The organism is Ruminococcus flavefaciens, assembly GCF_900116855.1.
Taxonomy (GTDB): domain Bacteria; phylum Bacillota; class Clostridia; order Oscillospirales; family Ruminococcaceae; genus Ruminococcus; species Ruminococcus flavefaciens_R.
Map to the genome: position 1 here is coordinate 1 of NZ_UETD01000016.1, position 46095 is coordinate 46095.

The 46095-nt window shown below is 50.6% G+C and carries 37 protein-coding genes; 27 read left to right on the top strand and 10 right to left on the bottom strand.

Annotated features, from left to right (window positions below; genetic code table 11):
* Positions 1 to 9119, bottom strand: a 9119-nt coding sequence (locus tag DSZ37_RS15515; protein WP_242978647.1) for a SpaA isopeptide-forming pilin-related protein, incomplete at its 3' end; no start/stop codon positions are given.
* Positions 9120 to 9621: 502 nt separating this feature from the next.
* Between DSZ37_RS15515 and DSZ37_RS15520 the strand changes: the two genes are divergently transcribed.
* The 14 genes from DSZ37_RS15520 (at position 9622) to DSZ37_RS15585 (ending at position 21121) form a co-directional block, all read left to right on the top strand.
* Positions 9622 to 10812 (top strand): ECF transporter S component, encoded by a 1191-nt coding sequence (locus tag DSZ37_RS15520; protein WP_109727776.1) that lies wholly within the window; start codon positions 9622 to 9624, stop codon positions 10810 to 10812.
* A 379-nt stretch (positions 10813 to 11191) separates the two neighbouring features.
* Complete coding sequence (locus tag DSZ37_RS15525) at positions 11192 to 12082, top strand: malonyl CoA-ACP transacylase (protein WP_109727777.1); 891 nt, start codon at positions 11192 to 11194, stop codon at positions 12080 to 12082.
* Between the two features lie 63 nt (positions 12083 to 12145).
* Positions 12146 to 12448 (top strand): acyl carrier protein, encoded by a 303-nt coding sequence (locus DSZ37_RS15530; protein ID WP_109727778.1) that lies wholly within the window; start codon positions 12146 to 12148, stop codon positions 12446 to 12448.
* 9 nt (positions 12449 to 12457) lie between these two features.
* On the top strand, positions 12458 to 13177 hold the full coding sequence (locus tag DSZ37_RS15535) for an enoyl-CoA hydratase/isomerase family protein (RefSeq protein ID WP_109727779.1): 720 nt from the start codon (positions 12458 to 12460) through the stop codon (positions 13175 to 13177).
* Positions 13174 to 13596: an acyl-CoA thioesterase gene (locus tag DSZ37_RS15540; RefSeq protein ID WP_109727780.1), complete on the top strand. Its 423-nt coding sequence runs from the start codon at positions 13174 to 13176 to the stop codon at positions 13594 to 13596. The genes DSZ37_RS15535 and DSZ37_RS15540 overlap by 4 nt, the downstream gene beginning before the upstream one ends.
* Positions 13577 to 14017 carry a hypothetical protein gene (locus DSZ37_RS15545; protein WP_109727781.1) on the top strand — a complete coding sequence of 147 codons (441 nt, stop codon included), beginning with the start codon at positions 13577 to 13579 and terminating at the stop codon, positions 14015 to 14017. The genes DSZ37_RS15540 and DSZ37_RS15545 overlap by 20 nt, the downstream gene beginning before the upstream one ends.
* Complete coding sequence (locus DSZ37_RS15550) at positions 14010 to 14714, top strand: enoyl-CoA hydratase/isomerase family protein (RefSeq protein WP_109727782.1); 705 nt, start codon at positions 14010 to 14012, stop codon at positions 14712 to 14714. The genes DSZ37_RS15545 and DSZ37_RS15550 overlap by 8 nt, the downstream gene beginning before the upstream one ends.
* Positions 14715 to 14716: 2 nt before the next feature.
* Positions 14717 to 15838: a 3-hydroxyacyl-CoA dehydrogenase family protein gene (locus DSZ37_RS15555; RefSeq protein WP_109727783.1), complete on the top strand. Its 1122-nt coding sequence runs from the start codon at positions 14717 to 14719 to the stop codon at positions 15836 to 15838.
* Positions 15839 to 15864: 26 nt separating this feature from the next.
* Positions 15865 to 17076, top strand: coding sequence for a beta-ketoacyl-[acyl-carrier-protein] synthase family protein (locus DSZ37_RS15560; protein WP_109727784.1), 1212 nt, complete (start codon positions 15865 to 15867; stop codon positions 17074 to 17076).
* A gap of 32 nt (positions 17077 to 17108) precedes the next feature.
* Positions 17109 to 17465: a phenylpyruvate tautomerase MIF-related protein gene (locus DSZ37_RS15565; protein ID WP_109727785.1), complete on the top strand. Its 357-nt coding sequence runs from the start codon at positions 17109 to 17111 to the stop codon at positions 17463 to 17465.
* 24 nt (positions 17466 to 17489) lie between these two features.
* A complete protein-coding gene (locus tag DSZ37_RS15570; RefSeq protein WP_109727786.1) occupies positions 17490 to 18611 on the top strand; it encodes an alpha/beta hydrolase in 1122 nt (373 codons plus the stop codon).
* Positions 18612 to 18613: 2 nt separating this feature from the next.
* On the top strand, positions 18614 to 20173 hold the full coding sequence (locus tag DSZ37_RS15575; protein ID WP_109727787.1) for a class I adenylate-forming enzyme family protein: 1560 nt from the start codon (positions 18614 to 18616) through the stop codon (positions 20171 to 20173).
* Positions 20173 to 20424 carry an acyl carrier protein gene (locus tag DSZ37_RS15580; protein WP_109727788.1) on the top strand — a complete coding sequence of 84 codons (252 nt, stop codon included), beginning with the start codon at positions 20173 to 20175 and terminating at the stop codon, positions 20422 to 20424. The genes DSZ37_RS15575 and DSZ37_RS15580 overlap by 1 nt, the downstream gene beginning before the upstream one ends.
* 1 nt (position 20425) lies before the next feature.
* Complete coding sequence (locus DSZ37_RS15585) at positions 20426 to 21121, top strand: thioesterase II family protein (protein WP_109727789.1); 696 nt, start codon at positions 20426 to 20428, stop codon at positions 21119 to 21121.
* A 115-nt stretch (positions 21122 to 21236) separates the two neighbouring features.
* Here the strand turns inward: DSZ37_RS15585 and DSZ37_RS15590 are convergent, their stop codons facing one another.
* From DSZ37_RS15590 to DSZ37_RS15600, 3 genes are read right to left on the bottom strand one after another with little or no spacing between them, the layout of a single operon-like run.
* On the bottom strand, positions 21237 to 22418 hold the full coding sequence (locus tag DSZ37_RS15590; RefSeq protein WP_109727790.1) for an ABC transporter permease: 1182 nt from the start codon (positions 22416 to 22418) through the stop codon (positions 21237 to 21239).
* Positions 22405 to 23538 (bottom strand): ABC transporter permease, encoded by a 1134-nt coding sequence (locus tag DSZ37_RS15595; protein WP_109727791.1) that lies wholly within the window; start codon positions 23536 to 23538, stop codon positions 22405 to 22407. The genes DSZ37_RS15590 and DSZ37_RS15595 overlap by 14 nt, the downstream gene beginning before the upstream one ends.
* Before the next feature lie 2 nt (positions 23539 to 23540).
* Positions 23541 to 24491, bottom strand: coding sequence for an ABC transporter ATP-binding protein (locus tag DSZ37_RS15600; RefSeq protein WP_109727792.1), 951 nt, complete (start codon positions 24489 to 24491; stop codon positions 23541 to 23543).
* 273 nt (positions 24492 to 24764) lie between these two features.
* Here DSZ37_RS15600 and DSZ37_RS15605 point away from each other — a divergent pair, with 273 nt between their 5' ends.
* Both DSZ37_RS15605 and DSZ37_RS15610 read left to right on the top strand, forming a co-directional pair.
* The gene (locus DSZ37_RS15605) at positions 24765 to 25826 is read left to right on the top strand and encodes a sensor histidine kinase (protein WP_109727793.1); all 1062 of its coding nucleotides are present in this window, start codon (positions 24765 to 24767) and stop codon (positions 25824 to 25826) included.
* A 51-nt stretch (positions 25827 to 25877) separates the two neighbouring features.
* The gene (locus DSZ37_RS15610; RefSeq protein ID WP_109727794.1) at positions 25878 to 26507 is read left to right on the top strand and encodes a response regulator transcription factor; all 630 of its coding nucleotides are present in this window, start codon (positions 25878 to 25880) and stop codon (positions 26505 to 26507) included.
* Positions 26508 to 26559: 52 nt separating this feature from the next.
* On the opposite strand, the gene DSZ37_RS15615 is transcribed toward DSZ37_RS15610, so the two are convergent.
* Positions 26560 to 26973 carry a bis(5'-nucleosyl)-tetraphosphatase gene (locus DSZ37_RS15615; RefSeq protein WP_109727795.1) on the bottom strand — a complete coding sequence of 138 codons (414 nt, stop codon included), beginning with the start codon at positions 26971 to 26973 and terminating at the stop codon, positions 26560 to 26562.
* Between the two features lie 311 nt (positions 26974 to 27284).
* On the opposite strand from DSZ37_RS15615, the gene DSZ37_RS15620 reads away from it, so the two are divergent.
* Both DSZ37_RS15620 and spoIVA read left to right on the top strand, forming a co-directional pair.
* A complete protein-coding gene (locus DSZ37_RS15620) occupies positions 27285 to 28817 on the top strand; it encodes a DUF3794 and LysM peptidoglycan-binding domain-containing protein (RefSeq protein ID WP_109727796.1) in 1533 nt (510 codons plus the stop codon).
* A 13-nt stretch (positions 28818 to 28830) separates the two neighbouring features.
* Entirely contained in the window at positions 28831 to 30306 is a 1476-nt protein-coding gene (gene spoIVA / locus DSZ37_RS15625) for a stage IV sporulation protein A (protein WP_109727797.1), read from the top strand.
* A gap of 93 nt (positions 30307 to 30399) precedes the next feature.
* Here the strand turns inward: spoIVA and DSZ37_RS15630 are convergent, their stop codons facing one another.
* Together DSZ37_RS15630 and DSZ37_RS15635 are read right to left on the bottom strand one after the other, a co-directional pair.
* Positions 30400 to 30585 carry a hypothetical protein gene (locus DSZ37_RS15630; RefSeq protein WP_109727798.1) on the bottom strand — a complete coding sequence of 62 codons (186 nt, stop codon included), beginning with the start codon at positions 30583 to 30585 and terminating at the stop codon, positions 30400 to 30402.
* A 12-nt stretch (positions 30586 to 30597) separates the two neighbouring features.
* Positions 30598 to 30831 carry a hypothetical protein gene (locus tag DSZ37_RS15635; protein WP_109727799.1) on the bottom strand — a complete coding sequence of 78 codons (234 nt, stop codon included), beginning with the start codon at positions 30829 to 30831 and terminating at the stop codon, positions 30598 to 30600.
* 146 nt (positions 30832 to 30977) lie between these two features.
* Between DSZ37_RS15635 and DSZ37_RS15640 the strand changes: the two genes are divergently transcribed.
* On the top strand, positions 30978 to 31205 hold the full coding sequence (locus DSZ37_RS15640; protein WP_109727800.1) for a helix-turn-helix domain-containing protein: 228 nt from the start codon (positions 30978 to 30980) through the stop codon (positions 31203 to 31205).
* A 186-nt stretch (positions 31206 to 31391) separates the two neighbouring features.
* Here DSZ37_RS15640 and DSZ37_RS15645 read toward each other — a convergent pair whose 3' ends face one another.
* Entirely contained in the window at positions 31392 to 34412 is a 3021-nt protein-coding gene (locus DSZ37_RS15645; protein ID WP_181380340.1) for a CotH kinase family protein, read from the bottom strand.
* A 504-nt stretch (positions 34413 to 34916) separates the two neighbouring features.
* Here DSZ37_RS15645 and DSZ37_RS15650 point away from each other — a divergent pair.
* From DSZ37_RS15650 to DSZ37_RS15680, 7 genes are all read left to right on the top strand, one after another.
* Positions 34917 to 35531 (top strand): signal peptidase I, encoded by a 615-nt coding sequence (locus DSZ37_RS15650; protein ID WP_109727802.1) that lies wholly within the window; start codon positions 34917 to 34919, stop codon positions 35529 to 35531.
* Positions 35532 to 35562: 31 nt separating this feature from the next.
* Positions 35563 to 36735 carry a BsaA family SipW-dependent biofilm matrix protein gene (locus DSZ37_RS15655; RefSeq protein ID WP_109727803.1) on the top strand — a complete coding sequence of 391 codons (1173 nt, stop codon included), beginning with the start codon at positions 35563 to 35565 and terminating at the stop codon, positions 36733 to 36735.
* A 46-nt stretch (positions 36736 to 36781) separates the two neighbouring features.
* Complete coding sequence (locus DSZ37_RS15660) at positions 36782 to 37543, top strand: hypothetical protein (protein WP_109727804.1); 762 nt, start codon at positions 36782 to 36784, stop codon at positions 37541 to 37543.
* Complete coding sequence (locus tag DSZ37_RS15665) at positions 37540 to 38334, top strand: class B sortase (protein ID WP_109727805.1); 795 nt, start codon at positions 37540 to 37542, stop codon at positions 38332 to 38334. Before DSZ37_RS15660 ends, DSZ37_RS15665 begins: the two co-directional genes overlap by 4 nt.
* A gap of 63 nt (positions 38335 to 38397) precedes the next feature.
* Positions 38398 to 38952: an RNA polymerase sigma factor gene (locus DSZ37_RS15670; protein ID WP_109727806.1), complete on the top strand. Its 555-nt coding sequence runs from the start codon at positions 38398 to 38400 to the stop codon at positions 38950 to 38952.
* Positions 38939 to 40123 (top strand): hypothetical protein, encoded by a 1185-nt coding sequence (locus DSZ37_RS15675; RefSeq protein WP_109727807.1) that lies wholly within the window; start codon positions 38939 to 38941, stop codon positions 40121 to 40123. The genes DSZ37_RS15670 and DSZ37_RS15675 overlap by 14 nt, the downstream gene beginning before the upstream one ends.
* Positions 40124 to 40299: 176 nt before the next feature.
* Positions 40300 to 42348, top strand: a complete 2049-nt coding sequence (locus DSZ37_RS15680) for a carbohydrate binding domain-containing protein (protein WP_109727808.1) — start codon at positions 40300 to 40302, stop codon at positions 42346 to 42348.
* A gap of 303 nt (positions 42349 to 42651) precedes the next feature.
* On the opposite strand, the gene DSZ37_RS15685 is transcribed toward DSZ37_RS15680, so the two are convergent.
* The gene (locus DSZ37_RS15685; RefSeq protein ID WP_109727809.1) at positions 42652 to 43053 is read right to left on the bottom strand and encodes a hypothetical protein; all 402 of its coding nucleotides are present in this window, start codon (positions 43051 to 43053) and stop codon (positions 42652 to 42654) included.
* A 10-nt stretch (positions 43054 to 43063) separates the two neighbouring features.
* Entirely contained in the window at positions 43064 to 44566 is a 1503-nt protein-coding gene (locus DSZ37_RS15690) for a DNA methylase (RefSeq protein ID WP_109727810.1), read from the bottom strand.
* Between the two features lie 435 nt (positions 44567 to 45001).
* On the opposite strand from DSZ37_RS15690, the gene DSZ37_RS15695 reads away from it, so the two are divergent.
* A partial coding sequence (locus DSZ37_RS15695) for a hypothetical protein (protein ID WP_181380341.1) occupies positions 45002 to 46095 on the top strand: 1094 nt, incomplete at its 3' end.

The following is a 46095-nucleotide window of genomic DNA, read 5'->3' on the forward strand; positions in this document are numbered from 1 at the left end:
CCTGACAGCCATACCAGTGATGTGCCGACGCTGTTGATCTCAGTGCCGCCCTCACCTATTGTGAGCTGTCCGTCCTTGAAGATTATAGGCTGACCCTTGCCGTCCTTACCTGTGAGAGTAAGCTTAGCATCCTTGACTTCCTTGCCATTGAGATTATCCTGCTTGCTGATGTTTACCTTTGCAGTAGTTACAGCAGGAGCAGTTGTCGTCGTGGTTGTGGTAGTCGTTGTTGTTGTTGTTGTCGAAGTCGTTGTGGGCTTCGAGGTTGTTGTAGTAGTTGTTGTCGTAGTCGACGTTGTTGTCGTCGATGTAGACGTTGTGGTTGTTGTAGTTGTAGTGGTTGTTGTAGTTGTAGTGGTTGTTGTGGTTGTTGTTGTGGTTGTAGTTGTAGTTGTGGTTGTGGTTGTGGTAGTAGTTGTAGTTGTTGTAGTAGTAGTTGTGGTTGTAGTTGTTGTAGTTGTCGTCGATGTTGTTGTCGACGTTGTGCTTGTTGTTGTAGATGTAGATGTTGTCGATGTAGTTGTAGTTGTGGATGTTGTGGTTGTTGTAGATGTCGATGTGGTCGTAGCCTGAGCATCGTTCACCTTGATAACGCCCTTATCCTTATCTACTGTGTAGTAACCTGTCTTGGAATCTGCATCTGCCTCTTCCTTCAGGTCGTCACCTGTTGCATCTACGATCTTGTTTGCTCTGATAGAGAAGTTCAGCTCAGAAGTGATAACTGTATATGTTACCTTACCATCGGTGAAGTCATCACCTGTCTCCTTGAGTGTGTAATCGCCGTCCTTGAGTGCTCTGATGACCTTTGCAGTATCACCTGAGATCCACTGGATACCGATAACCTTGCCTTCGCTGTCAACTACGCTTGTGAAGTCCTTATCGTCCTTGTTAGCGTCTGTGATAGATGTCCAGTCAATGTCGGAGTTAGTGATCTCGAGCTGAGCATTCTTAACTTCCTTCTCGCCTGTGATATCATACTTGCCTACTGTGAACTCGTTGGGAGCGTCCTCGATAACGAGGTGACCTGTCTCCTCGTCCACATAAGCCTTGCCGTTTGTTGTTGCTGATACGTCCTTTACCTCGCCCTTGTCAAGGAAGAATGTAAAGGTAGATACTACTTCGTATCCGTCGGGAGCAGTCTTTTCTACGAGAGTGTAGTGACCGTCCTTGAGTCCTGTGAACTTAGCAGAGTTGCCGGGGAACTCAGTCCCTGTGATCTCGCCGAGAGCCTCGCCGCCGTTGATCTTAACGCCCTTGAATGTTACGCCCTCATCGTTTGATGTGAGTGTGAATACAGCGTTTCCTGCGTCAGCAGTGATCTCCTTTGCACCGAGAGCCTTCTTGTCGATAGTAACTGTCGACTCGAGCTCGTCCTGAACCTCGATAGTCTTGCCGTCGTTCTTCTTTTCTACCTTGCCGCTTGTTACGGTATCAACGTCCTTAACAACGCCGTTTTCGATAGTAAAGCTGAACTTGGTAACTACTGAGTAGCCGTTAGGAGCAGCTTTCTCCTCGAGGCTGTACTTGCCGTCCTTGAGACCTGTGAAGTTTACGTTGTTGCCTGTGAACTCGTAAGATGTCTCACCATTCTCGAATGTTACGGAAGTAGCTTCCTCACCTTCGCCCATGCTGATAGTAACACCATCGAGTGTCTTGCCCTTTTCCTCAACTGTGAGGACGAATGTTGCACTGCCTGCCTCAGCAGGTATCTCTGTACCGCCGAGAGCCTTCTTGTCAAGTGTGATAGTTGACTTTTCGTCCTCAACTACGAGGTGATCGTTTTCGTCAACATAAGCGTTGCCGTCTGTAACTGTGCTTACATTTGAAACGTAACCTTTTTCGTCAACGTCGAATGTGAACTCTGTTACAGTTATGAATCCGTCGGGAGCTGTTGTCTCCTTGAGAGTGTATGTACCCTTCTTGAGACCCTTTAATACTGCTGTGTTGCCATCGAAGTCAACGGATGTCTTTCCGTCCTCGACTGCTACAGCACCTTCGCCCTCTCCGACTGTTACGCCGTTGAAGTTTAAGCCCTCTGTCTTAGCAGTGAGTGTGAACTTAGCCTTGCCTGCAGCTTCGTCGATAGGAGCTCCGCCAAGAGCCTTCTTGTCGATGACTACTGTTGTCTTGGCGTCCTCAACAACCAGGTGACCGTTCTTGTCAACATAAACGTCGCCGTCTGTTACTGTATCAATTACAGTTACCTTTCCGTCCTTGTCTACGCTGAATGTGAACTTTGTCACTGTTACGAATCCGCTTGGAGCAGCAGTTTCTTCAAGTGAGTATACACCGGGTCTGAGACCTGTGAAGCTGATGTTGTTGCCTGTGAAGCTGTAGATGTTGTCCTCAGCAGTGATAGTTTCGGAAGTAGCATCCTCGCCTGTGCCCTGAGATACTGTTACGCCCTTGAAGTTAGCGCCCTCATCCTCAGCCTTGAAAATGAATGTTGCACTTCCTGCTTCAGCGGGGATCTCCTCGCCGCCAAGAGCCTTCTTATCGATAATCACGCTGTTCTGACCGTCCTCAACAACAAGGTGTCCTGTTTTTTCATCGATGTAAGCCTTGCCGTTTGTAGTTGTTCCTACATTCTCAACCTTGCCGTCAACGATATCGAAAGTGAACTTTGTAACTGTTGTGAAGCCGCCGGGAGCAGCTGTCTCTGTGAGGCTGTATGTGCCGTTCTTGAGACCTGTGAAGTTTACGTTGTTGCCTGTGAACTCATAGGAAGTCTGACCTTCGCTGAGTGTCTCTGAGGTAACAGTTTCGCCTTCACCCATGCTGATGGTAACACCGCCAAGGGTCTTGCCATCTTCCTCTATTGCGAGTACGAATGTTGCCATGCCAGCCTCTGCGGGTATTTCTTTGCCGCCGAGAGCCTTCTTGTCAAGTGTCATTGTTGACTTAGCGTCCTCGATCACGAGGTGACCGTTGTCGTCAACATATGCCTTGCCGTCTGTAACTGCGCTTACATTTGAAACATTTCCGTTTTCGTCAATGTCGAATGTAAAGTCTGTAACTGTTACAAATCCGTCTGGAGCTGTTGTCTCTGTGAGAGTGTAATTACCCTTCTTGAGACCGTTGAATATTGCTGTGTTGCCGTCGAAGTCTACGGACTTCTTACCGTCCTCGACTGCTATAGCGCCTTCGCCTTCGCCGATGACTACGCCATTGAGGTTGAGTCCCTCGTCGTTGGCTGTAAGTGTGAACTTAGCCTTGCCTGCTTCTTCAGCGATAGGCTCGCCGCCGAGTGCCTTCTTGTCGATGATAGTCTTTGTCTTGGTATCCTCAACAACAAGGTGGCCTGTTTCTTCACTGATATAAGCCTTGCCGTCGGTAACTGTGCTTACGTTTGTTACCTGACCCTTTTCGTCTATATCGAATGTGAACTTTGTTACTGTTGTGAAGCCGTCGGGAGCAGCTGTTTCTTCAAGTGAGTATGTACCCTTCTTGAGACCTGTGAACTTAGCGTTATTAGCCTCAAATGTATAGGATGTTCTGCCATCGCTGATGGTCTCGCCTGTTGAAGCTGCGCCTAAAGTTATCTCAACGCCGTCAAGGTTCTTGCCCTCGCCCTCAGCTGTGAGAACGAATGTAGCCTTGCCTGCTCCTGCGGGGATAGGTGTTCCGCCAAGAGCCATCTTGTCGAGAGTTACTGTTGACTTTCTGTCCTCCACCTGGATAGTTGTGTCACTGATCCTGCGTGAGTTGCCGTTTGTTGTTGACTCAACGCTTGCTACCTTACCGTTTGCAATAGTAAAGTTGAACTTTGTAACAACTGTGTATCCGTCGGGAGCTGCGGTCTCCTCAAGGCTGTATGTGCCGTTTTTGAGACCTGTGAATGTGATGTTGTTGCCTGTGAATTCGTAAGAAGTCTTGCCTTCACCGATAGTATCGGCTGCGGCTGCTGTGCCTTCTCCCTTGCTTACTGTTACACCCTCGAGAGTCTTGCCTTTCTCCTCAATTGTGAGAACGAACTTAGCCTCGCCAGCCTCTGCGGGGATCTCCTCGCCGCCGAGAGCCTTCTTGTTGATGTTGACAGTTGAGCGGTTGTCCTCCACTACGATCTCACCGTTTTCTCCCTTGTAGGAGTCGCCGTTTGTAGTCTTGGTCACATTTGCTACCTTGCCGTTCTCATCCACGTCGAATGTGAACTTGGTAACTGTTGTGAAGCCGTCGGGAGCTGTTGTTTCCTCAAGTGAGTACTTGCCTGCCTTGAGGTATTCAAATGTAGCATTGTTTCCGTCGAACTCTGCTTCTGTAACGCCTTCGCCGAGTGCATCGCCGCCGTTGAGCTTAACGCCCTCAAGTGTGCTGCCCTCGTCTTCAGCCTTTAATGTGAACTTTGCCTTGCCTGCATCCTCGGGGATAGGTGTTCCGCCGAGTGCCAGCTTGTCGAGCTTGATAACGGGTCTGTCCTCGATCTTGAGAACTCTTCCGCCGTCCTCGAATGATACAACGCCGTCTGTAACAGCGCTTACCTCTGTTACGAGGCCGTCAGTTATCTTGAATGTGAATTCGGAAACTGTTGAATATCCGTCGGGAGCGGTCTCCTCCTTCAGTGAGTAAACACCGTTCTGGAGGTACTCGAACTTGGTGCTGTTTCCTGTGAACTCATAAGATGTAACGTCACCGATCTCTGTGTTGTTGACCTTGACGCCGTTAAGTGTAAGTCCCTCGTCCTTGGCAGTCAGTGTGAACTTTGCGTCGCTGCCTTTGATGATAGTGCCGCCGAGAGCAGCCTTATCGATCACTACGGTAGGAGCATCCTCGACCTTGATGTGGCCGTCATTTCCCACATAAGCCTTGCCTGTTGTGCCTACGTCGCTGATATTTGTTACTCTGCCGCCGAAGCCCACTTCAAATGTAAAGGAGCTTACTACGGAATAGCCGCCGGGAGCAGCAGTCTCTGTCAGCTTGTAAGTGCCGGGCCTGAGACCTGTGAATGTGATGTTATTATCTGTGCATGAAACATTCTCGACCTTTGAAACTCGTCCGAGTCTCTCGCCGCCGTTGATGCTCAGACCTTCGAGAGTCCTGCCCTCGCCTACTGCCTCAAGAGTGAATACAGCCTGTCCTGCTTCCGCAGCGATGACCTTTCCGCCGAGAGCGGTCTTGTCAAGGGTAACTGTTCCTCTCCTTGTGTTGAGGAGCGACTCTGAGCTTCTCTCGCTGATCACCTGACCTGCCTCGTTGATCTCGGCAATAACGCCGTTCTTTACGATGAAGGTCTTGGGTTCAGCCTGTTCGTAGCCTCTGGGTGTCTTTGTTTCCTCAAGAGTATACTTACCGTCCATCAGTCCCTTGAACACCTTGGGATTCTCATCATTTGTATTCCATGATACGGACTCTCCTGATGCGATAGTGTTGGCACCGATGATACCTGTAACGATGGGCTTCTCGGAAGGCTCATCGAATGTGAGCTTCATCTCTGCGCCCTCGCGTCCCTCGGGAGTTGTGTTGCCTGATGCGCCGAACTCCTTTGTGAGAGTTATCTCCGACACACTATCTGTAATGATAAGGTGTGCGGGATCTGCGGGATCGATCTTTACAGCGCCTGTTGTGGAAGCGTTTGTAACTGTGATCTTACCGTCTGTGATATTGAACTCGAACTTTGACTCTACCTTGGTATAGCCGTTGGGTGAAGCTGTTTCCTCGAGAACATAATCGCCGTCCTCAAGACCTGTCATGGAAGCTTCGCCGCCTGTGAACTCATAAGCCTTACCGTCGTCTGTCAGCTCTATAAGCTCTGACACACTTACCTTGGGAGCGTTCATACCGTCATCGACACGGATGTTGTAGATCATTCCGTTATCGAGAGTAAGTACATACGAACCGTCATGGAGACCTGTTATCTCGATGGTATCGCCCTTGGCGCTGCCCTTTATCTCGTATACGTTCTGCTGTGCAGTAGTGTTGACAGCCTCTCCGTCGATCTTTACATTATTAAATGTATTGCCGCGGAGGGTGTAGCCCATGCCCTCGGAAGTATACTTGACAGTTACTGTCTTGGAGTTGCTTGTAAGTCCGATACCTGTTGAACAGTAGCCTCTTGCATCTTCATAATCGCGTGTGAGCTTGCCCAGCTTTGTACCGTCCTTCTTGGTAAGTCTGAACTCAGCACCGTCTATGACAGTGGCGTTCATATCGTTCTTGCTTACGGAGACAGTCTGCTTCTTGTTGACGATATCATTGATCTTATCAAATCCGTCTTCATTCTTAACATCTCCGCTTGCGGTAAGTCTTCCGTTCTCATCTCTTGCGATGGTGAAGTTCCTTACCTTTGCGTCTCTTGAGTAGCCTGCGGGAGCGCTTACCTCTTCGAGGCTGTATGTTCCCTCAGGGAGACCTGTGAATATAACAGCCGATCCGATGGAGTACCACTCGAAAGCTGCTGCGCTGTCGCTTGCTACGTTCTTGATCTCATTATAGCTGAGGTCAAGTCTGTAAGGAGCGATGTTGCTGTTGGGCATATTCCAGCCGTAGCCGTTTGCGGTAAAGAACTGAGTATCGTGAGCCTTTACCTTTGTCATGTCTGCACCGCTGGTGCTTGTCAGTCTGAGAAGCGCTCCGGGAACAGGGATATTGTTCTCGTCAACCTTTCTCAGTGAGATGGAGTAAACGTCATCGTTTACTGTGATAACTCCGTTATGCACATCTGAATTATCGATGCTGTAACCGAGGTTGGTCGAGTCCTCATCGAGACCTAAGCTGTAATCAGGTTTACCGCTGTCAAGTCTGAACTTGAACTCCTTTACAGGCTGATAGCCTTCGGGAGCTGTCTCGGTAACTCTGTATGTACCATCAGGGAGTCCCTCGAAAACGATGTCCTCGTCGATGGTAGTCCATGTGATAGTATCATCATTGTATGTGGGCTTGCCCTTTACATTGGAGTCAAGATTTGACTTGACGCCGCTGCTGAGCTTCGCCTCACTGTCATTGGGAGTGATGAGAGCAAGTGTGAACTGTGCTCCTATAAGTCTCTGCTCAGCCGACTTGAATGTTACAGTTTCATCTGTAACTTCATCAACTGTAAGAACATCGGAAAGCTTTACGAACTTCAGCTTGTTGACTGCCTCATCGCTTGTGTTTGTAACTGTGATGGTCCTGTTTCCGCCTGCAGCGCCGTTGCCATCGTAGGAAACTGTGTAGCCCTGCTTGACGTTTTCCTCTACTGCATAGTAGTAGTAAACATAACCTGTGGGAGACTCCTTAGGAAGACCGTCCCATGTCTCGTTCCAGTTATCTGTGTTGATCGTCTTGGTGCCGATGATCTGTGTAGCGATGGGATCGCCTGTGACAGAGGTGATCTTGCCGCCGGCAACAGCAACTATGACCGATCTTGACTGGACAGAGAATTCGTACTCTCCGTCTGCGAGAGTCGATGTGATATCTCCGTTTGACTGAGGTGTGAACAACTCCGTTCTGGAGTTTATATCCTCATCATTCTTGTGGTAAGTAACACTGCCGTCGTTCTCTGAAACAGCCATGTATTCCTGACCGTCGATCCTGAACTTGCAGTTTCTCAGATCGCCCTCGGTAATGAATCTCACCAGATCATTGTACTGGTTCTCCAGTGTGATCTCGGAAGCAGGATCGCTGACTCCCGACTTTGTGAGACGATAGAGAGTGACCTTTACTTCGTCAGCTGTGTGATTAGCATTTCCGTCGCTCCAGTTCTTCTGAACAGAGATATCGATGTTTGTCTGCTGCTCATCGAACGGATTGAGGAAGTAAGCCATATGTGTTTCGTTCTTTGCAGTGATCTTGTTCGCGATAATGTTACCGTTTATCTGCGCTACCTCAAACTCGGTATCGGGAGCAAGAACGCATCCCAGAGGGATCTTTGTGCCGGAAACACTAATTTTTGTACCATTATCGGGAGCGCCGTTGTAGAAATTGTAGAGAATATTTGTACCGTGTATAACAGCCTTTTCGCCGTTGAAAGCACCGTCATTGAGCTTTGTGCCGTCCTTTGCGGTGTAGCTCCAGTTGGGATTCCATGCGACGTCGGTAAGTCCCTCAAGGTCAATGTTGACGATAAGTGTCTGGTTGCCCTTGTACTGACCGTTCTCGTAGTTGATATTCTCAACGCTTATCTCATGATACTTGTCCAGCTCGCTCGCCTTGATGTTGAGGACATTCTCGCCCTCATCATAAAGGGTAAGGGTACCCTTGCCGGGATTCGGGCTATCCCATGTACTGTCGTCGCCGCCGTCCCAGTCGATACCGTTTCTTCCGGTGCTTGCGGTCCTCGGACCCTTGCTGCCGTAATCATTGGACATATTCTCATAATATGTCTTCAGCGCTGCGAAATCGATAAAGTTATCGCCTGCATGAGCGAAATAGCACTCTGTTCCGGAAGGAGCGTTGTTTCCGATGATATACGCCATCGGTCCGACGAACGGTCCTCCTTCGTCATATGCCTTTCTCTCATCCGAAGCAGCATAATCTGCTACGACATTGGGAAAATCCGCTTTCTTTCCGGGAAAGATGTTGACGCCTGTGTAGCGGCTGTCATTTGAAGGGTTGAATATAGTAGGATATTTCACCTGTACTCTTTCATCGCCCTCCCGAACGACTACTACCTCATTCTCGCCCGTTTCGTCATTGTAGACTTCTCGCGTTTCTGCCGGGATATCATTACCCCATATCTCATAATCGACCGGCAAATACCAGTCATAGAGCTGAGCCAGACCGAGCTGCGCATACATCTTGCCTTCATCAGGTTCATTGATGATGTTACCCGATTCTCTCGGCGGCTTCCTCCAGAAAATGTCCTTGGTAACGACGTTAAGAAGTCTGCCTACCTTCTGGTTAGGACTTGTGTAGCCGTTCTGAATGATGTAAACAGGTGTTGCAACGTTACCGTTTACATGGTTCCACGATTCGACCGATTCAAAGCCGAACAAGTGGAAATCGCCTGCGACGCCGAGTGGATTGTTTCTGTTCCACAATGACTCTTCGTAGGGAGTGTTCACGATTGGCAATCCGTCTGAAGCAACGCCATCTTCTGCCGCAAGAGCCCGTATGGGAGCCAGTCCCGACGGGAGCGCATAAGTCACAGCCAGCAGTCCTGAGGTAACGCCACTAATCAAACGTTTCCCCAAAGATTTTTTCATGGTCATTCCATCCTTTCGTTTTTATTTTTACAATCCCCCGTAACCCTCCTCAATCTGCTTGTACGCAGCCGAAAAAAATTACAGTTCTTTGTACATATAATTATAACATATCGGTATACAAATTGCAATATTTTAAGACGTACTAAATATGAAAAAAAATCGAATGATATTTGTGCAAAACGTTGCGGATAATGCCTTTTTTTCAAAGTTCAACAGCAAGTTCCACAAAATGCCACTATTTCAGTCAACTGGTTAAACCAATTTGGATGACATTTCGTAAAAAACCGTTCAAACTCAACTTCCGGCTATTTAACTTTTAGTATTATTCGCATTATATATTAACATATATAGACTTTATATTTGTTAAATATATACTATTAGTGAATTTGTTGTTGATTTTATTCTGTAAATTGAGCTATTTACAAGATTTCCAAAACGTGTTATGATATATTTATTGTATTATATCCTCATATGAGGAGTAGTAACAAGGAGGAAATTCAATATGAAAGAGAAGTTCAACGTACGCTCACTGGTACTGCTGGGTCTTCTGACAGCTGTGGTGGCTCTGTTCTCACTGACACCCATAGGCTCGATACCCATCGGTCCGCTGTCGATAACCCTCAACATCATCCCCATTGCAATAGCCGCTATCGCGCTCGGTCCAACAGGCGGACTTATCATGGGTATTGTCTTCGGTCTCTTCAGCTTCATGCAGTGCTTCGGTATCGGAGTGCTCAGCGGAATGGGTGCCATGACGCTTGAGATAAGTCCGACGCTGACATTCATCCAGAGAGTTGTTTCACGCGCACTTGACGGTCTCCTCGTAGGTCTCATATTCGCAGGTCTCTCGAAGATAAAGTCAAAGAAAGCTCTTTCTGTAATAACAGGCTCCGTAGCAGGTGCAGTCCTCATCGGTCTGTTCCTGTCGGTAATGCTTCTTATCTGCTATGATAAGGACGGCAAGTACAAGATGTCCGCAGGTATGTACAAGTTCATGACATCGGGACTTCCGCTGGCTGCAGTGCTCATTGCGGTGTTCGCCGTGGGCTTCGGTCTTGCATACTGGTTCATCAACAAGAAAAATCTCTCGAAGGTACAGCAGGCCTGCGCCGTTTCAGGCTTCTCGGCCGCTATCCTCAACACCATATTCTTCATGTCAGCTCTGGTGCTCCTGTTCAACCACACCGCTACGGGTATGGACAACAAGTACACCATCACCGTTACAAACGGAGTCATCTCCGAAGTAAAGGACAACGCAGACAAGAACGTGGAGTTCTCCGCAGACGGAAAAGCGCTCACTCTCGGTGAGGACTTCGTCCTCACACTGGGAAGCACTTCCGAGGCTCTCCCCTCCACAGCAGGCTCTGAGGCTGTAAAGTTCACACTCAGCTCGGGCAAGCTCAAGGGCGCCGTTTTAAACGGCAAGGAGATCAAAGGCTCCACCTGCAAATTCAAGGATACCCACGCTGACCTCAGCGGTCTCAGCGACGGTAAATATACACTCAAGGTTTACAAGAAATTCAACTATATAGACAGACTCAGAGCAGGAAAGAGCATATTGCTCTTCCTCATCACATCCGTAGGCATAAACGCACTGTTTGAAATGGTCATCTCAACAATATTCACCACCCTTATCGGTACTGCGCTTTTCAAGGCAAAACTGATAAAGACTCCCGAAAATCTCAAGGAATGATCTCAGAAAGCCTTTTCCCAGACAAGGAAAAGGCTTTTTTACAGTCTTGCAGACGGGCAGAAATCGCCGCACAGTATAATCCGCTGTTTCGGGAAGAAAAAAACAGTTCTCGCAGCAGTCCCGCGAGTTCTTGTGACCGCTTTGTATGCGGCGATCATTCTGACTTATTTCGTTATTTCGCGTCCCTGCGCGGTCTGCTTCGGCAGCACATTCGCCGGATATTACTTGTGGTATAATTGCACTAATTTATAAAATTCAATTCGGAGTATGTGATTTTTTTATCGTTTTTCTCAAAAATATCAGCTATACCCCCTTTTTCTATTGACAGCGCCTTGAATAGGTGTTAATATGTATTTATAAATTATAAGGAGTATTATAAATGTACAATAGGGCATTCCTGTTCAACGGCATAGGCTCAAAGCCCGAAAAGCTTCTCGTAAAGCTGCCGCCCGAACTTATGGACAGGTACGAGCACTACCTTGGCGAGGCTTTCGGCAGGCTGGGGCTCAGTATGGATCTCGAAAAAAACAAGGCTTACGACGGCAGAGTCGCCGAGTGGATAATCTCCCTCATCTGCGACAGGGTCGTCTTTGAGCATTACATAGACAAGGGCATCATCCCCGACATCGGCGCGGGATACAGCTCGGGAATAGTCAGCATAAGCGGCTGTTTCGGCTCGGTGCCCCATGAATTCGCACACGACATCATCATGATGAACCGCGCTACCATGCGCTGTCTCGAGGAGCACGACGAAAAGCTGGATATGGGTATCGTCATCGGCTTCTCATACAGCGATATCGAGGAGCTCTTCGATGGAAAGTTCTCTCCCGATGAACTGGTCATCGGAAGCGGCAACTCAAAGTTCCATGTCATGGTAAGCGGCAAGGCAAGCACCGTGGAGAAGGCTCTCCTCCTCTGTCAGAATGAGGGTGCCATCAAGGCATTCAGCTTCGGTACGGGCGTTGCCTACCACCACCCCATCATGAAGAAGTACTCGCAGGAATACGTTGATTTCTGTGCTTCCACAACTTACAAGGCTCCCACCTACCCCATCCTCTCCATCTTCGACAGAGAGGTAATGACCACGGGCGAGCAGGTGCTGAGAGAAAACCAGCTCAATGTGTATACTCCCATACGCTGGGACCTTGCCGTCAAGAAGCTGGAGGAGCTGGGCGTGACAGAGTTCTTCGACGTCAGTGCCAACGGTGCCGTGAGCAAGTTCTCACGGGTCAGCAGAAAATGCAAAATTTACACTCTCGAAGATGTGTGAATTTTCAGATAAATATAAGCATACCCAATGAAAGGGAAAGACAATTATTATGGAGGTTTTATTATGAGAGAGATCACAGATGAGATCAGACAGGAAATCAAGGATATGATCTTCGACTACTACGCAGAGGAATGTGAAGTAGACAAGAGCGAGATCACTATGGAGACAAATCCTCAGGAGGACCTCGGCAGCGATTCACTCATGTTCGTTGAGCTCATAGAGATGACAGCAGACAAGTATGACATGGACATCAAGCTCCAGAGCATCGGCAAGTATATGCTCAAGGCTCCCATGGACACTATGAGCGACGTTGTAGAGATGTTCTGCAAGATCTATCAGTACGGCAACGACATCGTCAATCAGTGAGAGGTCTGAATGTTAAAGTCAAATTTATCTGAGCTTCATGCCGAGGATAATATTGCTGTACTTACCATTGACAACGGTCCGAAGAACCTTCTCTCCGAGCCCGAATTCATAGACCGTAAGGAGCTCCTCGGCTGGCTGGACGAAAATCCTCAGGTGGGAGCTCTTATCATTACAGGCAAGGGCAGACATTTCTCCCACGGCGCCGATGTTTCGCTTTTCGGTGAGGCAGGCGGCACAGACCTTTCGGCTAAGCTCGAAAACGCAAGAGAGCTTCTGCGTACGATAGAGAAGCTCCCGCTGATAACCGCAGCAGCCATCAACGGCGGATGCTTCGGCGGCGGACTTGAGATAGCACTGAGCTGTCAGTTCAGGATAGCTTCGCCCTCTGCCTTCCTCGGGCTACCCGAGATAATGCACGGCGTTGTTCCCGGTATGGGCGGTATGGAGCGCCTGTACAGGCTGCTGGGCAGGGAAAAGGCTCTCAGCATGATACTGTGCGGCGAGATGATAGGCGCTAAGGAAGCGTTAGAGATGGGACTCGTCACAAAGCTCAGCGAGAACAAGAATTCATTCGATGAGACCGTTGCCTTCGTGAAGGAGCTGCTCAGCGGCAAGAACCTTACGCAGATACGGGCTATAATCGATACCATAAATCTTGCCTCAGAGGGCGCTGAAGACCCCTCAAAGGGCAAATTTGAAGCGACTCTGGCGGAGGCTTCAAAGCAATGAGAAGAAGCTCATACAGACTGACTGTAAGAGGATATGAACTTGATTCCTTCGGTCATGTCAACAATTCCGTTTACCTTCAGTACGCAGAGACAGCTCTGTGGAACTTCTTCAAGGTACACGGTCTGCTGGCAGTGATCGTGGAAGAAGGGCTTTTTCCCGTTGTAATGGAAAGCTCCCAGAGATACATACATGAGCTGAGGCTCCTCGATGAAGTAAGGATAGACACTGAGGTCTCCTGCTCGGGGGGCATAGTCAGCTATAAGCATAACATCATAAACAAGAGCACAGGCCTTGTTTCATGCAGAGTCATAGGCAAGCTCGCCTACGTCAACAAGGAACGCATCATCTGCGATATCCCCGAGGCGGTAAGGGCTTGTCTCGAGGGGGAAGACGAAGACGATGACAATAACCGCAGATGATATCGTGACAAAAGTTTGTCAGTTAAGCTCGCTGTATCAGCTCTCACAGGAAAGAGAGCAGCTCGGCGAGCCTTGCTTGCTGCTCATGTATGTCGGGGACGGGACAGTTCTCGGCAGTGACGACAGCGAAAAGGCTGAGGCAGCAAGGTTCCTTCGTGAGGCTGACTTCATGACGGCTGTGGTATCGGAGGGCGATATCAGCGATGAGCTGGCTTCCGCTGCCGATCTGGTGCTGAGAGCCGATGAGACCGACGAGTACGTCGCAAAGCTTTTCAAGGACAAGACAAAAAAGCAGATAAAGGAGATAAACGCCTGCTTCATCAAGGCGCGTACAGCTCCTGCGGAGGAGGTACTTGCCACAGAGTCAAGAGCCTTCTACCGACTGATGGCTGACAAGAACGGAGGTAACTCCAATGAATGAGAATAACGGTATGATACTGGAGGAGCAGGACGGTATCCTGACGCTCTCCATGAATATGCCCGGCAACAACCTTATGACAGCCGACTTTTTCAAGGAATATGAAGCAGTCATGGCTGAGATAGAGGAAAAAGCTGCCGCAGGCAAATATAAGGGACTTATTATCAAGGGCGCAGGCCGCCACTTCAGCGTTGGCGCCGACGTTGACGCTCTTGCAGACCGTTCCGCAAACGAGACCTACGACGACTCAACAGGAGTGCTCCCCGAGGGACACATCAGACAGAAGCACTTCTTCACATTCCTGAGAGAACTCCCGTTCCCCGTGGTAAGCGTGGTAACGGGCTTCTGTATCGGTTCGGGCAGCGAGATCGCTGTCAACAGCCATTACAGGATAATCGAGAAGAACGCAAGAATAGGTCAGCCAGAATCCACATTCGGCATTCTCCCCGCTCTCGGCGGCGTTGCAAGAACTATCGAGATATGCGGCACTCAGAACGCATACACCCTCGTTATGTCGGGCGAGCTGGTATCCGCAGATGATGCATTCGCTCTCGGCTGGGCTGATATCTTCGCCGACAAGAAACAGGGCGTTCCCGAGGCTGTAAGACTTATAGAGTACATCTCCGCAAACTCCGGAGACTTTGACCCCTCACGCTATAAGGAGTACATAGGCTCCTACAAGACAAGCAGGGAGGCATAAATATGAAAATAGGAATAGTGGGCTACGGAAAAATGGGAAAGGATATCTTCTCCCTGTTCTTTGACAAGCTCCCCGACGCGCAGTTCGTGGTCATTGACCTCTTCGGCGCTGAGGAGAACACCGCAGCCGTTCTCAAGACCCTCGGCAAGAGCCTGAAGCGCAGGAAGCTCACCGAGGAGCAGTATGAATTCAAGAAGGACTCCTTCGTATTCACCGACGATACCTCCGCTCTCAGCGGCTGTGACGTTGTCATAGAAGCCGTTTTCGAGAACATGGACGCCAAGAAGGAGCTGTTTGCAAAGGCAGCCGCAGCTGTCTCGGATGACTGCCTGCTGCTTTCCAATACATCATCGCTGGATATCCCCTCGGTATTCGCGGATATCCCCCACAAGGAGCGCTGCTTCGGTCTGCACTTCTTCTACCCCGTGAAGCTCACAGGCTTCGTGGAGCTCAATGTGCTCCCCGAGACATCGGAGGCTTCCGCGGAAAAGGCTGCACAGCTGGTAAAGGCTGCGGGCAAGAAGCCCATAGTCTTCTCGGGCGAATACCACATCTATCTCAACCAGATACTCGCCTGCATGGTCTCTCACGCTATCTACCTGAGAGAGAGCTTCGGTGCTTCCGTGCCCGAGGTGAGAAAGGCTCTGGGAGAGATGTTCGCAATTGCCGACCCCTTTGAGGTGCTGGACAGCGTGGGTCTCGGACTCATGGCTGGCAGTCCCGATAACTTCCGCATAGAGCGCAACAAGGGTCTCCTCGGCTACGGCTGTGAAAAGATGAACGGCTGGCTGGCAGAGGGCTGCCCCAAGGAAACTCTCAGCTTCCTTGACTTCATGGCTGAGCGTGAGAGCGAAACAGGCGCAGACTGCGGAAAGGCTGCTCTTTATATGGCAGCTCTGATACTTAATGAAACAGTCAATGCCGCAAATGATTACAGCGGCGATACCGCTGTCCTTACAGAGGCGGTGCAGGACACTCTCGGACTCGCCGAGGCTCCTGCCTTCTACTACGAGAAATACGGTGCAGAGGCAATTTTCGCGGCTCTTGATGAGCTCGGTGCAAAGACAGGCTTCGGCTCGTATTCATATAAGGAAAAGAGTGCATGGGATGCGCTCTTTAAGTAATACTTATGGAGATATGAGGTAAAGTTATGAAAAAAGTTGTTATCACAGGCATCGGCGCTGTGACATCTGTGGGCAATACCGCCGCAGATTACTGGAACGGGCTCATTTCGGGCAAGTGCGGAATGAGAACTATCACCCGTATCCCTCTTGATAAGCATGATACTACTGTTGCTGCCGAGGTGGATGACTCCTTCGAGGCAGAGGCAGGAAAATACTGGAAAAAGCGTCAGCTCAACGCTACGACTACCACAACAAGAATGGGTCTGGCTTCCGCAGGCGAGGCTATCGCTGACTGCGGCGTTGATACAGAGACCTATGACGGCAGAAAGGTCGGCGTTATCTACGGAGTTATCGACAACTCCTTTGAGGACTATGAGCTTGAAAAGCCCCTCAACATAACGCTGAAGAAAATGCCCAACGAGCTCCCCGCACTTGTTTCGATAAGATATGGTTTCACAGGACCTTCTTTCAATGTGAGCACAGCCTGCGCTTCATCTGCGTATGCCATCGCCCTCGGAAAGCAGTTCATAGAATCGGGACTCTGCGATATGGTGGTCGCAGGAGGCATCTCGAATACAGTAACACACCTTGTAATAAGCGGATTCAATCAGCTTCTCGCAATGTCCGTAAATCCCGACCCCAATACAGCTGCACGCCCCTTCACAAAGAACCGTGACGGCTTCATCATGGGCGAAGGCGGCGGCACCGTTATCCTCGAGTCGGAGGAGTCGGCAAAGGCAAGAGGCGCTAAGATATACTGCGAGCTTGCAGGCGCTGCAATGTGCGGCGAAGCATTCAACCTGACAGCTCCCAAGACCGACGGCGTAGGCATGGCTGAGTCCATGAGAATGGCTCTGGACAACGCAGGTCTTACACCCGACGATGTTGACTACATCAACGCTCACGGCACATCAACAGGTCTCAACGACCTCTATGAGACTATGGCGGTAAAGGAGGTCTTCGGCAAGAGGGCTTACGATATCCCCATGTCATCTGTAAAGGCTTCAATAGGTCACACTCTCGGCGCAGGCGGCGCTCTGGAGGCTATTGCCTGCATCAAGGCTATCGAGACAGGTCTCGTTCCTCCCACTATCCACTATGACGAGCCCGACCCCGAGCTTGACCTCAACTACGTTCCCAACAAGCCTCAGGAGCACAAGGTAGACGTTGCTATCTCAAACTCATTCGGCTTCGGCGGACACAACGCCACACTGGTACTCAAGAGATACGAGGGCTGAGTCGCTCAGCTCCGATGAAAGGATAAATGATCATGCCGATAGCACAGATGAAGACAAATTTCAAGTTCAGCTCCCCTGCCGCAAAGACAAGCTTCCTCGATGAGGCTGCGACAGAGCTGGCTGATATACTGAAAAAGCCCCTGCCTGCCATCATGGTAATGCTGGACGACTGCGCCATGTATATGAACCGCTCCGAGGATACCGTATTCTTCGCAGAGTTCAGATACATCCTCCCTCAGGAATACGCAGATGACAAGTCCGCATTCCTCAAGGAGCTGGCTGACAGGATGCTCAGTCTCATACAAAAGCATACTAAAGTTGACCCGTACCGCATATATATGCAGTTCACGGAAATGACCCGTGAGGGCGCATGGCGCTATACAGGCTGACATAAACGAAAGGAAAAGATAAATATGAAATGGGCAATCAGAGACCTTCTCAATCCCGTGGCAACACGATCCTTACTCTATGGCGCTGACCCCTTCGATCTTGAGTACATACTCAAGAAGATAGATGGTATAAAAGTCAAGAGCGGCAAGCAGATACAGAATGTATGGCTCGAAGAATGGCACGCAAAGATCGACCGCTATGCCGAGCTCCGCGACAAGGCTGAAGCAGCAGGCAACCTTATCTCCGCAAGAGAATATGCAAGAATGGTGGCACAGTGCCATTATGCCTGCTTTATGATAAATATCGAAGACGTTGAGCACAAGAGAGAGATCTACAGCGGTCTCGAGGAGAGCTACAAGCGCTATATCAGGCTCTGCAAGAACAAGATACAGTATGTGGAGATAGATACAAAGTTCGGCAAGCTCCCCGCTTATATACACTACCCCGATTCGGGCAGAAAAAAGGAATATCCCGTAGTCATCACCTACTCGGGCATCGGAAGCTGCAAGGAGGAGCTGGAAATGCTGGCTGCTCCCCTCAATGAGAGAGGCATCGCAGTTATAACTCCCGATATGCCCGGTGCAGGCGGTGCTATCATACACAACGGCATCAAGTGCGGCGGCAAGCAGATAGAGGCTGCATTTGAGGGCATATACAAGTTCATCGACAGCACAGACAAGCTCAGCAGCACAAATCTGGGCAACTTCGGTCTCTGTATGGGCGGCGGCTATGCCTTCCGTTCAACAGTAAAGCGCAAGAACGCAAAGGTATGCGTGAGCCTGTTCCCGCTCCTTATGAACTTCGCCGACCAGGACAGCATCCCCGTATGGATGAAGCGCGGCAAGTGGAGCTCCTACCAGTACAGCGACGATTACCTTGAGGGTATGAGAAAGCTTGAGGAGGGCACTCACAAGTCCGACTTCCTCATGGTTTACAGCAGCGACGACAACTGGATGACTCCCGAGGCTTCACAGAAGCTCCTTGACAAGGCAAAGGGCTACAAGGAGTGCATCCACATCGAGGATAAGCCCGCTTATGTCTCAGAGGAGACCATCATGCACGCTATGCCGGTGGGCGAGCAGTACCACTGGGTAAAGCACATCGCAGCCGACTTTATCGCTGCAAGACTTAATGGGGGAAAATAAGAATGTCAAAGAAGTTTTTCGATTACTACAGCCGCTTTGCTCAGGAAACTCCTGACAAAGTGGTGCTGAGGATAGACGACAATGAGCTGACATACGCTCAGTTCATGGAAAAGACAGCCGTTCTCGGCTCGGCTCTGAAAAAAATGGGCATCGGTGAGGACGACAAGGTGGGCATCTGTATGCCCAACAGCATCGAGTGGTATCTGGTATTCTGGTCAGCTGTAAGAATAGGCGCCCAGCCTGTTCCCATGGACCCCCAGAGCGGCTCTATGGAGCTCTCAAAGCTCATTCCCGCTACCACCTCAAAGGTAATGTTCATCACAGAGAAGTACAGGAACAACAACATCATCGCCGCAGTAAGCGCTCTCGTTCCTTCACAGATAGCTCTCAGCAAGGTCATCTGCTTTGCCGATGACAGCGTTATCCCTCAGGACAGCTGCTATATCTCCGCCGATAAGTTCATGGCTGAGTACGGCAGCAGTGAGTGCGAGATCTATGAGCCCGAGTACCTTCACACCATGTCTCTCGCCTGCACCTCAGGCAGCACAGGCACTCCCAAGATACTGTCCGTTCCCTCGGGCGGCTTCCTGTCCACACAGGAGGATATGGGCACATACCTCGAGTTCAGGTCCGACGATGTTATGATGCTGGGCATGACCCTCTATCATCAGGGCGGCTTCGGTATGGGTCAGCAGATGGTGCTCAAGGGCGGTACTGTTATGTATCAGCCCCAGTTCAACCCCATCACCTTCCTTGAAACTGTTCAGAAATACAAGATAAATATAATCCAGCTCACCTCAACTCTGGCAAAGGTGCTGCTGTCAACTCCCGATTTTGACAAGTACGACCTTTCAAGCGTCCGTATCTGCTACTTTGCAGGAGAAGTTCTCCCCAAGGAAATAGCCGATACCTTCGTTGAGAAGCTCCACATCCGCGTGGTAAACGTCATCGGTTCCTCCGAGACCTGCACCATGGTGGTATGGGACTCTGCAAGAGACGCAGGCACAGACCCCAGCGACTTCCGCAAGCTCAGCTTCACTGACGTCCGCGTCATCGACGAGAAGCACAACGACGTTCCCGAGGGCGAGGTAGGCGAGCTCTGCGTATACACAGACGGCGTTATCACAGATTACTTCGGCAATCCCGAGCTGTCCGCAGAGAAGATACTCACAGACGATCAGGGACGCCGCTGGTTCTGCACAGGCGACCTTGTTAACAAGCTCCCCAACGGTATAGTACGTTTCGCAGGCAGAAGCAAGCGTATCATCAAGCGCGGCGGAAACCTCGTTCACGCTGAGGAAGTAGAGGCTTGCCTCCTCACTCATCCCCTGATAGCTGCCGCAGCTGTTACAGATGAGCCCCATCCCGTTATCGGTCAGCAGATAGTTGCCTACATCCAGCCCAAGGGCGATGCAAGGATAACAAGAGGCGATATTGCCAAGTACTTTGACGGAAAGCTCTCCGCTTACAAGGTGCCCGACAAGGTAGTCCCCGTTGAGGAGATACCCAAGGACATCGGCAAGATACAGTTTAAATACCTGAGAAAAAAGGAGTATAAGTAATGAATAACCTTAATTTTGATGAATTCAAGCAGGCTATCTCCGATTATGTAGGCGTTGCCCCCGAGGAGATAACAAGAGATACAGACGTTTATGACGACCTTTTCCTCGATTCACTGGGACTTTTCGGTCTTGGCTCCGAGATAACAGAGACTTTTAAGCTCAATGTGCCCCTTTCACTGGTGGCTTCCATCAGCAAGGTAGGCGAGATATTCGATCTCCTCAACGAAAAGGGCACTCCCACAGAGGACTGATATGATACTTTTCTTTCTTCCCCATGCAGGGGGCTCCGCAAAGAGCTACAGCTCATTCAAGAGGTTTCTCCCGAAGGAGCTGACAGTTGTGCCTATGGAGCTCTCAGGACGCTTTACACGCTCCTCTGAGCCGCTCCTCGATACAGTACAGGGCTGCGCGGAAGACCTCATTAAAAAGCATTCTGAGCTGCTCGGAGAGGACTATGCGCTTTTCGGTCACAGCATGGGTACGGTACTGGTCACAGAGCTGGTAAGGCAGGCAAAGGAAAAGGGGCTGGCGCTTCCCAAGCACATCTTCCTCTCGGGAAAAAATCCTCCCGATGAGGACGTTCACTGCTTCGAGAACATCGATGAAGCCGCCGATGACGAGATAGTTTCATATTTCTCGGCAAACTCCCTGTCCACAGCCGCTCCCGTCCCCGACGAGGAGCTGATGAGGACTCTCAACCGCATCCTCTGCACCGATGTCCGCATGGCTGAGCGCTACAGCGCTTCTCCCGAGGATATCACATTCGGCTGCGATATAACCGTGCTTTACGGTCAGGAGGATCCCCTTATGCAGAATGTTGATATGAACAGCTGGAGCAGGTTCACAAGCGGCAGCTGTCAGGTCTATCCCTTTTCGGGCGGTCACTTCTACTATCAGCAGCACAAGGAAGAGGTCTGCGGAATAATCAAAGAAAAGCTGGGCTTCTGAGAAGTGCTCAGTTAACAGAATAAAAAAGAGCGCACAGTTGTGCGCTCTTTTTTTGTAGGGGCGGCGTTCCGCCGCCCCTGACTTTAAACTTTCAGCTGTAAACTCTCAACTCACATCAGGCTGCTGCCTTTTTTACGGCGGAGCCGATGGATGCGCTGCTGTATCTCAGTCTGCGCACCAGAATCGTCATGAGCACCAGTACCACGATGAACAGGCACTCTATCAGCATACACTTCATAACGCCCTCAGAGCTGAATGCGTCTTCCTCGCTTATCATGCGGTTAGCCCTGACGTACCAGTATGCAGGAAGAAATCTCGCTGCGGAGAGGACTCCGTCGCTGAGTATCTCCATGGGCACGAATACGCCGCAGAGGAAGCTCATTCCCAGTCCCAGAACCTGTGTGATAAGGTTGAGGATATTGTCCTTTGGCTCGAAGCTGGCTATGAATACCGCAAGAGCTGCCACGACCATGGAGAATATGAAGCTGTTGAGCACTGCAAGCCACGCTCTGCCTGTGTACATCTCCTTATTGAAGACAGTTCCCGCAACCATGAATATGAGCCATATAAACAGCACGAACAGGAAGCTTCCGAAAAAGAGCTGGAAGGTGTACTTTGAGTTTTTCAGGCATGAGCAGTTTGTGCGGTAGCGTATGTCCTTCTTGTTCATGGTCACCAGAACAAGACTGACTATGCTGATAATTACGGAGACGAGTATGTAGGGCATGAACTGGAAGTACTGTGCGAAGTCCACGCTGAAGTGAGAGTCTCCTCCCTTGTCTACCCTGAACATCTCTACCTCTGTCTCCTGAGACATTGCCGCCTCTGTGGCGGAGACAGCTTCCTCAAGGCTCTTTCCCATGGCAAGATATGCCTTTACGGAGCCTGTGTACTCGTCGAGCATCTTGCTCATATAGACCACGGAATAGCTCTCGTCCATGTGATAGCTGCCGAAAAGCTCAGCCGTTTCCCCTGCGGCAAGCCTTTCTGCATAGCCCTTGTTGATGATGAGCGCATAGTTCACTGTCTTGTAGTACAGCGAATCGGTGATTGTGTTCCTGTTATTATCTATTTCAACTATATCATTGTGCTTTCCGATGAATTTCGTAAGTGCGCGGCTCTCGGGAGTGTCGTCCTCGTCGAATACGCATACCTTCAGCCTGTTCATCTCAAACTTGTTGTCCTTGGTGGACTGGCTGGTGACAAATGCGGATATTGCAAGGAATATGATTATGTAAATCATGGCTGAGGGGAGCCTGCTCCTCATTACCTTGAACATGGTCTTAAACACTTGCATACTTCTTCCTCCTTGATATGATAAAGCCGAGCATTATGAATACAACGGTTATGACTGCCATTGTTATGAGCTTTGTGATAAAGCGTGTGTAGTCCTCGTCGATGTTGAGGCAGTAGAAGCTGTCGGAAACTACCGCAGCTGGGTTTATATCGTTGAACCATGGAGCCTTCTGAGCTATGGTGCCTTTAAGGTCTCCCACCATGAGTCCGCTGAGGAAGCACAGCAGCATTGATGCCGACATGAGCACCGCTGTCTTTGTCTTCTGGCTCATGTGGCTCACAGAGCCTACGAAGAAGCCGAAGGATACACCCATTATGCCGCCCAGTATAGCCGCAGGATATACAAGGGGCAGTCTGTCGCCGAAGTCCACCTTCAGCACGAACGCAAGAAATGTGACACACAGCAGCATACATACCGTCTGCAATATGAAGCTTCCCGTAAGGCAGGCAAGAATGGTCACCAGCTTGGGCGCGGGCGAGCAGTTGTTCCTTGCTCCCAGAGCGGAGAGATTTGCCTGATTCTGCATGGTAACGTGCATTCCCGTCATACAGCCGAACATTGCCACCATGGCGATGAGGTTGTAGAAATACTGTATGTACATATCGGGATTGCCCTGTGTAAGGGGTATCTCCCTGCACGATGATACCGTGCCGCTCATAAGTGAGGATATTATCTCCTGCGCCTTTTCGGGAGAGGTCTGTATTGCATCCATTGCTATCTTCTCGCGGAGAGTGTACTGCTCCACGAAGGATTTCAGCATGGTCTGGGAAAGTCCCTTCTGCTTTACCGTCAGCCCCAGCTTGTCGGCAGAGCTTATTATGCCCTCAACATCGCCGCTGTCAAGGAGCTCCTCAGCCTTTGCCCTGTCGGCGTAGGTGACCTTCAGGAAAGGCTCATCGGCACTCTCTATGCCATCAAGCACCTGTCTGAATGCAGGATTTTCGGTCTCCTCCACCACCGCAACGGGTATGGCACTGAACTTCTCGGTCTTGTTGTAAACACTTCCGAAGGCTATCTTGAAGAAAGTGCCGAGAACTATGGGAAAGACCATGAGCCAGATGATGAGGTCCTTTGTGCGGACTCCGTTTTTCAGCTCGTATTTCAGTATGTGCAGGAACATTGTCAATCCTCCTTGTCTCTGAGAGCCTTGCCCGTTATCTCAAGGAACACATCGTTGAGTGTGGGGAGCTCTGTGTATACTCTGCCGAAGCTGAGCTCGCGCTTCTGGAGCACATCGAGCACTCTTGTAAGGTTGTGCTTGCCGCCCGAGCAGCTGATAACGAGCTTGCTGTCCTCAAATCTCACATCGTAAACATGGGGCAGTCCCGATATCTCTCTGCGGACGTCATCGGGAAGCTCAAGTATCTCTATGGTGATGGTCTCGGTGTTCTTTATCATGCGCTTCAGCTCGTCCTTGGTGCCCTCTGCCACCTTTCTGCCCTTGTCCATGATGGCAATGCGTGTGCATATCTGCTCTACCTCCTCCATGTAGTGGGAGGTGTATATGACCGTGGCACCGCTGCGGTTCAGCTCCTGTATGCCCTCCAGTATGCGGTTTCGGCTCTGAGGGTCAACGGCAACTGTGGGCTCGTCAAGGATTATGAGCTTTGGCTTGTGGGCGATACCGCAGGCGATGTTGAGTCTGCGGAGAAGTCCGCCCGAGAGCTTCTTGGGATAGAACTTGCGGAAGTCCTCCAGTCCCACGAACTTGATAGCCTCCTCCACGCACTGCTTTCTCTTAGCCTTGTCGGTGATATAGAGTCCGCAGAAGTAGTCGATATTCTCGTATACGGTCAGCTCCTCAAAGACTGCCACATTCTGCATGATGACGCCTATCTCCTTCTTTATGTCGTAGCTGACAGGTGTCATCTTCTTGCCGAATATCTCTATATCGCCCTTGTCGTAAGCAAGCAGCGACAGCAGGCAGTTTATGGTAGTGGTCTTGCCGGAGCCGTTGGGTCCCAGAAGTCCGAAGACTTCACCCTCCTTTATCTCAAGGCTGAAGTGGTCCAGTGCGATGAGGTCGCCGTAGCGCTTCACCAGTTCATTTATCTTAACAACGTTCTTTTCCATATCGGATTCCTCCCTTTGTGTTTTTCACTGTCATTATTATACCGCAGAAAAGTTCCCTTTTGTAGTGTCCCCAGTCAGTTTCGGAGATGACATTTGTCACATTTTCATCCTTGCAAATGTCACTTGCAAATACTTCCCTGCCGTGATATAATTAATGTATTGCCCCGAACCGGGTTCGGGGAGCAAATATAATCATAATAATCGGAGAGGTGAGCGTTCTGACTTTAAACTGTAAACTCTCAACTCTCAAATACATATAAAGGCGGTGTGAGATTGAACAGACTGATAGACAAGCTGGCTATACTTCTTATATGCCTGATGAGCCTGATGATGACCGACAGCTTTACGGCTCCCGTCATAATAATACTGTCCGCCATGGCGGTCTCAACTGCGGTACAGCTCCTGACGGGCACTGCGGCGGCAGCTGTCCTCATTGCAGGCTTCTCGCTGCTTTGCGGAGTATTCCCCGTCACCCTCTGCACCATGCCCCTGTTACTCTATGACGCACTGTGGGAGAAGAAATGGTGGCTGACTGCTCCTGCGGCTCTGGCTCTCATAAAGCTCGGCAGTCTCAGTGCAGGACAGATAATGATAACCCTTGCAGCCGCTGCGGTGGCTGTCATAATATACATAAGAGTGTCGGGTCTTGAGCAGACCGTCACAAAGCTCACGGACCTCCGCGACGAGGTGGCAGGAAAGAACCAGCAGCTTGCTCAGCAGAACCTCCTCCTCGCCGAGGCTCAGGACAACGAGATACACCTCGCCACACTGAAAGAGCGCAACCGCATCGCTCGTGAGATACACGACAATGTGGGTCATATGCTGACGCGCTCTCTGCTCCAGTCGGGAGCCCTCATCGTCATCAACAAGGACGAGCAGCTCCGCGAGCCGCTGGAAAGTCTCCGCGACACCCTCGACTCTGCCATGACAAGCATAAGGGAAAGCGTCCACGACCTCCACGACGACTCCATCGACCTGAAAAAAGTGGTGGAGGACAGCCTCAGATCAGTGGAGGACAGATTTACCGTCAAATTCGACTGCGACGTCAGCGAGCACCTGTCAGGCAATATAAAGCTGTGTATCATAGGCGTCATCAAGGAGGGGCTCTCCAACGCCGTTAAGCACTCCAACGGAGACAGCATAGAGCTCATAGTCCGCGAGCACCCTGCATTCTGTCAGCTGGTCATGGAGGACAACGGAAGCTGCTCCGAGATAAAGGAAAGCGGCATAGGTCTGAAGAATATGCGTGACCGCGCAGCCGCTCTGGGAGGCAGGATAAGCTTCACTCCGTCACCCGAGGGCTTCAGGATATTCATGTCCATACCCAAAGCATAACGAAGCTGAAAATCGTTTCGGCTGTTAACGATAATACGAAAAGGAGTTATTATGAACATCGTAGTTATAGATGATGACAGGCTGGTGGCTCTGTCGCTGAAAACCATTCTCGAAAGTACAGGCAAGGTCACTGTGGCAGCCATGGGCTCGGACGGCTCTGAGGCTCCCGACCTCTACCGCACCCACAAGCCCGATGTCATGCTCATGGATATCCGCATGGAGGGCATGACGGGTCTGGAGGCAGGCGAGCTGATACTGAAGGAGTTCCCCGAGGCAAGGATACTCTATCTCACCACCTTCTCCGATGACGAGTACATAGTAAAAGCCCTCAGCATGGGTGCAAAGGGCTATATCCTAAAGCAGGATTTCGACGGCATCGTCCCCGCTCTCGAAGCCGTAATGGGCGGTCAGAGCGTATTCGGCGACAAGATAATAAACAAGCTCCCCGAGCTCATGAAGCCCAAGGACAGCTTTGACTTCGCCGCCCACGGCATAAGCGACAAGGAGCGCGAGATAATGGAGCTGGTGGCAAAGGGCCTCAGCAACAAGGAGATATCCGCGGAGCTCTTTCTCGGCGAGGGCACTGTCCGCAACTATATCAGCAACCTGCTGGACAAGCTGGCGCTCCGCGACAGGACTCAGCTTGCGGTTTACTACTACACCGAGGTCAGAAACAACTGAAAACGCATATAAAGCAAAGCTCCCCCACTTCTGTGAGGGAGCTTTTTTCTGTTCAGTGATTTTCCTTGATAGCGCTTTTTGCCTTGGCGACTATGGTCCTGTCATTCTCATAGGACAGGATATTCGAGGCGTAGGAGATATCGACCCAGCGTATCTCGGCGATCTCTCCCTCCTGGGGCGAAAAATCAACATTCTTCGCCTTCGCAAGGAAGTAAACTACGACTTTTACCGTATCTTTTTTCGGTGAATAGGTAACTGTTTCCCTGAATGTCGGATCAATAATAACGTCAATGGAGGTCTCCTCCTTGATTTCACGACGAGCAGTTTCGACCTCGGTCTCGCCCTTTTCTACATGACCCTTGGGAAAGGACCAGTGACCGCTGTTGATATGCTTTATCAGCAGTATTTCCGTATTGCCGTGGTATTTCCTGTAGACAATGGCGCCGCATGATTTCTCGTGAAGCATAGACTATCCTTTCTTGCCCGAAAATACGGGCAGAATATAAGCATGACACCCTGCTTCTGCGGCTGTGAGGTGCTGCTTATTTATGTTGTTCATAAATATTATAGCATATTTTGTTAAATTTGTCCATACCCGACTTTGTAAAAAAGAGATGAATTTTGCCGTTGAAGGTGATCATTATATGCCGCGCTCAGTTGCCGCAAAGCTTACGGAGCATTTCGTCCGTAAAGACCGTCTAAACCGATGCGTCAGGAATAACAGGACACCTGTGCGAATATAATTACACAAAGCAAACTTCAAGGAGGTCCTCCGTTATGGAATTAAAACTCAACAGAGAGACTGTCCCTGCCGCCGAGGTCATATTTGACGGTGTTCAGGAGCAGTCCGTGGAACTTGATTATATCCTTCCCGATTACTGTCCCGATATCTTCCGCCTTATCCGCTGCGACACTTCCCCCGTCATCACAGAGTGGTCCGTAAGCGGCGACAGGCTCACCTATGAGCTGAGATGTGATATCCATATCCTCTACTGCGGCGAGGACGGCAGCGAGGTCCAGTCCGTTGACCAGCACAGGAGCTTCACCAAGACCGTGGAGCTGGGACGGAGCCCCGTGTCTCCGCAGGTAAGGCTCACGCCCAAGACCGACCATGTGAACTTCCGCGCCGTGAACAAGCGCCGTCTCGACCTGAGAGGAGCGGTCTCAGTAAAGATAAGCGTCACGGGTCAGCAGGAGCAGCAGGTGGTCTCCGACGCAGAGGGCATGAATATACAGCTGAAGCGGCGGAATGTGGAGTTTGCCGCAAGCAGGCTCAGCGCGGAGAAAAACGTGCGTATCGAGGAGGAGATGGAGCTGTCTGCGGCTCAGCCCGATATCTCGGGCATACTGCGGTGCAGCTGCACCGCGGCGGAATGTGAGGTAAAGCTGATCTCGGGAAAGCTCCTCGCCAAGGGCGAAGCTGATGTGGAGCTGCTTTACAGAGGCGGCGGCAATGTGGAGACCATGAGCTTCTCGCTGGGATACAGCCAGATAATCGACGTTGAAGGGCTGGACGACAGCTTCGGCTGCACCGTCACCGCAGAGGTGGTCAGCTGCGATATCTCCCCTGCCGCCGACGGTAACCGTACAGTCAGATGCGAAGCGGAGCTGAGACTGTGCTGCCGCGCCGTAAAGACCGCCTCCGTCATGATAGCCGAGGACGCTTTCTCCACGGTATATCCCTGCACCGTGGAGCTCTCCGACATAAGGGCGGAGCAGATACCTGCGGTCTATGACGAGAGCTTCCGCCACAGCGCCCGACTTGCCGAGGGAGACGCTGTCCCGCAGACCGTATACTCCATGTGGAGCGAGGCAAAGAACATCAACACCCGTATCGGCGACGACGGCAGGTCCGTTGTCATAAGCGGTATGCTGACTTACTCCATGGCTGCAAAGGACAGGTCGGGAATGATAGTTATGCCCGACCGCGACGAGGCTTTCGAGGAGACCATCGCTCTCCCCGATAATATCAGCGGTTCATCGGTGTCCGCCGAGGTCAGGGTACGCGAGACCTCCTACGACATATCCGCAGAGGGCGTTCTCACCGCAAAAGCCGATATCGGCGTTAAGCTGTCCGTATACAGCTCCGATTCCGTAAAGGCTGTCACCGACATCACCGTTGACGACTCCGCAAGGAAGGAGCGGGACGGCGACTACTCCATAAAGCTATATTTCGGCATCGAGAACGAGGACGTCTGGGACATCGCCAAGCGGTACAGCACCAGCGTTGACGCCATTATCGAGGAGAACGACCTTGCAGGAGAACGGCTTGAAAAGGGCGGTATGCTGCTGATACCAATTGTTTCATAAAAGGAGTATTTGTATGGCTAAAGATATATACAGCAATATCGCCGAGCGCACAGGCGGCGATATCTACATAGGCGTGGTGGGACCCGTCCGCACGGGCAAATCCACATTCATAAAACGGTTCATGGAGTCGCTGGTGATACCCAATATAAGCAGTGAATATATGCGTGAGAGAGCCCTCGACGAGCTTCCCCAGTCCGCCGCAGGCAAGACCATCATGACCACCGAGCCAAAGTTCATCCCCGAGGAGGCGGTGCGCATAGACCTCGGAGACGGCGCTGCATTCAATGTAAGGCTCATCGACTGCGTGGGCTATATCGTCCCCAGCTCTCTCGGCTACATCGAAAACGAGCAGCCCCGAATGGTCATGACCTCGTGGTTCGACGAGGAGATACCCTTCAATATGGCGGCAGAGATAGGCACCCAGAAGGTCATCACCGACCACTCCACCATCGGTCTTGTCATTACCACAGACGGCTCCGTGACGGATATCCCCCGTGAGGAGTACGCGGAGTGTGAGGAGAGGGTCATCCGCGAGCTCCGTGAGCTGGGAAAACCCTTCGTGGTAATACTCAATACCATTGACCCGAAGTCGGCGGAGTCAAAGGCTCTTGCAGCGCAGCTCACAGAGCGCTACGACGCCAAGGTCATACCCGTCAACTGTCTGGAGCTCAGCGAGGAGGATATCCGCGGGATAATACGGGAGATACTGTTCTCATTCCCCGTAAGGGAGATAAATATCCGCACCGCAAGATGGATAAACTCCCTCGAAAAGGGACACTGGCTCAGGTCGGAGATACTGGACTGCATAAGGTCTGCCGCCAAGGATATACGCCTTGTGCGCGAAGCTGAGGACGCTGCGGCAGCTATCGGAGAGTGCCCCAACGTGATGAAAGCAGAGGTCAGCAGCATTGACTTGGGAAAGGGCTCCGTCACCATCACCGCGGAGCTGGACAGCAGCCTTTTCTACAAGATACTGGGCGAGACCACAGGCATAGACATAGAGAGCGAGAGCGACCTGATGCCCCTGCTCACGGAGCTCAACGATATCCGCAGGAAGTACAAGCGCATAGAGCCTGCCCTTGCGGAGGTGGAGGCAACGGGCTACGGCATAGTAATGCCCGAGCTTGAGGAGATGTCCCTCGAGGAGCCCAAGATAATCCGTCAGGGCGGCAAGTACGGCGTCAAGCTCAAGGCGTCCGCCCCGTCCATACATCTCATGAAAGCCAATATCAACACCACCGTTAGTCCCATCGTAGGCACCGAGCGGCAGTCCGAGGAGCTGGTGATGTACCTGCTGGACGGCTTTGACGATGACCCCAAGAAGATATGGGAGAGCAATATCTTCGGCAAGTCCCTGCACGAGCTGGTCAATGAGGGGCTTCACAGTAAGCTTTTCAAGATGCCCGTGGACGCCCGTATGAAGCTTCAGGAGACTCTCGAAAGAGTCATAAACGAGGGCTGCTCGGGACTTATCTGCTTCATACTATGAAAAAAGAGTACCGCAAGGTACTCTTTTTTCAGCCGTCAGCCCATAGCTATTAGCCTTTAGCTTGTAGGGAACGCCGCATTGGCGTTCTGTTTATTATTTCTTTTTCTTATGTACAATCGTTTCGACAACAGTTTCAGTAGTAGGATACCTTGTCCAAGTAGTTTTCTTGTCACCTTTAATTAATGAGGCAACCTGTTTACCGGTTTTAGTGACTTCAGCAGTGAATTTATCTCCGGGATCGGATAGTAAATTGCCACGCTTAAAAAGTGAAAACTTCATTTTACTCCCCCTTTAACTGTTAAGTGCATCTTCCAATTCTTCCTCGGAATAGCCAAACATATAATCCTCGTCTTTTCCGTTTGAAGCCCAGATATCAGCTGCTTCATAAACGCTAATGCCCTCATCATCATCGTACAAATCAGAACAATATTCGCAATAATAGCTTTCTCCGTCCCAATTTCCAAAACAATCCAGTTTCCGATGAAGTCGACGTCCGCAATCAGGACACATATTATATCTGCTCATAGTTTTCCCCCTTAAATATTTCATGTGTTATATAATTGTTCTTTGCGCCTATATAGGTGCAATTTTATTATAACATACGGATATAATAAAATCAACAGTTTTGTGCTTATTCAAGTGCAGAAAAATCGGGAGAGGATTTGTTCATTATGAATAAAGAGGTGGAAAAGGCAGTAGGCGCCAACATCAGGCGGCTTCGTGAAAAAGCGGATATTACGCAGGAACAGCTCTCTGCACGCTTGCAGGTCAACGGCTGCGATATAACACGAAGCGCCCTTGCTAAAATAGAAGTGGGACAGCGCCATCTTTATCCCGATGAGATAATCCTGCTGAGAAAGCTGCTCGGTGTCAGCTATGATGATATATTTGATGTATAAAAAAGGAGACCTTACGGTCTCCTTTTTCAGTGAATAGTTATCAGTGCATAGCAGGGGCGCCCCTTATCACGCCGCCTTTGTCACACGCGGCACCGCCCTGTGTTATATATCAGCTGCGAAAAAATCCCCCGAAGCAGCCCATCAGCCGCTTCGGGGTATGTTTATTATTCTCTTTTCACTTTTTTATCAGTCAAGTGTTTTTATCTTTCCAAGGAGGAACTCCTGTATCTTCAGAGCGTCATTTGAGGTAAGTCCCTCAGTTGCCTTGTCAACGTCTGCGTTGCGCTTGCCCTGTTCTGTGAGTGTATACTTATTGGGATTTGCAAGGCTCTGCATGATGAGGATAGCATCTGCCAGCTCAACGGTGCCGTCGCAGTTTGCGTCGCCAAGCTTTAACATACCCGTAGGAACAGCTGTGCTCGTTGTTGTCGTTGTTGTGGTGGTGGCAGTAGTGGTAGTTGTTGTGGTAGTCACAGGCTGAGCTGCACCTGCTGTATATACAGCCTTGATGGTAACGCCCTCGCTTACGGGAACTGTTATCTCGGCGGAACGTGTATCATCAACATTTGCGCCTGTTACCTCCCAGTGATCGAAGGTATAGCCTTCCTTTGCCACTGCCTTTACAGTTACGGGATAGTCAGTGAAGTACTTTCCGCTCCATGTGCTGAGAGAATCGTCAAGGTTGATGGTGTTGAACTTTACCGAACCCTTTGAGCCGTCGTTATTTACGGTAACTGTTGCAAGGTCGCCCTGAAGTGACATATAGTTCTTCATCTGGCTTGTAACGTTGCCGAATCTGGTGTTGTAGAAGGTCTCGAGGAGCTGATAATCCTGATCGAAGGTCTGTGCATTGTGGATGTTCTTCGATGAGGGGAAACGTGCATAGGTATCAACTATCTGCTGCTTGAAGCCCTTGTAGTAGTTGATAGCAGCTGTGGTCTTCTTGGTATCAAAGTTATAGTTTGCAAGGTCCATGAATGTCAGCTCGAACTGCTTCTTGAACTCTGCATTCTTCATCAGTGAGGTAAATGAGCCGCTGAGTCCGCCGCCTCCCATTCCGAAGGCGAAGCCTCCGCCTCCGCCGAACTGGCTGAAGCTATTATAGGTAGGACCTGTCTCATTGACCTTGTCTGCAAGGTTGGCGCTGTACTCGGTATCAAAGAGCACCATACGCCACTTGCCGTCTGCATAGGGATTTTCGGGGTCGACTGTTTTTGCGCGCCATGCAGCAGTATTGTTGCCGGGCCAGTCGTGGTTAGCCCAGTATATCTGAGCTGCGAAATAGTCTATATAGCTCTGGATATCCAGTTTCTCGCAGAACTGCTTGTATGTAGCCTCGTTGGTCATATCGGCGCTCGATATCTGGTTGAGCAGGTTGTTCCAGTCGCTGAGGTCTGAATCGGTGCCCTCCTCCAGATTGCCGTTCTTTACGAAGGCAACATCGTTCTTCTTCACGCCATAGTGTGACTTGAAGTAGTCGGAGTTATACTTCTCCGTGAGCTGATAGATGCCCCAGAACTCGCCGTCGATAAAGAGTATGCACTCGCTTGTAGCCTGAGTTGCCATATTGTTTCTGTCGGATACGAGAGCCTGATTCACGGAGTCACGGAAATAGCCTGCCATGTTGTCGTTTCCGCCGTTTCTTATGGTGAAGCCGTCAAACTTGTCTATTACCTTGCCGTTCTTCTCCTTGGTGGACTTGCCCTCAAAGAGGTCGTACTCCACCTCGCTCTTGCCGTAATCCATACGGGCGAAGACATTGAAGCTCTTCTGTGCCCATGCACGGGATGCAGCACCCTTTGTCCTGATGCCCACGTTCTGGGAAACTACGCTCTGACCGTTCTCGAATATCTCAATATTTGCGGGACGCTCCCACTCGGGACCCTTCTGGTTGTAGTTAGCCTGTGACATGAATGCGAAATCTCCCATTCCGCCTCCGCCCCAGCCGCCACCGCCGAAGCCGCCGCCTCCCATATCGAAGCCGCCCCAGCCGCCTTGCTGCTGACCGTCTTCATCTGCCATAGCCACGGGATCGCCTGCGCCGCCGAAGTTAAAGTTGCCCCAGCCCTGCTGCTGACCCTGATTGGGGTCCTGCTGACCCCATGCACCGGGGTTCCAGCCCTGACCGGGGTCCTGCTGTCCCGGGATCTGCTGTCCGGGATTCTGCTGTCCGGGGTCCTGCTGACCGCCCCATCCGGGCATTGTCCAGCCGCCTCCGCCGTTCTGTTCGTCGTATACCTTACCCTTTACATAGATGCCTTTCTCATAGTCGAAAAGGTTATCGGGGTCTGTAACGAGAGAGATGACCTTCATATTCTTATACTTGTCAACATTTGTTGAGCCGATGAAGTATGTCTTTGTGATGATATCGCTGGTGCGTCCCTGAGCGTCAACTGCCGTAGCGCGTACTACTGCTGCCTTGAGAACTCCCTCCTCGGGGGCGAGGATATCCGTATATGCTGTGATATCTGTTCTTGCGCTGAGCTTGTTGGGCTCGCTGGTCATATCCTTGACGCTGATGGGACCTGTGTACCTCTCTGATGAGGATGTGGGGTCGCTGCCGTCAAGTGTGTAGTAAACTGTTGTTCCCTCGGGAACGTCGATAGAAAGTGAGAAACCGCTGTTATAGAAGCCGCTCTCTGCCGAGAAGGAAGGTGTCCTTACTGCGTTTGAGCCCTCGGGAGCTCTGTTTGCTTCTCCGGGAGTAGTTGCCAGAACGAAGTACTCTCCGCTGCCGTCGGGATACTGTCCGTAGGATGTATCCTTAGCCATATCTCCGAAGGTCACCTGTGAAGCCACGCTGCCCGAAGCGTCTGTGAGAGTGAGCACCTCGCCGCTGGTGGAAAGACCGAAAGGAGCTATGCTGCTGTTGGTCTCGCCTGCTGTTCCGTCGCAGAAGAATATCTTTCTCTCACCTGCCTGAAGCACCGTACCCGAGGGTATAGTGAAGCGGTAGGGAGTGTCCTCCTTGTCGGTTATGCCCCAGCCGCTTATATCAACCGCGCTTCCCGAGCCGTTGTAGAGCTCGATCCAGTCGTATAAGCCGCCGTCGGGGGCAGGGTAGGTGCTGTTCTTGGGGCAGACCTCATTGATAGTGACTGCTCCTGCTGCCGCTGCCTTTGGTGCAGGGAGCATTCCTGCCGCACCGAGGAGAAGCGCAAGGCTCATGATGCCTGCAGCTGTTCTTTTGGCTGTACGTTTGATCATTTCATATCCCTCCATATGTGATCTTTCATGTTTTATCGAGTTTTTGCCCGTTTTACGTTCAAATCGTGTCTTAATGATAAATTTGCAAGCTTAAAATAGTCTTAAAGTAATCTTAAAAACTTGTCCTTGATTTTTTCACTTTAAGTTCACTTTTTGACTATATTCCGCACTTTCAGTATAACATTTTTCACAAAGGCAGTCAACCAAAACAGCAAAAACTGAACAAAATATCAAAATACAGCAAAAATTGACACCTGAAGTTAAGGAAATTACCATTTGTTCCACAAAAATCATCAAAAATTACCTTTTTCAGCTATTTAAACTCGTCCTGATACTGTTATTTTCTACAAAAATGGTGTGTTTTTTTCTCCACTGTGCAACTCGTTGAAATTTTCGTATAGCACTTGACTATATAATGATTATATGGTATTATATTATTACACTAAAGATAATAATTTTTCTTTAATAACAGTCATACTATATCATTCTCGGAAGGAGAGTGCTATGAGCGAAAAAGCGAATAATGTACCCGAACCAAGCTCGGGCTACAAGGTGTTCAGCTTTATCAAAAAGCTTTTTATATATCTGTTCGCCATAGGGGTGATCATCGCGGCTGTATTGTTCGCGGCAGACCACAGCCCGCAGAAGTCCTTCTTCGGATACAGATATTACACCGTACTGACTCCTTCTATGAGTCCTACCTATAAGACAGGCGATATGGTATTCGTCAAGCTCCAGAACGCTTCGGATATCAATGTCGGCGATGTCATAACCTTCAACCCGTCAAGCAGCTCAGATGCTTACCTCACCCACAGAGTCACCCAGAAACTGGAGAACTATGAGGGTTCGGGCGTTACCTGCTTCAAGACAAAGGGCGATGCAAATGACGTCGAGGACGCCATGCTGATAGATCAGGACAGAGTTATCGGAAGCGTGAAGTTCAGTATCCCCAAGCTGGGATATATCGTCCGCTTCGTGCAGCTGAGATGGTATTTCGTGGCAGCACTTGTGATCCTGCTGTGGATATTCTTCAGACTGCTCAATATGTATTTCGCTCCAAAAGGCGATAAACAGGACATAACTCCGCAAACTCCCGAGTCTGCGGAAAAGACGAAGTGAACATAAAAATTTTTTAAGAGAGGTGCAAGTTATGAAAAACACAAAGGATAATAAGAAGGATAAAAAAGTCCTGATAGGCGCGCTGGGGATCGCCGCTGTTATTGCAGCAGGCAGCACCTTTGCATGGTTCACTTCCAGTGATGAAGTAACTAACCGCCTGACGGCATCTGCCGACTACGGCGTTTCCATTACCGAAACATTTACTCCTCCCAACAATGACTGGCTTCCCGGTCAGACCATAAAGAAGGAAGTTTCGGCTGTCAACACAGGCAACGTTGACGCATTCGTAAGAATGGATCTCACACACGTTATCTCCGGCAAGGTCCTCGATCCCGCAGGTGTTGCCATCGCTGCAACAATTCCCGAAAATGCTGTAAAGATCGACACCAACAAGGCCAACTGGCGCGAGACCTATCAGACAGGCGAGCTGGTAGTCATCAAGGGCGAAGCTGCTGCCGAAGCAAACGCTACCGCTCTCGGATATGAGTTCAAGGACGGCGCTGTTCTGGTAGATTCCCATGTTTTCACTCCCACTGAAGACGGTCTCTATATCTTCCGCAGACAGATAGACGGTACGACCTACTCGTTCAGCGGTTACTACAAGAAGGGCACGGATTACTACAAGCTCAACAATGCAGTTCTTGACAACGGCGATTTTACCGTTGATATCCTCAATCTTCAGAATGTTGCCAACAGCGTTCCCACAGCCGAGCAGATCGCTGCTGTAAAGCTTGCAGCTTCCAAGAATCTCCCTGCTATCACCGAAGATAATACAACAGCTGTATATGACTCAGCAAACAACAAGATAGTTCTTACATACGGCGGCGCTGACGGAGATACCACAAGCACCGACGACAATATAATCATCAACATCAATCTCGCTGAGAACTTCGCCGACAACTGGACATACCTCAACGACTTCGCCGGCGACAGCAAGACCACTAACGGTCACTTCTACCTCAACAAGATACTTGCAGCAGGCGCTACAAGCGATAAGCTGGTCGCATCGGTAACTCTGGACGGTGCCGTAAAGAATCAGGCATTCACAGACCTTACCTATGACCTCACAGTAGGCCTCGACAGCGTTCAGATATCACCTGACGAGGAAAAGACAGCTGCAAGCTATGTTGTAGGCGTAAATTCCGCATGGGCTCCTGCAGAAGCTGCAAAGAGCGGCGACGCTATCACATGGACAAAGCAATAAAGATCGCGATCAAACAGCATAAGTCATAACAAAAGGAGGAAAGAGCATGAGAGTAAAAGCATTCATTGCTGCTCTGTGCAGCTCTTTCCTCCTTTTTTCCGTTCCTGCACAGACCTCGGCAGCTGTTCAGCTGCCTGACGGAGCCGTAAAGGGACTCCCCTCCGACCTGACCGCTATGGACTCAGACGGAAATGTGGTCAGCAGCAGCACGGGAGAGTATTTCTTCCACGTTGAGGATATGACCTATGGCGAGACCTATACCAAGGACGTCCAGCTCATGAATCTCCGCGAGGACAAGGCTTACCACATCTATTTCTATGTGGAGCCTGTCTCCAAAAACGGCGAGATAGACCTCGAGGAGGAAGTGGAATGCACCATGAGTCTCGACGGAGAGCAGTTCTTTGAGGGCAATGTCAACGGCAAGGGCAATATCGACCTCACTCAGGAGATTCAGGACCTCGGCTATTATCAGCCCGGCGACAGCCATACCCTCTCATGCAGCGTGGTATGGTCGGGACTCAGCGAGGATTCCAGCCATATCGACGAAGGCTCCCGCATAGTCACCGACAAGGGCATAACCATAGTCCGCGACAAGAACGGCGACCGCCATGTGGAGGGCGAGATAATCTTCAAGTGGATATTCTATGCCGCTGTGGACGAGGAATACGATCCCCCGAATACGGGATTTCTCTCCGCTAAGGACAGCTTCTGGACGATAAGCATCGCAGGCATGGCTGGACTGGTATTCCTTATGCTGCTCCTGCTGCTGATAAAGAAGCGCAGGAAACACTCAGAGGAACAACAATGAAAAAGGCATTTCTTATAGCAATAATACTGCTTCTCCTGTTTTCGGGAGCTTTTGCGGTATACCGGTATCGGCAGAAGATATATCTGCCCGAAAAACGTATATCCGAGGCTCGCGAAAAACAGGAGAAGCTTTTTGAGCAGGTGCGCCCCGATGTGGACAATATACCTGCCGTGAAGCCCATATCTCCCGATACTGAGGCGGCAACAGCGGAGAATGTCACAGCTCCTGCTACCTCCCCTGTTAAAGCTGTAAAGTCGGTCTGCTCAGACGCCGTGGGCTGGCTGTATGTCCCCGATACGGGACTGGATTACCCCATAGCTCAGGGCGATGACAACAGCTTCTACCTCAGCCACGGTCTCGACGGCGAATTCGACCCCTTCGGGCTCACCGTGCTGGACTATCGCTGCGAAGGAGACTTTTCAGGCTACAACTCGATAATCTACGCCCATAATTACGAAAATATGGCAATGTTCGCACCTGTGGGACTGTTCAGGGACAGCTCCTATATGGACAGTCACAGACAGGGCTGCATCATAACCGACAGGGGCAGGGAGGATATAGAGTTCTTTGCCTATCTCACAGTCCCCTCAGACTCCCCTGTTTACAACACGGTATTCATCACCGACAAGGAACGCAGAGATTACGCCGAGCTGCTGCTCCATACGGCAGCCTATCACAGCGATATCACTGCGGAGGAGCTGTCACAGAAAAGGCTCGTCCTCCTCTCCACCTGTACCTTTGAGTACGATAAGGCAAGAGGAGTCCTTGCAGGCTATTTTCTCTCTGACTGAGAGAAAAACGCCGCTCATACGTCTATATCATAGAGAGATACTATCCTAAGAAAGGAGGAGCTCATGGATAACGGTGCGGGAAGCTATCTTCGTTACCTCAGCGGTGACGATAACGGACTGACCGAGATCATACGGGACTATAACGACGGTCTCGTACTTTATCTCAACGGCATAACAGGAAATTTCTGTCTTGCCGAGGAGCTTGCTGAAGAAACATTCTTCAAGCTGGCTGTAAAAAAACCGAGATTTTCGGGAAAGAGCTCCTTCAAAACATGGCTCTATTCCATAGGCCGCAACGCCGCCATCGACGGTATGCGCAGGAAAAAGCACATTTCGGACAGGACTGTCGATGATCTCTATGACATCTCCGATGAGCGCAGTATCGAGCAGGACTACCTGCGCGAGGAACAAAAGATCTCTCTGCACAGAGCTATGGAGACTCTGAACTCAGACTACAGACAGGTGCTTTATCTCACCTTCTTTGAGGAACTGAGCAATTCTGAGGCTGCTGCTATCATGCGCAAAAGCAACCGACAGATAGAAAATCTCCTGTACCGAGCAAAGCTTGCGCTGAGATCAAAGCTTGAAAAGGAGGGCTTTGAGTATGAGAGACTATAACAAGATCGCAGATCGGGTTTTTCGGCGCAGAGATGAATACCTTGCAGAAAAGAAAAGAAAACGAGCCATATACATAAAAAGCGCTTCTGTTGCCCTGAGCTGCTGTATAATGATAATGCTGGGCATCGGTATCTGGAAGACCGATCTCCTCAGCAGGATAGCTCCCAAGGACGACGACTTCAGGATACCCGAAGCTGTGACTACTACTTCTGCTGCAACTACCGTGGAAACTATCGCAGAGACCACCTCTGCCCTGACTGCCGCATATGCGGACACGACGGCCACTGCCGCCGTCACTTCAAAGGATAGCGGCACCTCCGCAGCCACGGCGGCTTCTTCCGCCACGGCTTCCACTGTGAGCACAGCTCACACCACTGCCCCGATGACTCCCTCGGGAACCTCCGCTCCATCGCGGACAACCGCTTCGGGCACGGAGATGACCTCTCCTGCAAGGACTACACAGACTTACGAGCGCGAGTCCGAGGAGCCGTCTCCTCCCAACAGCCGCGTTACTTCATCCTCAACACGAAGAACAACTGTCACTACCATCAGGACCACCACCAAGACCACTTCCGCCACTACAAGACCCGTCATAACAACTTCAAAACACTTGTCCACCATGCCTGCGTCACAGTCCACTACCTCCGTCACAAAGGAAGCCGTAAGGACTTCAGCCGCAATGACGACCGCATTTGTAATATCAGGTTCAACAGCCGCCACGATCAACACTATGCCGCCTGTGGTTACGATGCCGGCAGGCAGCACGACCGCAGGTTCGGGCGATATACCGGTAGCACCTGTCAATCCCACTGTTCCCGCAGCCTTTACGCATTCTGATACATACTATGAGCTCACAGGCGAGACCGCCGACTTCAACAGGGTATCGGAGCTGATCGACTCCTTCTATGCCGAAAGCAACACAGGCGAAACGATATATGTCTACCTGTTCGTCTATGACGGATACTCTCCCGACGAGATATGTGCGGTACACATCGACAGCGTCAATGACTACTATCTCTGTACACCATCGGAGTATCCTCCTGATACACCCAAGCCGTCACCGAAAAGGTCTCCGAAAGAGTATGCCGCGGCATCAGGTCATCTGACAATGCCTGACAAAAAACAGACATTTCAAACTACAAAAACGCAGCCTACGAAGCTGACACAATAGTTCAAAAAAGCCCGTACTTTCCGCAATAATCGGTCAGTACGGGCAATTTTTGCAAGTTCTTCATTTTGTCCACCAAATATTTATTTTATAGGTTGTTATCAATTCATATTTTGTTTATAATAAACATATAGCAATAGAGAAGCTATAAGGGATATTATATATTTGGAGTGATAAAATTGAAAATTGTAAAAACTGCAAAAGCGGTAGTCTCTGCTGTTATCAGCGGACTTATCATTGCCGCTTCTGTTCCCGCAGCTCCCTGCTTTACGGCAGATGCTGCCTCATTATGTACTATCAATACTTCCAAGACATATCAGACCATCAGGGGCTTCGGCGGTATCAACCTCCCCGAATGGGTGGGCTCGGATATGTCGTCCGCTCAGGTGCAGAAGGCTTTCGGAAACGGCGATGACGAGCTTGGTCTCACCATTCTCCGTATCTACGTCAGCGACGACAGCAACTCATGGAGCAGAGCTGTCCCCACCGCACTGGCTGCACAGAAGCTGGGAGCTACCGTATTCGCCACACCTTGGAACCCTCCCGCCTCTATGAGAAACACCGTCAACGGCGGCGTTGCAGGCGGTAAGTATCAGCTCAGGAAGGACAAGTGGGCTGACTATGCAAAGCACCTCAACAGCTATGTTAAATTTATGGAGAGCAAGGGCGTCAACCTCTACTCGGTATCCGTCCAGAACGAGCCTGACTACGCTGCGGACTGGACCTACTGGAGCGCAAGCGACCTCGCCTCATTCATCGCACAGTACGGCAAGCAGGTAACATCGGGCACCAAGGCAAAGCTCATGTCTCCCGAGAGCTTCCAGTACCGCAAGGATATCTACAATGCTATCCTCAATAACTCTGCGGCTTACAACAACACCGACCTCTTCGGAACTCATTTCTACGGCACTCAGCGCAGTCAGATGGACTTCCCTGCCCTCGAAAACAGCGGCAAGGAGATCTGGATGACCGAGGTATACGTCCCCAACAGCGAGGCAAACTCCAACGAGCGCTGGCCCGAAGCCATAAAGGTATCCGAGAATATCCACAACGGTCTCGTTGTGGGCAACCTTAACGCCTATGTATGGTGGTATATCAGAAGAAACTACAGCCCCATGAACGAAAACGGCACCATAAGCAAGCGCGGCTACTGCATGGCGCAGTTCTCCAAGTTCGTGCGTCCCGGCGATGTCCGCGTTGACGCTACGGAGCAGCCTGCCACAAACGTTCTCGTTTCGGCTTACAAGAATAACAAAAATCAGGTGACCATCGTTGCCGTAAACAACAGCGACGAAGGCTACGCACAGCAGTTCTCAGTAGGAAAGAACATCTCCGATGTTGACCGCTGGAGGACCACAAGCAACGAAAATCTTGCAAAAACGGAAAACCTCGAATACAGCGGAGACTCCTTCTGGGCTCAGCTTCCTGCAAGAAGCGTCTCCACATTCGTAGTAACTCTTGAGGGCGGCAGTGGAAATGATCAGCCGAGTGAACCTGTTACCCCTCCCATAAATACAGACCCTGATGAGAACGGCTATTATTTCCACGACACCTTTGAGGGCGACACCTTCAGCTGGGAGGGTCACGGCGCAGCAGAGGCTACACTCAGCGGCCGTACCCCCTACAAGGACGCAGAGGCTCTCCTCTCACAGAACCGTGAGAAGGCTTGGAACGGTCTCCAGAAGTCCCTCAGCACCGATGTCTTCAAGCCCGGCAGCGAGTACAGCTTCAGCGTGTGCGCCGAGTACCTTGAGGGCAGCACCCCCACACAGGAATTTGTGCTCTCTTTGCAGTACGCAGACTCTGCGGGAGAGACCCAATTCGCCCACATCGCACAGGCAACTGCCCTGAAGGGTCAGTATGTGCAGCTGGCAAATACAAACTTCAAGATCCCTGAAGGAGCTTCAGACCTTCTGCTCTATGTTGAGACCACAGAGGGCACGGGCAACTTCTATATCGACGAGGCAATAGGCGCTGTTTCAGGCACAAAGGTCGACGGTCCCTCTCCCGTCACCTTTGTCCTCGGCGATATCAACTGCGACGGAAGCGTTGATTCATTCGACGTCATCGCAGCAAGAAGGGGGCTCATAAGCGGCACATTCAGCAGCAATATCGCTTCACTGGCTGCCGATGTGGATATGAGCGGCGAATACAATGTTACAGACACATTACTTATACAGCAGTATACCCTCGGCAAGATCACAGTCTTCCCCGATAACAGATCCTGACCGAAAAAATAAGCCGCTGATGCGGCAATACCTCTCAGTCAACAGACCCGCAGGCGGGGAGACTCTGCACTATACTCCCCCACCTGCTTTCGGGTTTGCTGTACCCGCCGTTTCCGACAGGATAGCTCGGGGCAGCGGGTATATACAGTATCACGCAGAGATCGTTGTGAACACTCTACAAAGACTATAGGCGGTCTTTGTGATATATTGTAAGTAATTCCTTTTTGCTATCCTTCCTTTTGTAAGAGGGCAGATCAGAACAGTCTTATCTCCGATTGGGCGGAGGTAGGGCTGTTGCTCTTTTTACAGGACTATGCCCACTATATCGTCAAGAGGTATCCTCAGACCGCCGCAGAACACCATCTGCCGCGTGGCTTCCTCTATGAAGCGGACATTGCCCGAAACTGTTATGTACTCACCGCCTGCCTTGTGCTTGTCGGGGACGAAATAAGTCACTTCGCAGAACGGCTCAGAGGCGATACGCGCCCCTATGAGCTGTATTTTTTTGTTCAGCTCAGCCGCGTCGTCGTCGCAGAGCTCCGCCCTGCTGTCGGTGCGGCGAGCCGACTCCCTGACTGCCTCGTCATATCCCGTAAGAGCTGCAAATGGCGCAAACTGCGCCGCACGGTTACGGCGCGACATCTGTGGTCTGGTCTGTGAAACATGGTGGGGCAGACCGATTATATCGTTATAGCTGTCTGACATATCATCCCTCCTATGCCCTGTGTCCGCCTATCTGCTGATTGCGCAAACGGGCAGTGGCTCCGTCGCGGAAATTTGCTCCGCGGAGCAGAGCGTTCTTGCCGTAGCGTTCCTTTATATCAAGCATTGCCAGCTGGAGCGACCTCTCACGCCGCAGCTCACGCTCCTCCGCATCTCTGCGGCGCTGATCCTCCTCGGGATCGGTGAAGAAGTCAAGCTGACGGAACTCCTCCTGCACTGACTCCGCAGGCACCACCCTGTTGGCACATATGGTTATCCTGCGTACCCAGAGTATGCCGTCGGTGATACGGTCGAAAAGCTCCACAGCCGCCTCGGTTATGACCTTTGAGGAGGACACGGGAGCAGTGAGATTTATGGTACCGTGGGAGTGTACGGGCACAGCCCTGCCGTAGTGATCAAGAGTGACTTTGCCCTCATAGCTTCGCATTACGTCCTCTCTCCGCAGGTTGTTGACGTCGTAGCCTATGGTAAGGGTGAGCTGATCCGTCACCAGCCCCTTTCCCACCAGGTCAAGGGACAGCAGGTCAGCCATTTCCCACGTTATAAGACGGGCAGTATCATTCTCCGTAGCCTCCTGAAGCACCTGTCCCGAGCTGATACTGTTGCTCTCGGGGCGATAGCTCCTGATATCGGCAATGGTGGTGGGCTCCCAGCCCCATGCATGGTCAATGAGGAGCTCCGCATTGACGCCGAACATCTTGTACAGAGCCTTCTCTCCGAACTCAGAGGTGGACATACGGGCGATATCCCCCATAGTGAATATGCCGCTGTGCTCGAGGCGGCTTGCATATCCCCTGCCAACGCGCCAGAAATCCGTAAGGGGACGGTGGTCCCACATAAGTCTGCGATAGGACATCTCGTCAAGCTCTGCTATACGGACGCCGTCCTTGTCCGCAGGCATTTTCTTTGCCACTATATCCATGGCTATCTTGCAGAGGTACATATTGGTGCCTATGCCAGCCGTAGCGGTTATGCCCGTGGTCTTCAGAACGTCCCTGACCATAGCCATGGTCAGCTCATGGGCGGTCATGCCGTAGGTCCTTAGGTAAGCCGTGGCATCGATGAACACCTCATCTATTGAGTAGACATGGATATCCTCGGGAGCGACGTACTTTAAGTATATCTGATATATTTTTGTGCTGTAAGCGATGTAGTGTGCCATACGGGGCGGTGCCACGATGTAGGACAGCTCCAGCGACGGGTCCTTAGCAAGCTCCGAAGCCAGATGGGACTGTCCCGTGAAGCGCCTGCGGGGCGCTCTGTAACGTCTCGCGGCGTTGACGTCAGCCACCTTTGCCACCACCTCGAAAAGCCGGGGCCTGCCCGGGATGCCGCAGGCTTTCAGTGACGGCGACACCGCAAGGCATATGGTCTTGTCGGTGCGGCTCTTGTCCGCAACCACAAGGTTTGTATCGAGGGGGTCAAGCCCCCGTTCCACGCACTCCACCGAAGCGTAAAAGGACTTCAGGTCGATAGCTATATAAGTTTTTTCCATGCCGCACCTCCTTATCGAACATCTGTTCTTTTTATATTATAAACCTTATTTCTCTCCTTGTCAAGAGCTTTCAAAAAAGAAAATATGTTTTCTTTTTGTTATCCGTACTGTATTATTGCCGAGATAAAGGGTAATTCCAACTGCTCACAGCGTTATCCTCAAAATTATCGTGCTGTGATTGGTCGATTTCTACAAAAATAAACGTTTTTGCGCTTCCAATAAGTTGCATAAGATTATATTGACACTTTCACCAAAAAATGGTATAATTTTAATATGGGGCTGTCGCGGTAAAAAGCACATATATCCGCGATATTACGCACAAAACTTACATTACAGAATTGACAAGACCCGCTTTTTCCAAGCGTATACCTTCAAAAAGATATTACAAGGTGTAAAAAGTCCTTACTTTACTTTTTAAGGGAGATGTGTAACCACATGAATCAGGATTCAATTTCATTTGATCTCGGTTGCAATTTTGATTACAAGCTCTTCGATTTCGTAGACCAGTATGACAAAAAGCACGCGATCACCAGCTTCTTCGGAAAGCTGAAACGTGACGGACTCCCCGGAGGCCGTACCGCTTCTATCATTCCTGACTTTACACTGGATCAGCTCGCTGACTATGTAAATGAATGTAAGAAGCGCGACATCACTTTCAACTACCTGATAAATCCTCTGTCAATGGATCAGAATGAGATCGACCCCGTTGTCGGCAAGCAGATCCGTGACTTTATCCACCAGATGTACGATATGGGTATCAGAGCTTTCACTCTCAATTCCCCTATCCTCATCAAGTATGTAAAGAGAGAGTTCAAGGACGTTTTCGTTACTCTCGGTCTTTACGCTTACCCCACAACTATCCAGCACATCGAGTACTGGCGCAACTGGGGCGTTGACGAGATCACTCTCGACCACGGCTTCAACAGAAGATTTGATCTGCTCAGAAAGCTCCTTACTCAGTATAAGGACACCGATCTTCATCTCCGTGTCATCGCTAACAACCTCTGCCTGAGAGAATGTCCTTTCAGACTGGCTCACGGATGCTTCGTAGGTCACTCAGACCCTGAGAGGTTCTCCATGGACTATTCACTGGTAAACTGTGCATACAAGAAGGTAACTCACCCCGCAGCTATCCTCACAGCAGAGTTCATCCGTCCCGAGGACGTTCACTACTACAGAGAGCTGGCTGAGGAGACAGGCAACAAGCACTTCTCCATCAAGCTCATCGACAGAACAAGAACAACAGACTTCCTCCACAAGGTCGTAAAGGGCTACATGGAAGAATCTTATGACGGAAACCTCCTCGATATCGTAAACTGGCCGCAGGCTAAGACAATAGCTACAAGACCCGACGAAAAGGATCCCATGGCACAGGGCGCAGCTCCCACAGGTGCTCCTGTTGGTGCTCCCGAGGGTGCTCCTGCAGCAGGCGGTGCTCCCGCAGCAGAGAATGCAGGCGGACCTCCCCCTTGGGCAACAGGTGCTGGCGGACCTCCTCCTTGGGCAACAGGTGCAGGCGGACCTCCCCC

Bases quoted from the DNA above. Each gene is read 5' to 3' on its own strand.
- DSZ37_RS15520 (WP_109727776.1), top strand. From the start codon at position 9,622: ATGAAAGAGAAGTTCAACGTACGCTCACTGGTACTGCTGGGTCTTCTG.
- DSZ37_RS15525 (WP_109727777.1), top strand. From the start codon at position 11,192: ATGTACAATAGGGCATTCCTGTTCAACGGCATAGGCTCAAAGCCCGAA.
- DSZ37_RS15530 (WP_109727778.1), top strand. From the start codon at position 12,146: ATGAGAGAGATCACAGATGAGATCAGACAGGAAATCAAGGATATGATC.
- DSZ37_RS15535 (WP_109727779.1), top strand. From the start codon at position 12,458: ATGTTAAAGTCAAATTTATCTGAGCTTCATGCCGAGGATAATATTGCT.
- DSZ37_RS15540 (WP_109727780.1), top strand. From the start codon at position 13,174: ATGAGAAGAAGCTCATACAGACTGACTGTAAGAGGATATGAACTTGAT.
- DSZ37_RS15545 (WP_109727781.1), top strand. From the start codon at position 13,577: ATGACAATAACCGCAGATGATATCGTGACAAAAGTTTGTCAGTTAAGC.
- DSZ37_RS15550 (WP_109727782.1), top strand. From the start codon at position 14,010: ATGAATGAGAATAACGGTATGATACTGGAGGAGCAGGACGGTATCCTG.
- DSZ37_RS15555 (WP_109727783.1), top strand. From the start codon at position 14,717: ATGAAAATAGGAATAGTGGGCTACGGAAAAATGGGAAAGGATATCTTC.
- DSZ37_RS15560 (WP_109727784.1), top strand. From the start codon at position 15,865: ATGAAAAAAGTTGTTATCACAGGCATCGGCGCTGTGACATCTGTGGGC.
- DSZ37_RS15565 (WP_109727785.1), top strand. From the start codon at position 17,109: ATGCCGATAGCACAGATGAAGACAAATTTCAAGTTCAGCTCCCCTGCC.
- DSZ37_RS15570 (WP_109727786.1), top strand. From the start codon at position 17,490: ATGAAATGGGCAATCAGAGACCTTCTCAATCCCGTGGCAACACGATCC.
- DSZ37_RS15575 (WP_109727787.1), top strand. From the start codon at position 18,614: ATGTCAAAGAAGTTTTTCGATTACTACAGCCGCTTTGCTCAGGAAACT.
- DSZ37_RS15580 (WP_109727788.1), top strand. From the start codon at position 20,173: ATGAATAACCTTAATTTTGATGAATTCAAGCAGGCTATCTCCGATTAT.
- DSZ37_RS15585 (WP_109727789.1), top strand. From the start codon at position 20,426: ATGATACTTTTCTTTCTTCCCCATGCAGGGGGCTCCGCAAAGAGCTAC.
- DSZ37_RS15590 (WP_109727790.1), bottom strand. From the start codon at position 22,418: ATGCAAGTGTTTAAGACCATGTTCAAGGTAATGAGGAGCAGGCTCCCC.
- DSZ37_RS15595 (WP_109727791.1), bottom strand. From the start codon at position 23,538: ATGTTCCTGCACATACTGAAATACGAGCTGAAAAACGGAGTCCGCACA.
- DSZ37_RS15600 (WP_109727792.1), bottom strand. From the start codon at position 24,491: ATGGAAAAGAACGTTGTTAAGATAAATGAACTGGTGAAGCGCTACGGC.
- DSZ37_RS15610 (WP_109727794.1), top strand. From the start codon at position 25,878: ATGAACATCGTAGTTATAGATGATGACAGGCTGGTGGCTCTGTCGCTG.
- DSZ37_RS15615 (WP_109727795.1), bottom strand. From the start codon at position 26,973: ATGCTTCACGAGAAATCATGCGGCGCCATTGTCTACAGGAAATACCAC.
- DSZ37_RS15620 (WP_109727796.1), top strand. From the start codon at position 27,285: ATGGAATTAAAACTCAACAGAGAGACTGTCCCTGCCGCCGAGGTCATA.
- spoIVA (WP_109727797.1), top strand. From the start codon at position 28,831: ATGGCTAAAGATATATACAGCAATATCGCCGAGCGCACAGGCGGCGAT.
- DSZ37_RS15630 (WP_109727798.1), bottom strand. From the start codon at position 30,585: ATGAAGTTTTCACTTTTTAAGCGTGGCAATTTACTATCCGATCCCGGA.
- DSZ37_RS15635 (WP_109727799.1), bottom strand. From the start codon at position 30,831: ATGAGCAGATATAATATGTGTCCTGATTGCGGACGTCGACTTCATCGG.
- DSZ37_RS15640 (WP_109727800.1), top strand. From the start codon at position 30,978: ATGAATAAAGAGGTGGAAAAGGCAGTAGGCGCCAACATCAGGCGGCTT.
- DSZ37_RS15645 (WP_181380340.1), bottom strand. From the start codon at position 34,412: ATGATCAAACGTACAGCCAAAAGAACAGCTGCAGGCATCATGAGCCTT.
- DSZ37_RS15650 (WP_109727802.1), top strand. From the start codon at position 34,917: ATGAGCGAAAAAGCGAATAATGTACCCGAACCAAGCTCGGGCTACAAG.
- DSZ37_RS15655 (WP_109727803.1), top strand. From the start codon at position 35,563: ATGAAAAACACAAAGGATAATAAGAAGGATAAAAAAGTCCTGATAGGC.
- DSZ37_RS15660 (WP_109727804.1), top strand. From the start codon at position 36,782: ATGAGAGTAAAAGCATTCATTGCTGCTCTGTGCAGCTCTTTCCTCCTT.
- DSZ37_RS15665 (WP_109727805.1), top strand. From the start codon at position 37,540: ATGAAAAAGGCATTTCTTATAGCAATAATACTGCTTCTCCTGTTTTCG.
- DSZ37_RS15670 (WP_109727806.1), top strand. From the start codon at position 38,398: ATGGATAACGGTGCGGGAAGCTATCTTCGTTACCTCAGCGGTGACGAT.
- DSZ37_RS15675 (WP_109727807.1), top strand. From the start codon at position 38,939: ATGAGAGACTATAACAAGATCGCAGATCGGGTTTTTCGGCGCAGAGAT.
- DSZ37_RS15685 (WP_109727809.1), bottom strand. From the start codon at position 43,053: ATGTCAGACAGCTATAACGATATAATCGGTCTGCCCCACCATGTTTCA.
- DSZ37_RS15690 (WP_109727810.1), bottom strand. From the start codon at position 44,566: ATGGAAAAAACTTATATAGCTATCGACCTGAAGTCCTTTTACGCTTCG.